The following is a 57,671-nucleotide window of genomic DNA, read 5'->3' on the forward strand; positions in this document are numbered from 1 at the left end:
CATGATACGCGTTGGCCTCATACAGCCTGGCAATCTCCTTTCCAATCTGTGCACCTATGGTCGCCACAAAAAATCCAGCCACATCCCCCCCCTCTTCCGCTGACTTGAAATAGTCGGCAATACAGAGGAAAGGGGCCTGTTGTTGTCGTGGAAAGTTAAAGACATACTCCTGGTCATCGGCCTTGACCACCAGCTTGTTATCAATGGCATGGCACGTAAAATACCCGTAACTGATCTTGGGCTGCAGCCACTCTTCAGCCACTGCCCGCTCTACAATCTGCTGATAGAGCGGTCGAACCGTTCCGGCAATCAGCTCATTATGCTCTTCGACTGTCATCTTGCCGCGCCGATAGCCCCAGCGACCCCGAAAAAGCGCCTGCTCGTTGATCATTGGGATGAAGACTTCCGGCTTCAGATCTTCCACATAGCGCTGGCCTAAAAACGGCGGGTGGGGTACCGGATTGTTCCGGTTGATTTCCAGCACCCGGACGCCGGTCTTTATCGACTTTGTTGATGTGGCCTGCTCATACACTGTTGCTGTCAGCCTGCCTTCCTCAAACTCCTGAACAGCACGTAAGCCGGCAAAGGCATCGGCACAGTACACCACCGGTCCCGGGTAATCGGGCACACAGGATTCGGCCACAAACTTCGGCGTCAATGCTGCACCGCCTAACAGGATAGGCATGGTCAGTCCAGCCTCCCGATACTGCGCCATGGAATCCTGCATGACTATCGCTGATTTAACCAACAGTCCACTGAGTCCGATCAGATCAACCTTGTACTCTCCGGCTTTTTCTATAACCGTCTCCACCGGCACTTTAATGCCGATGTTGTACACCTTGTACCCGTTATTACTTAAAATAATGTCGACTAAATTTTTACCGATATCGTGGACATCCCCCTGAACCGTGGCGAGAAGAACTTTTGTCTCTGAGCCGTCATCGATCCTGTCCATAAACGGTTCGAGCAGCAGGACCGCCGCTTTCATAACCTCGGCAGACTGCAACACAAAGGGCAGCAGAATTTCACCCTTGCCAAACAGTTCGCCGACATGCCGCATCGCCGGAACCAGAATCTGATTGATGATATCAATCGGCTTAAAGCGGTACCGCAGTATGACCAACAGATCATCCAGTCCGTCCTTATCACCATCAACGACCCTGGCAAAGAGCTGTTCTTCAATGAGGCGATCACTTTTCTGCTCCTCTTCTTTGGTGTCCCCGGCCTTGTCGCTGAAATAAGAGATACAGTCCATCAGCGGATCTGAGCCGTTTTCTTCGTGCTTATTGTAGAGAAGGTTCAGACAGACTGTTCGATCCGCTTCAGAAATGCGCGCCAGAGGAATGATCTTGCCAACGTCAACAATGGCCGCATCCAATCCTGCCAGCACGGCCTCATGTAAAAAGACAGAGTTGAGTATACGTCTGGCCTGGGGTGTCAAACCAAAGGAGATGTTGCTCAGTCCCAGGACAGTCAGACAACCCGGCAGTTCTCTTTTGATCAGACGGATACCCTCCAGGGTTTGAAGAGCAGCATCACGCAGGGTTGCATCACCACTGCCAACTGTAAATGTCAGACAATCAAAAAGAATATCATGAGCACGCAAACCACACTCATGAACAGCAATGGCGTAGATTTCCTGTGCGATACGGAGCTTCTCCATGCCTGTCATGGCCATGCCCTGGGCATCAATGGTAAGAGCCACGACAGCGGCACCATACTTTTTTGCTGCATGGCAGACCCGCCGGATATTGATGCCGCCATCCTCCAGATTAACCGAGTTGACGATGGCTCTGCCGGGATAGATACGAAGACAGGCTTCAATGCACTCGGGCGTTGTTGAGTCGATCATCAACGGGGCTTTGAGACTGCCTGCACACAGGCCGACCAGGGTGAGCATGTCTTTTACCTCATCCCGACCGGCATAGGCGGTACAGAGATCAATGACATGGGCGCCTCTGTTTTCCTGTTCCACCGCAATTTTTAAACAGGCCTGATAATCATCAGCCAGCAGCAGTTCACGAAATTTTTTTGAACCGTTGGCATTGGCCCGCTCACCGATAAAAAGCGGCGGAATCTCCTGCTGCAGCTCAACCGCCTGATATAGACTCGCAACAGATGGTTTCATGCACCCACCTCCCGAACCAGGGGCTCAACCCCCTGCAGGCTCTCCACCAGTGCCCGGGTATGGGCGGTCGTGGTACCGCAGCACCCACCAACAACACTGACACCATACTCGCTGACAAAACGTTTCATCTCCTGTGCATATCGTTGCGGTGTCAGCGAATAACTGGTTTTGCCGTTCACCACCTCCGGTAACCCCTGGTTGGGTATACAGGAAATTCTTCCCGGCCAGTTGTGACTCAGCCAGCGGATGTGCGACTCCATATCCTGGGGGCCGGTGGCACAGTTCAGACCAAAAGAAAAGATAGGAAAAGGTTCCAGAGTAACTGCAGCAGCGGCAATATCTGTCCCCACCAGCATGGTTCCGGTCCGTTCAATGGTTACAGACACCATCACGGGAATCTCGGCCTGTATTTTCTCCAGTATTTCAAAACAGGTGATCATGGCAACCTTCAGTTGCAGCAGATCCTGACAGGTTTCAATAATCAGCAGATCCACACCAGCAGCAACAAGGGCATGCAGCTGTTCAGCATAGGCAGCGGCAAGGGTCTCCAACGGGATATGTCCCAGCGAGGGCAGTTTGGTACCCGGCCCGACGGAACCAGCCACATAGACGTTGCCCTGATCTCCAATGGCGGCACGGGCATTGACAACTGCAGCCCGATTAATATTTTCGACCTGATCATGCAGCCCATACTCTTCAAGCACGATCCGATTCGCCCCAAAGGTATTGGTCTCGAGAACCATGGCCCCGGCTTCAACAAAGCCGCGATGCAGTGCAACAATGCTCTCCGGGGCCGTGAGATTGAGCAGTTCGTTACACCCTTCCTTCCCTGCCCAGGCAGAAGGAGGGATATTCATTTCCTGAAGGTTGGTCCCGCAGGCACCGTCAAGAATGAGTACCTTATGATCGTCTGGTTGCATGTTCAGATGTTCCTGTTCAACAAAATGTAAAAGAAATTTGCAGTACTGTACTGATGCATTCCGTGCAGCGTACCATCAAAACGCCTACTGTATGACTCTTGACCCTGCTTTGCATCAATTTTCTCTTCTGTTGTGGCTATATCCCTGATTGCACAACCGTTGCCTTGCGGTTTAAGCTCAGGTGGTACTTGTCAAACCGGTCTTTTTCCTCTACATTAAACCGGTTGTGACCTTTCGCTTTCTTCAACCAGGATATATACATGCCACCGTCTATTATTGCTGTTATTCTTGCAGCCGGGAAAGGAACCCGCATGAAATCGGCACTGACCAAGGTGCTGCACCCGGTCTTTTTCCGGCCGATGATCCACCATGTCATGGATGCTGTGCGCGGTACCGGCATTGAGCAGTGTGCGGTTATAATCGGCCATCAGCGGGCAGAAGTTGCTCAGGCCCTGACAGCCTATCAGCCAACTCTTGTCGTCCAAGAAGAACAGCTGGGCACAGGGCATGCCGTCCTCTGCGCAGAAGAAGCCTGTATAGACCACGATGCAGTCCTCATTCTTTGTGGCGACACCCCTCTTCTTGGTGCGGCAACTCTGCAAAAGATGATCAGTGCCCATCACAGCCTGCAGGCTGATCTCACCCTCATGACCACCCGGGTTGACAATCCTTTTGGATACGGCAGAATCCTTAAGGACGAACGAGGCAACGTACAGGCCATTGTTGAAGAGAAAGATGCCACCAGCGAACAACGTCAGATACAGGAAATCAATGCCGGTGTGTATCTGGTACAACGGGATTTTCTCTTTTCGGCTCTCCGGCAGGTCGGTACAGATAACGCCCAGAAAGAAGTGTACCTGACTGATATTGTGGCCCAGGCACAGCAGCAAAAACGGCGGATCCATACCTTTACCCATGAGCAGGCCATTGATGTGCTTGGCGTCAACTCCCGCATTGAACTTGCCCAGGCTCAGGCCATTTTGCAGCAACGCCGCAACCAGGCGTTAATGCTTGCCGGCGTTACCCTGGAGTCCCCGGAAACCATCGCCGTGTCAGCTGACTGCACCATCGGCCCGGACTCTCACCTGCAGGGGAATGTCCGTCTCTATGACGGCACGGTTCTCGGCAGTGGTTGTCTGATCGAAAGCGGCTGCGTTTTAAAACGTTGCCACCTTGGCAGTCGGGTCATCGTTGGTGCCAACTCAGTGCTGGATAACTGCCGGTTGGATGATAACAGTTGCGTCGAGCCACTGACCCTTTATAACGTATAACAACAGATAACGTGTCATTTTCCACCTGCCCCGGCAGGCAGGTGACGGTTGACCTTTTATGGAGCGCATCCCCTCATGACAGATTTGAAAAAAATGTACTCCACCCTGCGTGGAGACTCCTTTCCTCTGGAGATGACCATCAGCTTTGGTGATCAGACCCTGGTATATCGAAAAAAAACCTGGAAAATCCCTCAGGAAGACGGCACCTTTGATGAGCGCGGTCTGCGCTACGGTGAAAATCCGGATCAGGAAGCCGCACTCTACGAACTTGTCAACGGCAACCTGTTGCTGGGCAACTGTACCTATATTGAACCGGGAAATGGCCTGGTCAGTGCCATCAGTGTGGAAGATATGCTCCAGGTGGGGAAACATCCGGGTAAAATCAACCTCACTGATGTTGATAACGGCCTGAACATCATCAAATACCTGGTCGACAGACCGGCTGCCGTTATTTTAAAACATACCAACCCCTGCGGTGCAGCCATCGGCTCAAGCCTGGCCGATGCCTACAACCGGGCAAACCGCTGTGACCGGATTGCCGCCTTTGGCGGCGCTGTGGTCACCAGCCGGCCGCTGGATAAAGAGACGGCTGAACTGATGGCCCAAAATTATCTTGAGGTGGTCTGTGCCCCGGATTTTGAAGACGGAGTTCTCGACATCCTGGCTCGCCGGAAGAACCTGCGGGTCATTCGCATGCCCGGAATCAACCACCTGGCTGCATTCGAACAGTACCGTTTTGTGGATTTCAAATCCCTGATCGACGGCGGCATCATCGTCCAGCAGTCAGCGATCAACTCCATCCGGACTCCGCAGGATCTCAAACCAGCGATCACAACCTACAAAGGTGTGCAGTACAGCTGCGAACGGCAGCCCACCCAACGTGAAGTTGAAGACATGCTCTTCGGCTGGGCTGTTGAACACGGTATTACGTCCAACTCCGTGATCTACGTGAAAGACGGGTGCACCACTGCCATCGGTGCGGGTGAACAGGACCGGGTCGGAGTAGCGGAGATCGCCATTCATAAGGCATACGTTAAGTACGCGGATATCCTGTGTTTTGACACCCATGGTATACCCTATGCGGATCTGGTGCTCGCCATACATCAGGGAAAACGGGACAAGGCCGATAAAGAGGCGATTGATGCCAAGGTAAAAAACGACCGGGCGGGTCTGCCGGGCTCGGTAATGATCTCAGATGCCTTTTTCCCCTTTCGCGATGCCGCTGATGTCGGGATCCGTGAAGGCGTTACTGCAATCCTGCAGGCCGGTGGTTCCATCCGTGATTTCGAGTCGATTCAGGCCTGCAACGAAGCCAAGCCACAAGTGGCCATGATGTATACCGGCCAGCGTTCCTTTAAACATTAACTCCCCAGACAAACAGATCGGTTCACCTGACACAATGCCGGTCGATTATATGCGCACATCCACCATTTTTGTTTTGGCCGCTGATTTCCGTGGCCAGGTAAGCTTGCAACCGCACAGACAGTAAGGAAAGGGGTATGATAACACAACTCATACAGATGCTGGTGGATGTCATCGGTGCGCTGGGGTATCCCGGCATTTTTCTGCTCATGGCCATGGAAAGCTCGATTATTCCCGTACCCAGCGAGCTGGTCATGCCGCCGGCCGGCTACCTCGCTCAGCAGGGAGCGATGAACCCGTGGCTGGCCATCGCTGCCGGCACAACAGGCAGCCTCCTCGGTGCCTATGCCAACTATTTTGCCTCCCTGTACCTGGGGCGTCCCCTGATCCTGAAGTACGGCAAGTATGTCCTTATTCCGTCCGATAAATTTTGCAAGGTGGAAGAGTTTTTCCTCCGCCACGGAGAGATCTCCACTTTCATAGGCAGGCTGCTGCCGGTGATCCGCCATCTCATCTCCATCCCGGCAGGGCTCTCCCGCATGAATCATCTGCGCTTTTCAGCCTACACCCTGCTGGGCGCCTTTATCTGGTGCTCGATACTGACCTGGATAGGCTATATTATCGGCCATAACCAGGAGCAGATCATGGCCTATTCGAAACAGGCCGTCCTTTGGGTAGCAGTTGGTTGCGGACTGCTCCTGGCCGGCTACATCTGGTTTCTCCGGAGGAGATCAAAAAATCGCACCCCATCCGAAACCACTGCTGTTTCAGGAGAATAGCCACTCACGACACCTCCGCTGCCGTGACATTTTACGGCCTGTTATCCTTGCAACAACTGAGGTAAGCACATGAAACGAATTGTTCTCTTTCTCTGCACCAACCTGGCCGTCCTCCTCATTTTAGGTCTTGTCGCCAACCTGCTCGGTGTTGATCAGTATCTCACCGCACAGGGGCTGGATCTTGGCACACTGCTGACCTTCGCCGCTATCCTTGGTTTTGGTGGCTCGTTTATCTCGCTGTTCATGTCCAAAACCATTGCCAAAATGTCAACCGGTGCCAGGGTCATAGGGCAACCACAGACTGCGGCTGAACACTGGCTGGTCACTACGGTGGCCAAACTCGCCGGCAAGGCGAACCTGACGATGCCGGAAGTCGCTATCTACGAGGGACCTCCCAATGCCTTTGCCACCGGAGCCAGTCGATCCAACTCACTGGTGGCGGTCTCGACCGGGCTTTTGCAGAGTATGAACGAGCAGGAGGTTGAAGCGGTTCTTGCCCATGAGATAGCCCACATTGCCAATGGGGATATGGTCACCCTGACGTTGATTCAAGGAACGGTCAACACCTTTGTTTTCTTCCTAGCGCGCGTGGTCGGCTATCTTGTGGACAGCATGATCAGCAGGAATAGCAATCAGGACCGGGGTAGTTATGGGATCGGTTATATGGTGACCGTGTCGATCTGCCAGATACTGTTTGGGGTTCTGGCCAGCCTGGTTGTCATGTACTTCTCACGACAGCGTGAATTCCGTGCCGATGCCGGTGCAGCTTATTTTCTTGGCAGCCCTCAACCAATGATTGCCGCTTTACAACGGCTGGGAGGTCTGGACACCGGAGCTCTGCCACAGAACATGGCCTCATCGGGTATTGCCGGTAAACACAGTTTGTCCTCTCTTTTTGCGACCCACCCTTCCATTGAGGACCGTATCAGGGCACTGCAGTCGTAACCGCCCTGTCCTGCCTGCCGATACCGTAAAGACAAAACAGCACCTGATGATCACGGGTACGCATCAGATGCTGTTATTTTTGGGAATTGAAAGCGGCAGACCGACAACGTCACCACAGAAAAAAAATCGCCCAGCATACATGCGTCCGCATCCCTGATGAACGGTCTTACTGCCGGCTGACGGCACACACTGCCCATCATCGCTGTCTCCACCGCTGCAAGCACTGCATAGTGCAGGACAACTGTTTCTTCACCCCGGGTTTTACGTCAATGCACCCCGACAAACGGACGCATCTCAACATCGCATTGCCCACCCACCCGTACATTTGCAGGCACCGCATCATGCACACACTGCTCACCCCTGTCTGTTGTCCGACACTGCACGGCAAATGCCTGGCCGGAGTTAACCCAGGACGGTGTTTTTCGATAGCGGCCGATCGTCTGAAATGAACAGCCTGGCGGAATACCATAGGCAGTACATCTCCCCTGCCCCGCCGCCAAAGAGACCCGGCGACCGTCAACAACAAACCCCGGGTAATTATCAACGATCGTGATGACATCTCTGGAAGGTTCTTCCTGAACCACAAAACTGCGAAACAGATAGCCACCCGGCACCTTACGGTCAACATGGATCCGGGTGTTGGCAATCAGGACAAAATTATTGCCGTTTCTAGCCACTGCTCCGGACATGTACTCGACCCGGTCGTAGGTGGGAAAGCACTTGCCCATGGCCGGAGCATGGTAATAATGCTTGAGAGCCTTCAGATTCGCCAGAGAGCTGTTGGGGAAAAGAGCTGTCAGATCCTCATCACCACCGTAGAGGATCCGTTCAATATCTTTGATATTCTGTGCGTACATACGTTGCAGTTTCTGGTAGTTCTGTACGCCCGGTCGGGTGGATGCAGCAAGATCATCACGAAGGAAACAGGAGGTCAACCCGGAGATCTGCATTAAAAACTCATCCCAGATATTGTACTGTGAAACTGCTGTGACAACCCCCTGAAAGTCTCCGGGTGCCCTGCACCCCTGCCGTTGAAGACAACTTTCAATCGCACGGTTACGGATGGAAAGGGCGATGATATTGCGTTCACAGGAGCCGTACGCACTGCACCCCCGCCCCAGATGGCCTTCAAACAGGGCCGTGCGCATAACATAGTCCAGGTGCATGGCCCGCCGCAATGTGTCGGCTGACCACCGGTTCTGCTGTTCCAGCATAAAACGATTCCACGCCTTCTGCAGTGCCTGACGACGTTCAAGCAGATTCTGATTGACCTGACTGCAGGCAGCTGAATTATGGAAAGTCCGGATGATCTGATCCAGTTCGCTGACACCCCTGCTGCCTGTGGAGCGCCCAGCCCCCGCGGTTTGCGGTAGGGGCGGCGGCTCGAAAAGTGGTGTTTTAGTCATGGCATAGAGATGACGGATATCCAGTACATGACGGACATTGGCAGGGCAATGATGGTTGGTCACCATCCGGTTTTCCCTGGCCTTAAGGGCGTTCTGATACTGCTCTGCTGAGGCCGGAGTGGCGCGCCTGGAATCCACAACAACCTGAAACCCCACATACGGAACCCCCTGACCATCGGTGAGCGGTTCGCCGTCGGTTATCATCAGACAGGGAATCACAGACGTTCCCTGCGACAAGGTGCCCGCTGGTACTGACGGCCCCCTTTGCCGGAAGGTCTCAGCTTCGTAGTAGGGAATATTCAGCTCACCGTTAAAGCGATACAGCGTCATCACCGGCGTTGCCGGTATATCCGCCCACGCTGCGGCAGCCATAAAGAGTGTGCACACCGTCACCAACACCTTCATCTGTCTCTCCTTGTTGCACGAACCATAACGATTATCCGGCATCGTCTGCGTATCAATGGACCTGAAAGTACCTGAAAAGTATTAAAAAAACAACAGAGGACAACACACCCCACAGGTTCAAAAGGTGTATTGAGCAAGGCCACAGTACATGCAGCAACCCATCAGCAACAAGAGCCTGTCGTCTCCTGTGCCGTCATCTTCACCATCTTTGAAAAACTCCTCAAGATATACGGTTATCCAGGCAGATACCAGCGTCTGTTTGTCCATGAACAGAGTTGCCGGTCCATGCTGTCCGGCACCCTGCATCCCCGTTTCACGGACTGGTACATTCGTCACTCTTCCGTGTATTACGGCTTTACAAAAAAGGGATTATCTGGAATAACGTTATTTTATTGATTAAACAACGACTGGTGTCATAACGCTCAATCGGTACTTGCACGTACAGGCACCAATCAGTGTTGTACACCTCTACAGGCAGTTGCCTGTGACAAGGCATCTCAACGCCCCTCCTGTTTCGGTGCCCTGCGAAACCAACCTTTTGCAAAGGAAATACTCCATGAACCGACCCCGATCCCTGATTGCAACGCTTTTTCTCACCTTGTTGTGCACGGCATCCATCCTTCATGCTGCTGAGGAAATCAGGATTTCAGTCCCTGCCAGCATGACGGATGCTGTAAAGGAACTTGCCGCCCAATTCACCGCCTCCGGCCACTCTGCTCAGATTATCCCCAACTTCGGGCCTTCCGGCACTCTGGCCAAACAGATCGTCGAGGGTGCACCCGCCGACCTGTTTATCTCGGCCAACCAGAAATGGATGACCTACCTCCGTGAAAAAAAGGAAATCGATACCAGCAGTGAGCAGATCCTCGCTGCCAACACCCTGGTCTTTGCCGGTACAAAAAATCCGGCCGTCACCAAGTTGACCGATATCACCAAGCTCAGACAGATCGCCATCGGCAGCCCCAAGAGTGTACCTGCCGGTGAATACGCAGTCCAGGCCATGGAAAAAGCCGGTATCTACACCCAGCTGGAGCAGGAGAAAAAACTGGTCATGGCTAAAGATGTACGCCAATCACTGACCTACGCCGATCGGGGCGAGACAGACGGTGCCTTTGTCTACAAAACCGATGCCTTGATGGCTGAGCATGCCGTTATTCTCTTTGAGGTTCCGCAGGATCTGTATGATACAGTCACCTATCCCATCGCACTGACCCTGGCAGGCAGTAAGAATGCGGATGCCAAGGCCTTTTACGCATATCTCACCGGTCCGGAAGCCCTCAAGGTCTTTCTCAAGTATGGCTTCAGTGCTCCGTAACAACCGGAAAACAGTGGTAGCGTCATGCCGTTTTTGCAACCTTCGGATCTGGATGCGATCCGACTGTCCTTTCAGGTGGCCTGTGCAGCAACTTTCGTCTCAACGCCCCTGGGCATTGGTGTTGCCTATCTCCTTGTCTATACTCGGATACCAGGAAAATCCCTGATCGAAGGACTGACCAATCTGCCCCTGGTCCTGCCGCCGGTGGTCATCGGCTATCTGCTGCTGCTACTGCTTGGCCGTCGCGGCTGGATCGGGTCCTGGCTTATGGAGTATAATCTTCAGGTGATTTTCACCATCACCGGTGCCGTTATTGCCTCAGCAGTGGTCGGTTTTCCTCTGCTCGTCCGTTCAATCCGGCTCGGCATGGAAACCATTGACCCCGCCTACCAGATGGCGGCCCGCACCCTGGGAGCCGGCCCCTGGGACACCTTTTTTACCGTTACCCTACCGCTCTCCGGCAAGGCTGTCTTTGTCGGCATGACCTTGATGTTTGCCCGCAGCCTGGGCGAATTCGGTGCCACCATCATCCTGGCCGGCAACATTCCCGGCATTACCCAGACCATCCCTCTGGCTATTTATGAGTACACCAGTACACCTGGCGGCGACCGCATGGCACTGTCGTTATGTCTCGTGTCAATCTTTCTGTCGTACGTCGTCCTGCTGATCAGCGGAGCGGCCTCCCGATCGCTGGACAGAAGATGATGCAGCTGGCGGTCTCTGTCCACAAACAGCTGGGTGCCTTCAACCTGACCGCTGATTTCACGGTTACCGGGCAACGCATTGGTTTATTCGGCCCATCGGGCAGCGGTAAATCCACGCTCATGTACCTGTTGGCCGGCCTGCTCAAGCCGGATCGCGGCACCCTCCGTTTAGACCAGACCATCGTCTTTGACAGTACAAACCGGATCAATCTGGCGCCTGAGGCGCGAAGAATCGGGGTTGTCTTTCAACACAATCATCTGTTTCCCCACATGAGTGTGCGCAGCAACCTGCTCTACGGATGGAAGCGCACCCCTGAGCACGAACGACATATCGATCCGGAAGCGATCATTGAAGTGCTCCAGCTCGGCAAGCTCCTTGATCGCGGTGTAAACCTCCTCTCCGGCGGTGAACGGCAGCGGGTCGCCCTGGCGCGAACTGTTTTGACCTGTCCTCGGCTGATCCTGATGGATGAACCGCTCACCGGTTTGGATGAGGAGTTGAAGTTTCAGGTTATCTTCTACCTCAACTCCGTCTTTTCCCAATTCAAAATGCCTCTTCTGTTTATCAGTCATTCCCTTCTGGAGATGCGGTTGATGACGGAACAGATTCTGATCGTCGAGCAGGGAACAATCAAACAACAGATGGCCACCGAAGAGCTGGCTCAGTCGATCTGGAGCACGCCGGGACAGAACTACGTAAACCTTCTGCATCTTGGCCGACCACAGCCACTCGGTGATCTCTGGAGCTATCAGTGGGGGGATATCCGGCTGATACTGACCGAATATGGACCAAACAACGAAAACATCTTTGAACTGGATGCCCGCGAGATCGTGCTCTTCAAACACCATCCTGAAGCCACCAGTGCCCGCAATGTGCTGCCCTGCAGGGTGCGCAAACTTTTTACCGCGGGCAACCGGGTTCGCGTAGAACTGCAGTGCGGTGTAAACACGTTAATCGTGCAGATTGTGCCTGAGTCAAAGCGGGAACTGGAACTTGCACCCAACAAAGAGGTCGTGGCAGTAATCAAAGCCTCTGCCTTCAAAAAGGTGCTGTAGGGAAAATCAACTGCAGAAACAGCGGGAAAAGAGGCCATGCAGCAGAGAGGGGGCAAAGAGCACCCATATAAAGAATGAAAAGAGCAACAACGCCGGAGCAGAACAGTACACTGACCGGACAGTATCCTGTCACAGGTGTTCCTGTTCAACCCAGGTTTGAAATCGTGCCACCAGGGCAAAAAAATCGTGAATAGCCTGTTTACCGGCATCGGTCAGCCAGGCACCGCCCCCTCGTCGGCCACCGGCCTGCTTTTCAACCAACGGTTTCGGGGCAAGGGTATTCATGTCTTCAACCAGCCGCCAGGCATGACTGAAACTCATCTGCATGGACTTGGCAGCACCGGAAACCGAACCATACTCGTCAATCCGTTCAAGGAGAACAATTCGTCCCCAGGACAGATAGGTATGTCCTTCGATCTCTATCCACAAACGACCCTTTACCTGCAACCCCTTCCTGACCTGACTGGAAGCCAGGGCATTCTGCTCATTTTTTTGTCGGACCTTGGGCATGATCCCTCCGTGGTAATGATGTCCACCGCTCTCTGCGGCGTGGATAAACACAAGATGGATCAGGAGACAATACTGAAAATCGTCCGGATAAGCAATTGCTGTATCAGCAGAAGCGGAGAACAGGCTGCTAACGGTCTCAGCCGGCAGTCCGCCTCCACTACTGCATCAAGATGATTATTCTGAAGTCAGGTCGGCAATTTCGCGGGCAATGGCCAACTCTTCGTTGGTGGGAATGACAAATATCCGGACAGTGCTCTCGGCACGGCTGATGCACCGGGCCTGTCCTGCATGTTCGTTATTTTTTTCCGGGTCGAGCCGCACCCCAAACACATCCAGCCCCTTAAGGGATTCCGCCCGGGTAACCGGATCATTTTCCCCGATACCTGCTGTGAAGACAATAGCGTCAACCCGGCCAAGCACCGCCATATAGGCACCGATATATTTGCGATTGCGGTATGTCTGCACCTCCAGTGCCAACGCTGCCCGTTCATCACCCGCTGCCGCCGCGCTGTGAATGTCGCGCATGTCGTTCATGCCGCACAGCCCCTTGAGACCGGATTCCTTATTGAGCAAGGTGTCAATCTCCTCCAGCTCCAGCCCTATATTCTGCTTAAGAAACAGGTGCAGGGCCGGATCAACATCACCGGAACGCGTTCCCATCACCAGGCCTTCCAAAGGCGTCATACCCAGTGAGGTGTCGATACTGCGGCCATTTTCTATGGCCGTCATGGAACAGCCGTTGCCAAGATGTACGGTGATCAGATTACAGGCGTCCAGTGGTTTTTCGAGAAGCCGGGCACATTCTCCGGCAACAAACCGATGTGACGTGCCGTGAAATCCATAGCGCCGTACCCGATACTGTTCGTACAGTCTGTAGGGAACAGCATACAGATAGGCACGACGAGGCATGGTCTGATGAAAGGCGGTGTCGAACACCGCCACCTGAGGAACGGCGGGAAACATCTCCCTGGCAACCCGGATACCGTCCAGGTTGGCCGGATTATGGAGCGGTGCCAGGGGAATATTCTGTTCCAGAACGCTGATCACCTCCGGTGTAATCAACGTTGAACGACGGAAATCTTCCCCGCCATGGACCACCCGATGACCGACGGCGCTGATCTCGGCGGTATCGGCAATGACCCCTTTCTCTTGATCAGTCAAAACAGCGATCACCAGCATCATCCCCTGGGAGTGATCAGCAATCGGCTGTTCAATGACGGTGGTCAGTTCCCTGTCGCTGCCGGGGAAGGCGATATTCTTCAAACGACCGCTGCCCTCGCCTATCCGCTCCACAAGACCGGTGGCGAGCACTGTTTCGGTGGGTATCTCAATGACCTGATATTTGATCGAAGAACTGCCTGAGTTGATGATTAAGTATTTCATAATGTTCAGAGAATGGATTGTTTGCCCACCTGGGCCTGAATAGCGGTCAACGCAACGGTATGCACGATATCCTGTACTGTACAACCACGGGAGAGATCATTGACCGGCTTGTTGAGTCCCTGCAGAACAGGCCCCATGGCAACGGCATTGGCGGCTCGCTGCACCGCCTTATAGGTATTGTTGCCGGTATTCAGATCGGGAAAGATGAACACTGTCGCCTGTCCGGCCACCTGTGAGTCCGGTAACTTCAAAGCAGCCACTTCCGGATCAAAGGCGGCATCGTACTGCAGTGGTCCTTCCAATGGAAAATCAAGACCGCGTTCAGCCATCATCTGCCTGGCAATGGCCGTGGCTTCGACCACCTTGTCCACATCCTGGCCGGAGCCGGAAAGCCCGGTTGAATAACTCAGCAGGGCCACCCGGGGTTCAATACCGTAAATATGGGCAGTTTCCGCCGAGCTGAGTGCAATCTCAGCCAGTTGTCGGGCATCGGGATTCGGAACAACAGCACAGTCGCCGAAGGCCAGCACCTTTGTCTGTAAGCACATAATAAAGATGGAAGAGACAACCGATACGCCGGGCTTGGTCCTGATGAACTCAAAGGCCGGCCGGATGGTCTGGGCTGTGGTCGTGATCGAACCGGCAACCATACCGTCAGCCAGCCCCTTATGCACCATCATGGTGCCGAAATAGGTCGGGTCCGACATACGGTCACGGGCCACATCCATCACGATGCCCCGGTGCTTGCGAATATCAAAATAGCTCTGCACAAACTCATCGTAATGTGCAGACTTGACCGGGTCGATGATCCTGGCCCCATCAATATTGAGACTGAGAATGGATGCCTTGGTTCGGATCTCATCTTCCGACCCCAACAGGGTGATATCAGCAATACCGCGGGTTAAGATCATATCCGCGGCCGTCAGGATGCGCTCTCCCAGCCCCTCAGGTAAGACGATATGCTGTCGGTTCTGCGCGGCTTTTTCCACTAAAGAGTACTCAAACATCCGCGGCGTAATCTTGACTGACCGTTTCGCAACCACTCGCTTGGTCAGGTCGGGCGTATTCACATATTTGGCAAACCACCCGAGCGCCATGCTGATGCGCTTGGTATCGGTGGGTTCAATACGGCCGTAGAGTTCGTTGACACTCTGAACAGTATCGTAGGTGTGTGACTCGACAAAAAGAACCGGCACCGGTATGCCTGCCCACCCCTGGATCAGCCGTTGCACACTCGGACTGAGGCCAATACCGCCGGTGATTAGAATCCCGGAGATATTCGGATATGCCGAGGAGATACGACTGGCAAGGCTGGCGATGATGATGTCGGAACGATCACCCGGGGTAATGATCAGGCTGCCCTCCTTCAAATAGGAGAGGAAGTTGCTGATCTGCATCGCGGCAACCAGATAATTATCCACCAGATTGAGCATACTGGGTTTACCGTAAAGCACCTCCGCCCCCAGCCAGCGCTTGACATCGTCAATGGTCGGTGAGCCAAGGGCCCTGTTTTCCGGTATGACATACAGTGGGTAAGGTCGTCCGAACTGCTCCCGGCATTTGGCGTTGACAGCCGTATCCCTGAGAAAGGAGTCAGGAGCACGGTTGATGATGCAACCGGCGATATCAACCCCCTTTTCCTCCAGGGTATCGATGGTTATCGCCGTATGCGTACAGATTTCCTCGGTCGTCTTATCGCGGCCCGAAGCAATCAGCAACATCGGCGCGCCGATGGTCAGGGCGATGTTGGCGTTGAGATCAAGCTCAAATCCAGGCTCCTTGCCGTGAAAATCGGTCCCCTCACAGAGAACAAAATCATACTTGGAGGCAAGCTGATTGTATTTTTTAAGGATGTTCTCATAGAGGATCTCTTCCTGACCGGAAGAGATCAGCTGTCGCGCCTGACTCAACGTGTAGGCATGGGTGTCATTGTACTCGATATCAAGCTTGAAATACTTCAACATCAGGTTGAGGTCATGATCAGTGCGTCCAAATACGTGGTCATGGATAATGGGGCGGAAAAAAGCAGCGCGGCCGATCTCTTTCAGGATCATCTGCATGACCCCCAGAATGATGGCCGACTTACCGCTTCGTTCCTCCACAGCGGTCAGATACAGGTTATTTGCCATGGGACGATTACCTCACCTTCCCGTTCAGCACGGGTTGAAAGTACAGGGAGCATCAAAACAGCCGTGATTGAACCGGCAGCCGGTTCAATCAACGACTGTTCTATGGGATCACCAATGTATACCTCTTTTAGAACTTCTCTCCAACCAAATCACCGGCAGTACAGGACCGGCCCTGCGGTCGGAAAGAGTTGTCAACAGTCAATCCTCTATCTGTTCGGCAAGGATCTCAACGGTATGGCGCACCTTGACAGGAGCACCGTCCTGATCCATACCGCCACGGATCTGCATCACACAGCCCGGACAGTCCATGGCCACCACCGGGGCACCGGTGTTTTTGATGTTGGTCAGCTTGCGTTGCAGAATCGGCGCGGAAATTTCCGGCAACTTCAGGGAATACGATCCTCCCATACCGCAGCAGACATCACACTCAAACATCTCGGTCAGCTCATAACCGGTCTTCTGCAGCAGTTGTCGCGGTGCCTGGTCAGCGTGCATGGTCCGTTTGAGGTGGCAGGAATCGTGGTAGGTAATGCTACCGAGCTGCTGTCCCTCCTTGAGGGTCAGCCGGCCTTCGTCAACCAGTTTCTTCACCAGGGTGGAGAAGTCAATGGTCTTGGCCGCCAGTTCCCTGGCCTGCGGCAGCCACTTGCGCTCCCCTAAACTTTCAAAGGTGGTGATGAACTCGTGATCTAACGCCACTGTGCAGGTTGGACAGGCCGAAATAACGTAGTCAGCCTGATCGGCAAGCAGGGCCTTGATGTTGTCAACCGCATTGCTGGCCGCCACCTCATAGGCGCCGCTGTAACGGGCCGGTGCACCACAGCAGGTCTGCCCCTCGGGAAAGACCACCTCAATTCCTGCCTTGTTAAGAATTTTGACCAGTGCCTCTCCCATCTCCGGATATGCAAAGTCAATCAGACAGCCTGCATAGAAGACTGCTTTTTCCGGAAGACCTGCCGGCTGACGGATGGTTTTGAACACATCACGAAACGGCTTGGCAGCAATAGCCGGCAGGCTGCGCCCATCGGTGAGATCGGCCAAAAACATCGGCAGATGGCGGATAAACTTGGTTCCTTTGGCAAACGGTTTGGATGCCAGCGAGGCGGCCCGGAGCATACCGTGAAAGACGCGCCGATTGTTCACGAGGCTGTAGATGGATTTATGCAGCAGCGGCAACCCCTGCTCTTTCACCAACCGCCGGCGGATCTCCATGATCAGACCGGGGATGTCGATCTTGCCCGGACAGACATCCTTGCAGGCGCCGCACTGAATGCACAACCCCTGAATCTCCTCCGAGCTTTTCAACTCATCGTACCAGGCGGTGAGAATGGTGCCGATGCCGCCGGTGTACACCTTGCCGAAAACATGTCCACCCACCAGGCGAAAAATCGGACAGACGTTGAGGCAGGAAGCGCAGCGGATGCACTGCATGGCCTCTTTGAACATCGGGTCAGCCGCCATCTCGCTCCGCTTGTTATCCATAAGAATAATATGCAGATTCTTGAGACTGCCATCACTGTTGGGAGTCTGCCCGGAGATGATCGTCACATAACTGGTCAGCAGCTGGGCGGTTGCGCTTCGCGGCAGAGCCTTGAGAATCGGGGCAATATCACTGAACTTCTCCACCAGTTTTTCAATACCGATCACGGCAATATGAATTTTGGGCAGTGACGTAACCAGGCGGGCATTGCCCTCATTGGTGACCAGCACAATCGAGCCGGTCTCCGCCACCGCGATGTTCCCACCGGAAATACCCATGTCGGCCCGGAGAAACTTGGGCCGCATTTCCTGACGGGCCACCTTGACCAGTCTGGGGATGTCCGAGGTGAGGCGCTCCTCCACCTCTTTGGAAAAGAGATCAGCCACCTCTTCTTTAGTCATATGGATGGCAGGCATGACCATATGCGAGGGTGTCTGACCGGCCAGCTGAATGATCCATTCACCGAGATCAGTCTCATTGACTTCGATCCCCTCCTTTTCAAGAAACGAGTTGAGATGGATCTCTTCCGTGGCCATGGACTTTGATTTGACGATCGATTGGACGCCGTTTTCCCGGGCAACTTGCAGGATATACTCACGGACCTGGGCCGGATCACTGGTGCTGAACACCTTGGCCCCTCTGGCTTCCGCATTTTTTTGAAACTGGGCGGCCAACTCCTTGAGATGCGCAGCAGCATACCCTTTCCGCTCGGCGATACGTCCTCGCAGGGCTTCGAAATCAACACCTTCATACGCTTTGGCACGGTTGACCTTGTAGGCTTCGGAAAACTTACCCAGCGCCCCGGTCAGATTGGCGTTGTGCAGTGCCTGATCAATGGATGTTTTGAATTCTTGTTGCATCAGTTGGTCCCCCCCAGTTCATCGACAAAACAAATGACCAGTCGTGCCGGTCCATGCACACCAATGGTCAACACCCGTTCAATATCAGCGGTACGGCTCGGTCCGGTGATCATGGCCAGATAGCCGGCATCATTCGGGTTGGCATCAGTCAGCCATGCCGTCATATCGGGACGCAGGCCTGATGTGGCGATCATGGCCACATGAATAAACGGCAGGGTCGAAACCAGCCGTTTATCAATCGCCGTGGCATCCTGAACCAGAGTACCGATATCAGCCAGAGCCCAGTCGACCTGACTGATACCCACCCTGGCTCCTGCCGCCTGTTGCCGGGTCACATCAAAAAAGACCCCGGGAATTGCAGCTAACTGCTCATGGTCGATGCCGTCTACAAAAGGACCGGCAGCCACCACGCAGTACTGACCATCCTGATCAGCCACGCCCTCCTCCTTCAGAAAATCAACAAGAAAAGCCAATGCGTCGGCACTGGTCGTAAAACGGTGCACCTCGGCACTGACGCCTTCCGCTTTTGCTTTGAACTGTTCGTACATGCAAACCTCCTCTTGTGTGTGCGGCCCGGCAGCTGCGCTCCGTGCGCCTGGATACCGGTTTTCTAACGGTCACCAACCATACTTAAATTGGTAAGATAATTTTACCTGCCATTTTCAGTAAATATATTTTAACCTATACCATTATGTCAACATACTTTTTTCAACAATATGCAAAAATAATATTGACGAATTCTGCAGAATAAAATAATTGGTAAGACCAAATTATGGTTCCTTTGTGCTCTCAGGGAAAACCTGCACGACAACAGACAGCCGTGTTTTTTTGCCTCACATCTACAAGGAGAAACAGCATGCCCCAAAGACCTCGCCCCAGCCAAGATTCAACAGATCCATCGTGCCGTCCGGTAACAACTGCCCGCAGCTCTTGCCATCACATCTTCAACCTTTCAGCATAAGAGGTATCCCCAATGTCACTTGCGCTACTTGCCTCCATCGCCCTGCTGCCCATTGCTCTTGCTCTCGTTCTTATGGTCGGATTCCGCTGGCCGGCCACCCGTGCCATGCCCCTTGCCTGGCTGGTCACCGCCCTGGCCGGTCTGTTTGTCTGGAAAATGCCGCTGAGCTTTGTGCTGGCCTCCACGCTGAGCGGATTCGGCGGAGCCATCAATGTGCTCATCATCGTTTTTGGAGCCATTCTCATTCTCTACACGCTGCGCGACAGCGGCGGCATGGAGACCATTAACCATGGCTTTCACGGCATCAGTCGCGACCGGCGAGTGCAGGTGATCATTATTGCCGCCATCTTCTCCGCCTTTCTCGAGGGTGCCGCTGGTTTCGGTACTCCGGCGGCCATTGCCGCACCGCTGCTGCTCAGTCTCGGCTTTCCGGCCCTGGCAGCGGCCATGGTCTGTCTGATCCTCAACTCCTTCCCGGTGACCTTCGGCGCCGTCGGTACCCCGGTCTGGTTCGGCCTGTCCAACCTCAAACCCCAGGTCGAAGCGGCCATTACCGCCGGTCAGGCCGGTGACATCACCTCGTTCGCCATGTTTCTCAAGGCGATCGGCCAATGGGCAGCCCTCTTTCATCTGCCCATGGTCTTTATCATGCCACTGTTCGTCAACATGATGCTCACCCGCTTCTTCGGGAAGAACAAGTCCTGGCTGGAGGGCCTGGGTGCCTGGAAATTTTCCCTCTTTGCCTCCACCTGTTTTGCCGTGCCCTACGTGGCCACAGCCTTCCTCATCGGCGAGGAGTTCCCGGCCCTGGTGGGTGGACTGATCGCCACCGGCCTGGTGGTCACCGCTGCCAAGAGAGGATTCCTCCTGCCGGAGAAGGTCTGGGATTTCGGCCCGCAGGCCACCTGGGAAAAAGAATGGACCGGTACCATTGCCACCGAAGAAAATAAAGAGTTCAAGGCACACATGAGCCAGTTCCGCGCCTGGTTACCCTACGTACTCATCGGCGTTATCCTGGTGCTCACCCGGGTCAATTTTCTGCCGCTCAAGGCCTGGCTGAACAGCATCAGCTTTGATGTACACGCCATTCTCGGCTACCCGTCGGTCACCTACTCTATCAAACCCCTCTACCTGCCCGGCACCATCCCCTTCATGCTCGTGGCCGTGCTCACCATCTTCCTGCACGGCATGAACGCGGAAAAGATCAGGGCCACCTGGTCTGACTCGTTCAAGGCCCTGAAAAACCCGACCATTGCCATGTTCTTTGCAGTGGCCATGGTGGAAATCTTTAAACAGTCAGCTCAAAATTCCCTGGAGCTGCCATCCATGCCACTGGCCATGGCGCAGGCCGCGGCCGGTATGGCCGGTACCTCCTGGCCGATGTTCACCTCCTTTGTCGGTGCCCTCGGAGCCTTCATCACCGGCTCGAACACCGTATCCGACCTGCTGTTCGCCGAGTTCCAGTACGCCACCGCAACCCAGCTGGCAATCTCCAAGCAGATCATCGTCAGCCTCCAGGCTGTGGGCGGTGCCATGGGCAATATGGTGTGTATCCACAACATCGTCGCCGCCTCAGCGACTGTCGGGCTTGTCGGCCAGGAAGGGCTCCTCATCCGTCGAAACTCGGTACCGATGCTGCTTTATGGTCTGATCGTCGGTACTCTCGGCCTTGTTTTCTGCTACATCATGTTTCCGGGTACCTATTAACCCGCAAACAGGAAAACAGCGTACAGGCATGTCAGCACCGATCCCGGCAACTGTTCCGCTTGCCGGGATCGGTGACTGTCTTTTTATCTCTCCCCGCCCGCACCAACGGCGGGGCATCTCTTTTTATACGTTGCAATTCCAAATGTATTCAGGTAGATATCAAGTTGATAATCGATCTATTTCTTCATCCTATCCGCCCATGAAATTTAAACCGATCAAAGCCAAGAAGATCTCCAATCTGATCGCCGACCAGATCCGTGGCGCCATCCTTGCCGGTGACTTTGCCCCGGGTGACAAGCTGCCGCCGGAACGGGAACTGGCGCAGATGTTTGGTGTCTCCCGTCCCTCGGTACGTGAAGCCCTCAACCTGCTCGCCTCCATCGGCCTGGTTATGTCGTACCAGGGAGGCGGCACAGTGGTACAGTCACTGGTCGATACCGCCAGTGAGACGCCTCTTGGTGAGTTGATCAGTCAGCAGCAGGAACGTGTTCTGGAAGTGATTGAAGTGCGCAAAGGCATGGAATCCTGGACTGCCTTCTACGCCGCACAACGGGCGCTGCCTGAAGACCTGCGTCGTATGGATGAGATCATCGCTGCGATGCGTAAAAACACTGAAGCCTCCGTACCGTCCGAAGACCTGGATGCCAACCTGCATCTCGTCATTGCGAGAGCCACCCACAACATCGTCTGGCTGCACCTGATGCAGAGCCTGTTCGATGCCATGAAAGAGTTTCAGCGCAGCGTCTGGCGAGCCGTCTATCTGACCCGTGAAGATTTTGATCTGCTGCTCAATCATCATATTGATATAGTGGAGGCTATCCGTCGCCGTGACCCGGAGTCAGCCCGGGCAATAATGATGCAGCACCTTGACTTTGCCGAACGCCGCAGCGTTGCCTACGTAGCCCGCACCTCCAACTGATTCACGGGCCCGGGAAGGCCACAACCTTCCGCTCCCCCCACCCCCCTTACAACCACTGCCGGCCCTGTCGCGCCGGTGCACCAGTCGATCCGGTATATTTTTTATTTGACAGATACCGTGACAAACATTAATTGGTAAGACAAGTAACCAGAAAGAATGCCCCTTCCAGAGGCCTGCCCTAGCACCGACCCTTTCGGTACCCGAAGCAAAGGAGACTGTATGCTTGACAAGGAAATCATGGAAAAACTCGCAGCACTGGTCGGCCAGGATAATATACTGACCGGCAAAATGGACAGGTTGACTTACAGCTATGACGCCACCGCTGACCTGCCACGGCAGATGCCGGACGTGGTCGTGCTGCCCACCGACAGTAACATGGTGCAGGCCATCGTCCGCTTTGCCCGCAAACATCGTATCCCCATCTACCCGCGCGGGGCCGGTACCAACCTGAGCGGCGGCACGGTACCGATCAAACAGGGGATCGTCCTCTCTTTTCAGAAGATGAACAGGATCCTTGATGTCGATCCGGCCAACCTCACCGCCGTGGTCCAGCCTGGGGTGGTCATCGGTGCCCTCAACGCGGCCGTGGCTCCACACGGTCTGATCTATCCGCCTGACCCCGGCACTGTGGCCACTGCCACCATGGGCGGTTCAGCAGCGGAGAACTCGGGCGGCCTGCGCGGTCTCAAATACGGTGTTACCAAGAACTACATCATGGGCATGGAAGTGGTGCTGGCCAACGGTGACAAGGTCCGCTTCGGCGGCAAGACGGTGAAAAATGTCACGGCCTACGACTTCGCCACCCTGTTCATCGGCTCTGAAGGAACGCTTGGCATCATCACCGAACTGACTGCCAAACTCATCCCTGCCCCGAGATTCCGCCGCACCATGACCGGGGCCTTCTCCACCCTGGCCGATGCAGGCAACGCTGTGGCCGGCATCATTGCCGCCCAGGTCATCCCCGCCACCCTGGAGATCATGGACAGGATGACCATCCAGACCGTGGAGAACTTCGCTCACATCGGCCTGCCCACCGAGGCCGAGGCCCTCCTGCTGATCGAGGTGGACGGCATGTCCGCAGACCTGGTCCAGGCCGAAACTGAGGCCGTGATCCAGGTGGTCCGGGACAACCACGGCGACCTGTGCACCGCGGAAACCGACCAGGAGCGAGACCAGCTGTGGACCGCGCGGCGCAACGCCCTGCCCGCCCTGGCCTCGCTGAACAACACGGTCATCCTTGAAGATGCCACTGTGCCCCGCTCGCGCATCACCGACATGCTCGTTGCCTGCGAACAGATCGGCAAAAAGTACAATCTGGCGCTCGGCACCTTCGGCCACGCCGGTGACGGCAACCTGCACCCAACCATCCTCTGCGACAAGCACAACAAAGATGAGATGGCACGGATGCACCAGGCGGTGGACGAGATCTTCCAGGTCGCACTTGAGTTCGGCGGCACGCTCTCCGGCGAACACGGCATCGGCATGGCCAAGATGCGCTATCTCGGCAACGAACTGGGTGAAAGCGGCCTCAACCTGATACGTACCATCAAAGAATCGCTCGACCCCGATTACCTGCTTAACCCGGGCAAGATGGTGCCCGCGCACGAGGTGTAACCATGACCGAGACCACAACCGCCACCCGGCCGAACAAGACCTACCATGATGAACTCGCGATCATCCGCGCAGAACTCGACAAGTGCATGAAATGCGGTAACTGCATGGCTGTCTGCCCGGTGTACGGGGTGGAACGGAAGGAGGCCGCGGTCACACGGTCCAAGGTCGCTGTGGCACAGGCCGTGCTCGACGGTGACCTCGAACTGGACGACCCGGAAGTTTACGAGATGGCGTTCAACTGCCTGGTGTGCAAGTCCTGCATGATCAACTGTCCGACCAAGGTCAATTTCGACCGTATCATGCTCGCTCTGCGTGCCGCCCTGGTGCGCAAGAACGGTCTGCCCTGGCTGAAGAAGATGATCTTCTCCACCCTCAGGCATCCGAAGCTGTTTGATGCCGGTATGCGCCTTGGTGCGACCATGCAGTCCCTCGTATTCCGCAGCGAAAAGGAGAGTCGGGCAATCTCACCGCGTTCGCCCTTTGCCCTGGCCGGCGGCGCCATTGGTTTCGATGCCGAGCGCAAGCTGCCCGGCCTGAACAGTACGCCGCTGCGCGAACAGGTGCCCGAGGTGGTGCGGGTGACCAATCCGGTCGCCAGCGTGGCGTTTTTCACCGGCGACTCACTGAATTACTTCTATCCTGAGGCCGGCCGGGACCTGATTGAGGTGCTCACCGCCAACAACATCGAGGTCCATATCCCTAAGGGGCAGAACTGCTGCGGTGTTCCTGTGCTGGTACACGGCGATATTGATACCGTCCGCACTCTGGCCAGAAACAACATCGATATCTTCGAGGCCACCGGCTGCGACTACCTGATCACCGGCTGCGGTTCCTGCGGCGGTGCCTGGCAGCACGACTACAGCGAACTGCTGGCAAACGACCCGGTCTACGGACCCAAGGCCGAAAAGTGGGCCAAACAGACCTATGACATCTCGACCTTCCTCACCCGCATCATCCGGCTGCGTGCACCACAGGGCCGGATCGACAAGGTGGTGACCTACCACGATTCCTGTCACCTGAAAAAATCCATGGGAGTGGCGGTGGAACCGCGCGAGATCCTGCGCCTGATCCCGGGCGTCACGTTCAGGGAGATGAGTGCTCCGGACACCTGTTGCGGCAGCGGCGGCTCATACGTGCTCACCCACTTTCAGACCGCTTCGACAATCGGCCGGAAAAAAGCCGAGGACATCGACCGGACCGGTGCGGAGACCGTATCCGTGGGCTGCCCTGCCTGCATGATGCAGCTGCTCGACAATGTCCATCGTTTTGGCGCCTACCAGGAGGTGACACACTTTATCAGCCTGCTGGCTGAGTCCTATCGGCGGGAAAAAAACTGATTCAGCAAGGTGATGCCGGGCCGCGGTCGTGATCTGTGCCGCCCGGCAATCCGGGTTATTCTTCCTGTAACGTGAACTTCCAGGCACAAAACCACTCTGCCGGGTGAGGGTCCGGCGGGCAGCCGACACATTCCGTCACAAAACGGCTGTCAATGGTCCGGGCAAAGGTAGGGTACTCCACCATACCGGCGGATTTACATGGATAGTCGGCAAGCCCCTTGCGTTTTCTGGCAGCCTGTACCCGACAGTTGTTCATATAAAAAATCAGACAGGTGTCACTCACCTCTTCAATGGACTGTTCGTTGATAAAGGCATACATGCGAAAGGCAAGGGCCTTTTTCAAGGCGGCCACACCTCCGTTGTCGGGCAGACCGAGCAGGTTCTTGATCCGGGCGGCCTCAAAGGGAGAAAACCGGGTCCAGCAGGTGTCGTTGCACCGCTTGGCATCACCCATGCCGAATCGCTGTTCCACCGCCTGAAACCAGATACCGTCGTTGGCCAACCAGTTGATGCTTATTTTTTCGATCAGATCGAGCAGAGCCTCCTGAGACATGGTCTGTAAAAATGCTGGCGTACCGTTTTCAGTGGAGAACCCCAGAGTCTTGCCGAGGCGGTCGAGCTGGTTGCCTAACGTTGCCTGCCACACCTCTTCCTCAACTTTAAGAGCCTTTTCCAGACCGATCTGATGCTGCACTTCGGCAAACCAGACACCGTAATGGACGATTATCCGATGAAAACCGTCCATCACCATTTTAACCAGCATGCCCTGATCGATCTGTCTGTCCAACCCGGTTGTCTTGCTCATCCGCTGTCCTCCGTGTTTGCTGTTCATGGTCCACCCGGTCTCACTAACCGATATCTGTTTTTTTGTGCAACGGTTTCCAGACGCTCTTCACCATACCGATCGTCAGCTCTGTTGTTCGAAGCGCACCGGAGCTTCTCCTGTTATTGCAGAATATCCTTTACCTCCCGGGGTATTTAGTGTCTTGTGAAAAAAAAGGCAGGCTGACAAACAGGCCATCGATCCAGTCAGGCAGAAAGGCGGAAGAAGAGAGATCGACGGCATCGACAGCATGCACCGGCATCCGGCAGACAAGGAGGCATACATCATGATCGTTGATCCCACCACCTTACGACCAATTGTCAATGTTGACGGACAGACCTGTTTCGGCTGCGGCGTGCACAACCCCGTCGGCCTACACATGGAATTCTACACCGATGACCGGCAGGTCTATTCGTTCCTCTCTATCCCTGCTGCCATGGCAGGGTGGGATCAGACCGCTCACGGAGGTATCGTCTCAACCATTCTCGACGAGATCATGGGGTGGTCGGTTATTTATTTACTCAGAAAAATCGGGGTGACCAAAACCATGACCGTCACCTTTCTCAAACCGGTACAGGTGGAACAGCCGCTCACCGTGATCGGTAGCATCGAGGAGATAGTATCGGAACGGGAAGTGCTGGTAAACGGTGTGCTCCACGGTGAAGACGGTGCTGTTTATGCCACCTCCCGGGCAACGTTTGTCCCCATGAGCGCCAAAACGGCTGTACGGTTGAAGGTGATGAGTTCGCCCTACCTGGAGCGGTTTCTGCCGGTTCTGGAACAGGACTGGGCTACTTAAGCAGACAGCTGATCCGGAGTTTCCGTCCTGATACCGGGAGAGGCTGCCAGTGAACGGCAGATCCGGCCGGGCAACTGCCGCTCAAGCAGTGTTTCTAAAGTGGTGACCGCCCGGCAAAAGGCGCTTAAATCAATACCAGTGTCAACGCCCATCCCCTCAAAGAGGTGCACCGCGTCTTCAGTGGCCACATTGCCAGGTGCTCCCTGCACAAAAATACAACTTCCCAGACCACCGGCGGCCACATCAAACACCCGGACTCCGGCCTCGTAGCCGGCATAGATGTTCACCAGTCCCAGGCCACGGGTATCATGCAGATGCAGAACCAGTTCCCGGTCAGGAAAAGCGGCCCGGAACGCACCTGCCAAATGCCGTACCTGGTGCGGATGAGCCAATCCGGCGGTATCAGCCAGATGAAGACTGGTTGCACCGGCGGCCACCAGGCGATCGACTGTCTCTAAAATGACTGTCGTCGAAATCCCGCCTTCGTAAACACAGCCAAAAGCACTGCGTATCCCGGCCTGCACGACAAAACCAGCCTCTACGGCAGATCGTATCAGACGGACAGCTGCCTTCAGGTACTGGTCCATCGGCCGACCGCCATGCCGCCGGCTGTCGGTATCCGAAACCGGCACAAAGGTGCTGACCCGTTGCAGACCGCAGAGATGTGCCCGCTCCAGCCCCTTTTCATTGTACACAAAGGCACTGCAGAGCAGCTCCGGGTACTCCTGGCGGACCAGCGAGGCCAGGGCATCCGTATTCGCCGCCTGGGGAACGGAACGGGGATTGGCAAAACCGCCCAGCTGCAATCGGCGCACACCGGCACCCACCAATAACCTGACGATTTCGAGTTTCTCCGCCAGGCTCAGTAACCGGCCTTCGGTCTGCAGCCCTTCCCATAGTGATTCTTCTTGCAAGACAACTTTCATGATCCTGTATCAATACAAGTCATTGCACCCAATAGCAATGATTTCCTCTTACGGAAAGAAACCATCCAACAGGATGCAGGATTATCGGGTATGGCTGGAGTACAGCCTCTCACGTCTGCGTCAAGAGCGGTCTTCATCCTGTTGAGATGACAAAAAACAGACGCCTGTTCCACACGCATTTTTACAATCAGGGTACCTGCAACCACCTGCGAACAGTAGCCGACAAATCCCTGGAAAAATCATCTGATTCACCGTACAATAAAAATCCGACACCTTCTCATTCATCACAACGGATGCCACTCTCCAACCCAGCCCATGGAGGCAACTTTTGAACATCGTCTCTCTCCTGGGCAGCGCCCGGAAAAACGGCACCAGCGCACGTATCGCCCGGGCCTTTACCGACACTGCCGTCGCCTACGGTGCCACAGTCACCGAATATCCCCTCAACACCATGCAGTACCGCGGCTGTCAGGGATGCGAAGGCTGCCATACCCGCTCCGATCGCTGCGTACTCCGTGACGATGCCACTCCTGCACTTGATCAGCTCTACCACGCTGATATCGTTCTTTTTGCCGCACCTGTCTACTTCGGGGACACCTGTGGTCAGTTCAAATCGTTTTATGACCGCATGTGGTCACTCCTTCGCACAGACACCGACGACGATGAAGCGTACAGCCGACTGCCGCCGGGCAAGACAGCAATACTGCTGCTGACCCATGTGGACAGGGCCGCCGCCCACGATGATGTTGTGGAACGTTATACGCGTACCCTGGAACTGTACGGCTTTACAGTTCGCACGCTGACCGCTGCCGGTCTCCTCCTGCAGCCGAACACAGACGTTGATTCGTACCTGCAGGCGGCAACCGTCCTTGCCCGGGAGCTGATGCGGGCGGAGTAACGGTTAACCGGGATGTGGTACCCGGTGGCGGGCGAGCTCGTACACCGCATCACCAACTCCGATTACCGCTGTACTGTAACGGGCAAAGGTGGAGAGCTGGTGACGGATATCCGGATAGGCGCTGAACGGCAACCGATTCCGGATACAGAGGGCGATCACCAGCATCAGGGTATTGTAAAACGGTAGCTCAAGAGCGTCTGCCTGTTGCAGAACCCGGCGATCTTCAGACAGAACAGGTTGTTTCAGAAGTTGCGCTGTCCGACACAGCTGTTCATCCGTTGTACCGGTGGACACGCTCTCAATCTGCCTGCAGCCCTGCGGACAACCGCCGTATTCGCTGACCACACCGGGGATGAGCAGAAGAGAAAAGGAGCAGGCGGCAATGGGCAGTACTTCCAGACGATGCAGGTAGATCAGGGTTGAAGTGTCAACAACTCCGCCTTGCACCTGCTCCAATGCCTGGACAGTTACCCCTGGCCCAACAGCTGCAATTCGTTTACTCTGTGGTTTTCCACCCCCCATCACACTCATCCTAACTATCCGAACTTGAAGAACAACAGCCAAGACACCTGCAAAAAAGAACACGCGGTCAGCCTGCAACTGGAGCAGAACCGGTGTTAAGCGCATGATGTCTGCATGCCTGTATAACCTTAAGGAGAAGACATGGACCTGCAATTTGTCGTTAACCCGGATCTCTGTATCCAGTGTGGAGCCTGTGCAGATGATTGTCCGTTACGAGTCATTCAGATGGAATCCGGCTATCCATCCCTCAATCCGGCCAGGGTCCGTCTTTGCATTCACTGTCAGCACTGTCTGGCTGTCTGCCCCACCGGCGCCCTCTCCATCTTGGGTTTTAAGCCGGAAGATTCACTGCCCCTGCCGGAGAGTCTTCCCAACGCACAGCAGATGATCGCCCTGATCAAGGGACGGCGTTCAACACGTCGTTTTCTGCCCGAACCTCTGGACCCCGGCCTGATCGAGCAGATGCTCGCCACCATTGCCAATGGTCCCACCGGCAAGAACAACCGGCAGTGCCTGTTCTCAGTGATTGAAGATCCCGCCACCATGGCTGTTTTCCGGCACGAGCTCCTGGAAGGTTTGCGTCGGGCGGTTGCTGAAAGGCGGCTCAGCCAGGGCCTGAGCTATTTCCGGCACGTGGTTTCAGCCTGGGACAAGGGCCGTGACATCATCTTCCGAAACGCCCCGCACCTTCTGATTGTCACAGTTCCTTCGACAATAACCACGCCGGATGCCGACAGTATCATTGCCATGACCTACTTTGAACTGCTGGCAGCCAGCATGGGGATCGGTACCCTCTGGAATGCCATGATCCGCTGGGCAATTTCCACCATCGATATTGACCTGTATCAACGTCTCAACATCCCGGAAGACCACATCAAGAGTTATGCGCTGCTCTTCGGTCGACCGGATGTGCAATACCATCGGACCGTACAGCGCGATCAGGTCATGATCAATCGGGTCCGCCTGGTATGAGGCGGGGCACGCACCGATCAGCATCCCGACAGACCACCTGATATGGAGTCCGTCTCCTTTAAGCCGCCATTCTGGCTCCGCAATCCGCACATCCAGACCCTGTGGCCGAAACTGTTCCGGAAACGACCAGACCTCCCCCTGACGACCGAACGAATCGATCTGGCTGATGGTGACTTTATAGATCTGACCCGGATCGTCGGCTGCAGAGGCCCGGTGGTGCTTCTACTGCACGGCCTGGAGGGCAACCTCGACTCTCACTACGCTCTCCCCACCATGGCATGCCTTGCCGCGGCCAACCTGCAACCGGTTTTCATGCACCTGCGCGGCTGCAGCCACGAACCCAACCGCTCGGCACGAACCTACCACTCCGGCGCGATCGAGGATCTGGAAGAGGTCCTGCTCGCCCTTCGCAACACCAATCGTCCTGTTACCGCTGCACTCGGCTTTTCGCTGGGCGGGAACATTCTGCTTCGATATCTGGGCATGCGGGGAGATACAGCACTCCTGCAGACAGCCATGGCCGTGTCGGTCCCCTTTGTCCTTGCCGACGCTGCCGATCGGCTTGAACAGGGCGGTTCGCGACTCTATCAGCTGTATCTGCTTACCAAATTGAAACAGGCATATCAGCGGAAATACCGTAACACTCCATCGCACCTGCAGGTGAACCTGGACGATATTCAGACGATCCGGCAGTACGACGAGCACATCACCGCACCGCTTAACGGCTTCAGCGGAGCTGTTGACTACTATCGCCGCTGCAGTTCAATGAACTACCTCTCCACAATCACAACCCCGACGTTACTCCTCCACAGCCGGGACGATCCCTTCATGTATGCTCATACCGCCCCACGGGTGGATCAGGTTGGGCCGGGGGTGCGTCTGGTCCTTCTGCCCCATGGCGGACACGCGGGCTTTATTCGCGGCACCTGGCCCTGGCGGACAACATACCTGGTCGATCAGTTGGCACCGGCCTTTTTCCTGCAGAACTCTCAGGATAGGACACCCGCCGAATAACCCGGCTGGACAACGATTGTTTGTGGGGCTGCCGGCCAAGGAGAAACACGAGCAGAACAGAAAATCGGCCGGCAGAGACGGATAAACGACGAAAACAATCAACATACTAGGGCTGCTTGCCGTCAATGGCAAAACAGATATCCCGCTCCACCAGGAAAATCAGGCCGTTAACAGATAAGGGTGCACCAACCGGGCGCCCAGAGACTGCCCACATCTGGGCAGGGGAGAAGTCAAATCAGTCTGCTATCAGACAGCTGGGCCACCGTTTCCGGCAACTAGCGGGGAAACTGTCCGCGGTAGGCCCTGATTGTATCGGCGATCTCTTCCCGTGACTTACCGATAACGGCAAACGTTCCCATCTCCTCGATCATGCGCAGCGAGGCCTCGATAATGGAAAACATCAGCGCACAACCCGTGCCCTCACCCAAACGCATATCCATGTTCAGCATGGGCTCAAGACCGGTGACTTCCTGGAGCAATCTGGCACCCGGTTCAGAGGAGAGATGGGAGGGAATCATGTACTCCACAGCTGTGGGATGCAACCGCATGGCTGCCAGAGCAGCAACATTGGAGATCAGACCGTCGGTGACCACCGGTATCCGCCGGGCGGCACAGGCCAGATAGGTGCCTGTCAAACCGGCAATATCAAGGCCGCCGACCTTGGCCAGCACATCAAGGGGATCTTCCGGATCCGGCCGATGCAGGTGCACAGCCTGCTTCACCACCTCTTTTTTTCGTTCAAAGGCCTCGTCAGTCAGACCGGCTCCGCGACCGACAACCCGTTCAATCGGCGCTCCGGTAAAGGCATAGAGCACAGCACTGCTGGCAGTGGTGTTACCAATGCCGATCTCTCCGGTGCCAAACAGATCATACCCCTGATCAATGGCCGTATTGGTCACCTCTATCCCGGTCTCTACGGCCCGGATAACCTCTTCCCGGGTCATGGCCGGTTCCTGCAGAAAGTTAGCCGTGCCGTAACGGATCTTCCGGTTCAATACCCTGGGCAGATCAACGTCAACCTGAATACCGATGTCAACGGCAATGATGTCAGCACCCGCATACCTGGCAAGAAAGTTCACCCCCATGCGGCCCGAGGTGACAAAATCAGCTCCGATCCGGGTGATATCCTGGGGATACATGGCAATGCCTTCTGTGTAGACCCCATTGTCAGCCATCATCACCACAATCGCCTTTTTTGAGATCGTATTGTGGATCTGCCTGGTTATCCCCGCAATCTGACGGGCAATATCTTCGAGCTTACCCAGACTGCCCGGTGGCTTGAGGCAATAATCAATTGCTTTCTGAGCGGCGGCCATGACCAATCGGTCAGTCGGTCTGATGGCGTCAAGGGTCTTCTTCAGCAGCAGCATTGCTCCCCCCTCACCGATAGTTGAATCGGACAAGAATAGGTAGCTCACCCATGAACTCAACCTCGCTTAACGTGGCGTTATCAACCTTGAAACGCCAGTACCCTTTACCAACCGATTCACAGAAAAAATGAGCCAGCAGAGAGCGGATACATCCGCCGTGAGAAACCACGGCCACGCGTCGGCCGGGTTGGGAGCGGACGATCTCTTCAACCGAGGAGACAACACGATGTGTGAATGCAAAAAAGTTTTCGCTGCCGGGTATACGGGTCTTTTCCCAGTCCGTGAGCCACGTCTGCCAGATTTCGGGATACTGTCTGGCTATTTCTGAAAAATGCATCCCCTCCCACTCGCCAAAATGAAACTCCTGCAGGCTTGAGTCCGTAATGATCGGTGCATTGTCACCGAAAACCAGGGTTGCCGTTTCCACAGCCCGGACAAGAGGGCTGGAATAAACAGCGTCCACCTGCAACGCATTGATGCGCTCACGCAGGGAAAGGGCCTGGCGGCGACCATGATCATTCAGGGAGGTGTCGGTACTGCCCACAAGAACACCTGTTTTATTTTGTTCGGTTTCACCGTGACGAATTAGATACAGACTGACTGTGCTCATAACAGAAGATATTTCCAGAGAAAGAGAAAAACAAAGAGGCCGACCAGTTCTGCAAGTTCGATGGTGGCACCGATGGTATCACCGGTAATACCGCCAAGCCGGCGGGTCAGATAGGCGGCAAAGAGCACCGCCATACCGGCAGTCGACAGATGCAGAATGCTGGTAACCACAAGAACCGTGACCAATGAAAAATTCCACAGAAACAGTAAACAGGCAACGATGATCACGGACAGCAGGGTGGCTGCTGCCGCATGCACAAGCCCGGTTTGATTGACAAAACCACCGATACCGTTTTCATCACGGGCATAACGGGCAACCGCAGCATGCCACGTCAGAGCCATATGCCCAAGCACCGGCACGGCCAACACTGCCAGCACACCTCCTTCGACAGGCACAGTGCGCAGGAGTACAAATTTACTGAGGATGGTAAGAACCATTGTGCCGACACCATGTGCGCCCAGGTTGGAATCGCGCATGATCTCAAGTGTCCGTTCCCGGGTGTTGTAGCTGAAAAGACCGTCCGCCGTGTCGGCAATGCCGTCGAGATGAAGGCCGCCGGTGATCCAGATGAGCATGACCACCGCGGCAAGAACCGCCACATCTCTGTCCAGCAGCATCTCAAATCCGGCATAACAGCCGGCCGCCGGCAGGGCAACCAGAAGCCCGATCAGCGGCATCCACTTCATACCCTGCACAAAATGAACCGCCGTGAAATCAACCGCCACAGGAATGGGGTATCGGGTCATGAACTGAATCATCAGAATCAACGAGCGCATAGTACGTCAGTCACCCTTGATCCGCACCGGTATGCCGGAAACCACCCAGTAGACTTCGTCGGCAACAGCGGCCAGACGCTGATTGATCCGACCGGCACAGTCGCGAAAAAATCGGGTCATGGGCGAGGCGGGGACAATGCCGCACCCCACCTCATTGGTCACTGCTACCAGATCAGCCCGTCCCTGCTGCGCTGCCGTATAAATAGCCTTGATCTCGACCAGGATCTCTTCCTCAACCTCGGCCAGCCGACCGCGGGATACATGGTCCCAGTCGATACGGTGGAGATGGAGCAGGTTTGTGGCCAGCACGGTGAGACAGTCGAGCAGGATGGCATCACAGCACCGCCCCTGTTCGGCAATCACAGCTGAGGGCCTTTCCGGTGCTTCGAAGGTCTGCCAGGAGGAGGGACGCTGACGGCGATGCCTGGCGATACGGTCGATCATCTCTTCATCAAAAGGCCTTGCAGTGGCGATATAGACTATCTGCGGACCAAAACCGGCCACCAGTTGTTCAGCAAAGCTGCTCTTGCCGCTGCGTGCCCCACCAGTCACCAGAAAAATCCGTCCCATATCACCTCATACCGTTGTCAGTTCAAAACCATATCAGGTCCTACCTGCCGGCACAGGCAACAGCCGCCGGGACCCGCACCACCAACTTCAAAAAAAGACGTGCCCTGCCGCCAAAGCACGGACCGTCACCGTTCAGTCGGGTGTAGACTCTTAAAAAACGAAGACTGCCGCCATACCATCGCTGTCTTTTTCCACGAAGACGCACATACAGAGGAGTATCTGGCTTTTCCGCCGCAAAGCGGAATCACAGTTGCGGGACAGCACGGGAATCACACCCGTTTCCTCCGTTCGGATCGCTTCCAATCCGGCGGAAGCGTGGCCTGCACTATACCGAATTCAACAAAAAAAGACAGCGTCAAATGGAACGGAGCAAAAGACCGGTCAGTGATGATCGTCCTTATTTACAGGCAAAAAAAGTGACGTAATTGCCGATTTCAGCGATACCGGCCCGGGTAATCTCCGGACTCAGCATATTCTGATCATGTCCTTTTGACCGGCTCCAGGCATCAAACTGTTTCAAGGGGGTGGTATGGTTATACCCGACGTTCTCAACACAGAGTCGGCTGCCGGAGCGTGCAAAACGGTCGTCAAAGTTGGCATGGCCAATCATCTTTTGCCGGGACATGGCAAAACTGTGGGTTTTAGCCAGATGCACAAGGTTGGCATCAAACCGCAACGGGTGCAGGCCGTTGTCGCGGCGGTAGAGGTTGATCTGCTCAAGAAGAGTACGGCCGTACAGTGTGACGCCGGTTTTCTCTGCAGCAGCTGTCGTCATGGGCAGAAGCGTGCATAAAACGATGCCGCCCGCGAGTATACACTTTGTCATCTTCATGGTACCGCCTCTTTATCATCAGTGCCGGACCCGCTCACCCTGTCCGCCACGCATTGGGGACACAGAGGTTTCTCCGACCCGGAAAAATTTATCGTTCAAAATACGTATAGCCACGCAATCCGGCCTCATAGGCGGCGACGATCTCCCTTCGCTCCGAAGCACTGATCCGACCGGAACGGACTGCCTGCTCCGCTGTTTCACGGAAACGGACAAAAAGTCCCTTGGGGTCATACTGGACGTAGGAGAGTACCTCTGCCACGGTATCACCCTCCTGCTCACTGACAAACTCAAACTCACCCTTGTCCTGAATGCTGATGGTCACCACATTGGTATCACCCAGCATATTATGCAGATCACCCAGGGTTTCCTGGTAGGCCCCGACCAAAAAAACACCAAGGATGTACTCTTCATAGGGTCTGAGTTCATGCAGCGGCAGATACCGCCTGACCCCGCGTTTGTCGATAAACTGATCGATCTTGCCGTCACAGTCGCAGGTGATGTCAGCAAGGATACCCTTGCGGGTCGGCTCCTCATCCAGACGGTGAATCGGCAGAATGGGAAACAGCTGTCCAATCGCCCAGGAATCCGGCAGCGATTGGAAAACGCTGAAGTTGCAGTAATAGAAATCGGAAAGAACCCGATCAAGATCCGTGAGCTCAGGATTCGGATTCTTCAACTCCTTGGCTAGACGGTTGATCTCACTGATTGTGGTCCAGAACAGCTGTTCCGCCAGTGACCGGTCACGCAGACTGATCTGACCGTTTTGAAAGAGCCGCCTGGTCTCGTCACGGTAGAAAATAGCATCGTTGAGGACCTCCTGAATGTTGCGGATCGTCAGGTCCTGCAGAGCCTGATGCATGTATTCAAGCGGAGCCGGGCAATCTTCAGGCAGCCGCAGCGGCAGCGGTTCGGTGTGAAAGCGGGTAACATCCAGAATATTGAACAGGAGAATCGAGTAGTAGGCCACCAGCGCCCGGCCGGACTCGGTAACGATCACCGGATGGGGTATCTCCTCTGTCTCCAGGGAGGTCATCACCGCCTCGACAATGTCGGTGCAGTACTCTTTCAGCGTATAGTTCCGACTGGAAAGAAAATTGGACTGCGAACCGTCATAGTCCACTGCCAGGCCACCACCAAGATCCAGATATTCAAGCGAGGCGCCCTCTTTGACCAAACCGGCGTAGACACGGCAGGCCTCGTACACCGCTGTCCGGATCTCGCGGATATTGGAGATCTGTGAACCCAGGTGATAGTGCACCAGTTTAAGACAATCAAGCATACCCGCACTGGCCAGCAGGTCAATGGCCTGGATGAGCTGACTGGTATTGAGACCGAAAATCGACCGCTCACCACCGGATTCCGACCAATGCCCTCCGGCCTGTGCCGACAGCTTGATGCGAATACCGAGGATCGGCTTGGCGTTCAGCGCCTTTGACCGTTCAATGATCAACGGCAACTCATCAGGCATCTCCACCACCAGGATACAGGTGAACCCCATCTTGGTTGCATAGAGGCCAAGATCGATAAACTCCTCATCCTTGTAGCCGTTGCAGATGAGCACCGCTTTCTTATCGTGCATCATGCCCATGGCGGCAATCAGCTCGGCCTTGGAGCCTGCTTCGAGACCATGGTGATACCGTGAACCGAATTGGGTGATCTTCTCAACAACCTGCTGCTGCTGATTCACCTTGATCGGGTAGGCCCCCATAAAGCTCCCCTGATACCCCTGCTCCGCCATGGCGGAACGAAAGGTTTCATTGAGGCTGGTGATTTGAGCGTCAAGGATATTTTCGATCCGCAACAGGACCGGCATATCGAAACCGCGTTCACGGATACCCCTGGCAACCTCGGCTATACTCACGGCACGTTCGGTTGCACCGGGTTCAGGGACAACCACCATATCCCCATTTTCAGCTATGAAAAAATAGCCGCCGCTCCATTCGCTCACACTGTAAAGATCCGACGACTTCGTAATATTCCAACGTTCCATCGTGTAGTTCACTCAAACTCCTCCCCGCTGTACCAACTTGTTCTGCACCATACCCTGCCCGCACTCCCCGGCTTTCCACTCATCCCACCACATCCCCGGCACCCGGTAAAATCCGCTTACAGCAGCAAACCCACCGGACTTCCGCCGGCCATGGGATGGTGCAGTCTGATCTCCCGGCCATCAGCCACTGCCTGACGATACGCCGGGCCATGAACCATGGCTGACCGGCCACCCCTGCGCTGCAGGCGGGGAAACCGGGCGGTAACAAAGGCTGCCAAGCGTTGCTGCCTCTGTGCTACCGGCAAAGTTGTACCCGTTGTCCGGCTGTCTTCCGACGGTCCAACAGCTCCGGCTACTGCTGTCTGCAAGGTCTGCCCAAAACCGGCCAGCAGACCGAGGTAGTAACTGCGCCGCGCAAGACGGCGGTTGCCGGCAAAGGCATGACGGTTCGTCTGCCACAACGCTTCAAGGCGGTTTTCAAGAAAAAAGTAGCAGTGTTCCGCAATGGCCACCGACTCCTCTGCTCCCAGCAGCTCAATCGTCTTGTAGCTGCAATCGGCTTGCGGGTCGTACTCGGAGGCACAGATAACCCTCACCGCAAAGCAGCGTTCCAGAAGAACGGCAATAACCTTGCGATGCTCCGCCAGCCTCTGCCGACCGGTGCTGATGGTACGATGCACCAGTCCCTCTTCCCGGGCCAGCGCATCCATATCAAGCTGGTGGCGGGTGAGGAGTTCTCCGGCGCGCTGCAGGGCGAGTGCTGCTTCATGTTCGTTGTCCGAACACCCCAAGGCCAGTAATTTCCGCACCTTTTCAACGATTCGTCGTCCCGGCCCGGTCACCGCTGTACCCTGATCCAGCTCCGGAATCCCCTCCGACAGGTCTGCGGCCGCATGCTGAAAACACACGTCAAGTCCAAGCTGAGTACAGGCTTGGCGAAACAGCGGCCCATGCCCTGCACCAGGTTGCCCGAAAACCTCGTCACAGATCTGGTGGGCAATTTCATGCTTGAACACCTGCAGGGTCAAGCGCCATGGGTGTGCACTGATCAGAAAATGACTGAGACTCAAAATCCGTTTGCCCGGCAGCCAGCTACCCAGTTGTGTACGGCTCTGACTGATGCGCAGGATCGGCGGCTGCAGAGAAAAGCCGTACTGATAACAGATATCGTCATATTCACGTGACAACTGGTTCAGCCAGGCGAGGTGGAGCCGACTGTTGAGACCTTCCATCTGTTCAGGAACCCGAGCCCGCAGCTCCAAGCCGCCGCAAGGCTCCGATACGGGCCAGTATCGGAGGATGGCTGTAATGCAGGAAGACGTGCAGCGGATGCGGCGTCAGGTTGCTGAGGTTGCTTACACTCAGCTTCTTCAGGCCCTGAATCAATGCCTCTCCCCCGCTGCCAGCGCCTCCTGTTTCCACGGCATAACGATCAGCCTGGTATTCATGGCGTCGTGAAACCAGATTCAAACCAATGGCAAGGACAGTGGAAATCGGGGCATAAAGAAAACCAAAGAAGACCAGAGAGGCATAAATGGAGAGATGTTCCATTCTGAAGGCTTCAAACAGACCGGGATTGCCCAGAAACAGGGAGAGAATGAAAAACATGATCCCCATCTGGGCGATGGACAGCGTCATCATCACCGGAATATGCCGTAGTTTATAATGCCCCATCTCATGGGCCAGTACAGCCACAATCTCATCGGTGTTCAGCTTGTCCATGAGGGTGTCGAAAAAAACAATACGCCGAAAACGACCAAAACCAGTAAAAAAGGCATTGGCCCGGGTAGAACGTCTGGATCCGTCCATGGTGTAGATACCCTGCAGGGCAAAACGCTGGGCTGCTGCATACCGGGTGATACGTTCGTTCAGGTCACCCTCGTCCAGGGGGATAAACTTGTTGAACAACGGCATGATAACCACGGGTGCCAGCAGCTGCACCACAAAAATAAACGTTGCAACAGCTGCCCAGCAGTAGAGCCAGGCCCATGTGCCGGCAAACTCAAAAAACCAGAGGATAGCCGCCAGCAGCGGGCCGCCGAGAAGAACGGCCAGCAGCAGCCCTTTACCGTAATCAAGAACAAAGGTCGTCACCGTGGTGGTGTTGAAACCAAACCGCTGTTCAATGACAAAGGTGGAGTAAACGGAAAAAGGCAAACTGAGAACTGCTGACAGTAAACCGAACAGACCCGTGAAGAGCAGGCCGGTACCAATGGAAGAGAGGTTGAAACTGCGGGCAACCAGGTCAATATAATGAAAGCCGCCGACAAGGATAAAGAGGATCGTCAGCACCAGACTGACTGTTGACTGTAGCAGTGAAAACCTGGTCTGCACCCTGGTGTACTCCTGGGAGCGGACATACTGATCGGGTTGAAACACCCCGGCAAACTCGGCCGGCAGCCGGGGATTGAGCGAACGCAGGTTCAGCAGGGCAACCACAAGATCGATCAGGTAACCAACGAGAAGAACACTGAGAATAAAAAGAAGATAACCGTTCATGACTGTCGAAGTTCCATGAAGTTTATGCCACACAATCTGACTGACGTACGATGCACTTACAGAAGATCGGTGGACGCTGCAATTAAATTGTGGGGTTGACGGATCTTTACAAAATAGAGACAAACAGGCACTGTCAAGGTTACAACCTCAACAAAGAGAACTGTGTGAAACCTGCAAACAGGAAAAACTCATTGAGATCGGGGCAACCGGTGTTTGAGCTGCAGGTACAGCGGGCCGGGTGCTCAAAAAAACGACTGCCAGAATAGCATGATTGCCATGCGATGTCCACCCGTACAGATCTTCTTTTGCCGCTGGTTATGGCCAAAAACGAACAACCCCGGAGGTTGCAGACCGGGAAGAGATCGATTGTAAAAAAATTACCCAAGCATTGAAAAACAGCAGCATCGCTGCACAAAACAAGACGTTGAGGAAAGGGTAAGGTTCAGTGTTGGGTCGCTCCCTAATGGCGCCCAACGCTCCGCATAACCGGCAGCAAAAAGCAGAGCGAAGAACGAGCGGCACTTTTTCCTGTCCGAGTGCATGTTTTTGTTAGACGATTATTAGTTAACATTGTACTCCACATCTAACCACTTCCTATAATATGGGTCTTTCACGTGTTCGAGAATTGCTTTTCTTGCATCATTGTCTATCCTAATTTTCTCTGAGTTTAATACAGAGCACAGCACCATAAATTTTGGCAATGGATATGGCCTTTGTATGTTTTTAGGAAACAAATAAAAACGGAGCCTTCCATCTAGTCTGTCAACATTGGAAAACCTTTGTATCTGGTTGGCAAGAGATACAGTATTCGCTATCCCTGAAGATATTTGAGTGTAAAGTAACGACTCAATTTCCTTATTATTCGTTATCATGAGTCTACCCATTACCGCAGTGACCTGCCTCCTCAAGAATGAATCGGCCTGCCATAAATTTTGGTACTTCTTAATAAATTTCAGCAACTCTTCAGCGTGATCGTATTTGGCTTTAAACCATAGCACTGAATAAAAGTCTGCTGGGTTCTTCCTTTTAAATGATGCAGCAACCAACGTAGCATCGATGTTCTGCAAAAACTCTTTGCTTGAGTCATGAATTGGTACTTCCCAAGCAGGCTGTTGAAAAACAGGAAAATACAAGACAAGGGTTGTTTGTTTGCCCTTCGATAGCTCTTTGACAGTGAGCCCTTGGCCGTTTGTTTGTCATGATGTGTTGCCGGTTTTCATCTTCCGAGGCGCTTCAAGCCGCTCTGATGAGGATTTCCCCTCTTATCCAGAGGTAACTACCCCCAGATTACGCATTCGGACCATGTTGTAGGCTGCCGCAGAGAGCGTGAACAGCCAGTCTATCTTTTCCACGCCTTTGTATCTGGCTTTGCGTAACCAGGCGACGGTCTTCATCCAGCCAAATATCTCTTCCACCCGTTTGCGTTTCTTCCGACTCACGGCATAACCTGCATGACGGGTGGTCCGGCCATCGATGGCGGAGCCTTTGACTTTCTGTGCTACATGTGGAGTAACGGTCAGGCTGCGCAGGTCATCGACGAACTCCTTGCAGTCATACCCTTTGTCCGCGCCGATGGTGACCCGATGTGTGCCCGGAATATCCGAAGCCATGGAAAGGGCGGCCTCGCGCTCCGCCGTCCCGGTTGCCTGGGTCAGGCGGGTATCGACGACCAAACCGTTCCGATTTTCCATCAGTACATGCCCCATAAAGCAGAGCCTGGCCTCCTTGCCTTTTCCTTTTCTGAACAGCCGGGATTCTGGATCGGTGACCGATGCGTGCGTGTCATTGCGACGCTTTTTCCCGTGGAAATCCACTGCCGGATTGCGGTTGCCGCCGGTAGAGACCGGAGGCTCCTCATCTTTGGGCCGAAAGCTCTTCAGCGATGCCCACGTTTCGATCAGTGTGCCGTCAACGGTGAAATGGTCGTCAGACAAGAGTCCGGCTGCCTCGGCTTGGGAACAGATGGATCGCAAGAACATCACCGCAAGATCACTGTGCAGAATGCGCTCCCTGTTTTTGGAATAGACGGAGTGATCCCAAATTGCTTCATCCATGGACAGGCCGACAAACCAGCGAAAAAGAAGATTGTAATCAAGCTGTTCCACCAACATCCGCTCGCTCCGGATCGAATAAAGGATTTGCAGCAGCAGGGAGCGAAGCAGTTGCTCGGGCGGAATCGATGGTCGTCCTGTTCGTGAGTAGAGTTCCCGAAACACGGGAGAGAGTTCCTTCAGCGCTTTATCAGCCATGATTCGGATAGGGCGCAGGGGATGCGTTTGGGGAACCCGGGATTCGGGGGAGAGATAGCTGAACAATTTCTGTTGCTGAATGTCAGGACCGCGCATATTTCCACCTGTTTGTCAGTTATTCCAAATGGTTGGATAATACACGGTATTGTTTTACATGTCCCGTTGTTTATGAGTTTTTCAACAGCCTGATTGGTACTTCCCAAGAGGTCACGAGTGAACAAATTTGATAAAGAGATATGTCGTCAAAAACATCAAGATTTGACAATATCTCTTCTACTTTTTTCGCCGTTTGCTTTTTGTAGCCAATCTTTGACAGATAATAAAGGAGATTTGGACGAAGGCCTGGATAGTTTAAATATACCTGTGATATTTCAGTAAGCAGCTTAGTTGACTCCAGCTTGCCAAATGCCGTTATATAGCGCTTTGCAATCTTGTCCCAATATTTTGGGCCATGATCTTTAAAGTGTTTCTTGAAATTTTTCCTTAAATCTGTGGTTACCTGATTGTAGTTAACGTCGCCTTTTTTGACACCTTCCAAAGAGTCAAGATATTTGTTTTCATCAATTTGAAAGTGATAGCGAGCCTCTTTGCTATCATAGATTGCAGTTTTAGAGAGATTTAGAGCCAACCCTCTGCTCTTGAGCATGTCTGAAATTGAGCTGATTAATTCAATTGCTTCCTTCCGATTATCTGCCCCGATTACTATGTCATCCATCCATCTTGTGAATGAATCATGTGTCTCCTGCTTCAGTACTTCATCAATTTCAAACAAAAATGAATGCGCAAGCAATCGAATTGCTTCAAGATTTGATGTAGGCAACCCTCTTCTACTATAGGGAAGGTAATCAGGTTTCCATGATATTTCTTCTATTACATGGAAGAGAATATCTACAAGAACTTCATTATTCTCTACATACCCTAAAAAAACCTTTTTCAGCTCTTCAATGCTTATACTGTCATAGTAATTTGATAAATCTGTAACAATTAATAGTTCTTTTTCATCGTTGAACCGATAAATTTCCTTCTGTAGTTTTTTCCACTGCTTCCTGAAAGATAGGCCGTATTCGGCGGCATCATGTGGCTTACCTACATTATGCTTGTCGCGCGAGTAAAAGGAATTATCAGAAGGTTGGCGCTTGATGATTTGCTCGGCGATGGACTCGACTAAAACTTGCAAAACAAGGGCATCTATCGGTTGTGGAATAACGATGTGCCGACATACGCCGAACTTTTTTTCTAACCTATAGATTAATGGCAATGAAACGCGGTATGTTCCGTTAAGAATTTCATTTCTAATCGCCGTGGCCCGATCTTCTATGTTGTAGTTAAAATCATAGTGATCGTATAAATCTTTGAAATCCAGAGAACGTAGCTGGCCGCGAACAATTTTTCTCCATACGGAACTGACCTCTTTTTTATCAAAGAGGCTTGATAGCGTTTTTTTTCTGAGTTTTCTGAATCTATCCGTATGCATGTTTTTTTATTCGTCTAACGCCAGCGTAACGGGCCGGCTTGGAGCGTCAGCGGAAATCCGGTCCCGTTGACGCCATGGTTAGACGATGCAGGCTTACACCCGATACTTAATCCGGTTTTCCCTTCTCTGGTGTATTTCCTCGAGCCTCCCTTGGCGCTCATGCTTATAGTCAAAGTGGGAATCGATTAAAGCGATGTAGCCATTAGCATGGAATGCCCATTCATCCCGCTCATCTAGCGAATCTACGAGCAAGTCACCTGTAAAAGAAGGACCGATAGTTTCAAAGGTTAAAGCAACAACGATACTACATACCTCGTTGACTTCGGAAACGATATCTTTAAGCATATCAACGGTTTCCATGCCTAAAGATATGCCTTTTTCCCTTAAGCGTAGTTTCTCGTCAATTCTTCTTTTGGTCAGATGAACGTAGTTAGAAGCCCTAACCCAAGCCGAACGAACACTAGTTGCAAACTCATTCTTGTGTTCGCCGAGCAACCGAAGGGGAAGATCAAAAACGTGGTCAACGTTACTTTTATTTACTTTTTTTCCCCTATAAAAAGCAACTCTCTCATCAAAAGAATCTTTCGCTCGGACTTCATCGACATAGGCAACGTTGACAGCTACTTCTAACATGTACCGTAGTTCTCGCCGTGCAGGGTTCAATGCTCCATTTTCAACCGCCAACTGTGCAGTCAAAGCCGCTTCAACTATGTCGTCAAAGTGTCGTGGCAGTAGATACTTTTTTCCAAAATCCTGCCATCTTGACGCAGCAAATTCGCATAGCCTAAGCGTATGAATAAGATCTCTAACCGTTTGTCTCAAAAAATCGAGTTCTGATTGATATTCTTCGGATGCTCTTAGCTTTTCATGCTCAGAGGATTTCTTCTCTACCTCTTGCATCGAATTCTTCAGAGCTTCCAATAATGGGTTAGCTGAGTCGCCTTCCTTCATGGCTCCCTTCTTTTTTGTCTAACAAGGTATTAGCTGGACGGAATGGTCCAGCTAATACACTCAATAGTGTTGTTAACGATAAAAGCAAAAAACATGCCGAGTTTATTATATTCCACGGTGAAATGATGCTTAAAAATCTGATGGGCTTTTACCTCTTTTGCCGTCTTGTCTGGTATGCAGTGGGTATACATCATCGTTGTTCTCATATAGGTGTGGGCCGGCATCGTTTGGATTGTCCGTATGTCGCAGTCAGCTTGTAAAAGATGAGTCGCGAAACTGTGGCGAAAACTGTGCGATTTAACGCGCTTAATGAGTTTTTCCATCCGCGATACGTCTCCACACTCGTCGCCAAACCGGCCTTCAATGGATTACGCTCGATGTAGCGAGCCACTGCCCAAAGATACTGATCACTTTCAACTACGCAAGAGAAAAAGCGGTTTTGCCGGATGCGTCCAGACTGATTCAGCTTGCGGTTGAGATACTGGGTATACACCAGGTTGGTAATGCTGATTCCTCGCGATAGAGCGGTTTTAGTCTCCGGCACGACAAGAAGATGAATGTGATTGTTCATCAGGCAATACGCCCGGATACTCAGATGATATCTTTGGGCATATCCTGCCAATACCTTCAAATACGTCTGCCGGTCCTCATCATCGAAAAAGACGGTGGCGCGATTATTACCGCGCTGCGTGATATGATGCGGATAGCCGGCCGCTATGGTGCGTGCAATTCTTGGCATGGTGCGGATAATACGGTCAAAGCTGATAGCTCGCAGCAGACAATATGGGAAGTGTCCCTGGTTTCCCCTGATTTGGCCTGCATAGTTCGATTCGTCAGCAAGTTGCTACTACCAGATACAAATGCCTTTTCAAGTTCAAGTCAACGGCCGTTGTCCAACGTCTGATCCGATGTGAGCATTGCCCATAGGGGTGTCATTGCACCAGGCGGATGAACGCAATGGAACAAAAGCCGAAGTGCAAACCAAATTAAAACTCAAGTTAATGGATCAGGTTCGGGAAGTGTTGCGTTATTGCAGTTGCCCGAACCGGCAGCACACTCATCTCTTTTACTCCGGGAAAAGCCCGTGAACAAACCCTGCCGTCGTCAAAATCCTCAAAACGCTCTGTGATCAGGTTGAAGACAAACCAAAAGCACTGTACGATAGGCAGGTTAACGACCCTGACCGGTCGCAGAAGCACTGTTGACAAGAAAACCGCATATCGGAACATCAGATCCCTGTGTTGAACAAATCATCTTTCTCTACAACCAGACGACCATGATCGACTACCTACAGAACCTCAGCCCCGTTACGCAGGCATTCTTCGCTACTCTCTTCACCTGGGCACTCACTGCCGCCGGTGCGGCTCTGGTCTTTCTGGGCCGTGAAATCAAGCCAAAGATACTGGACGGTATGCTCGGGTTTGCCGCCGGCGTCATGATTGCCGCCAGCTTCTGGTCGTTGCTGGCTCCCGGAATCGCCATGGCTGAACAGCTGGATCTCATCCCCTGGCTCACCGCTGCCATCGGTTTCATGGCCGGTGGAATCTTCATGCGGCTGACCGACAAGATCCTGCCTCATCTCCATCCCAGTATGGCCAGGTCGGAACAGGAAGGGATCAAGACCTCATGGCAGCGTTCCACCTTACTGGTTTTAGCCATCACCTTACATAATATTCCCGAAGGGCTGGCCGTGGGTGTTGCCTTCGGTGCAGTCTCAGCCGGGCTGCCGACCGCCACCCTGGGGGGAGCCATTGCCCTGACCATCGGTATCGGTCTGCAAAACCTTCCTGAAGGCACAGCGGTGTCCATGCCGCTTCGCCGCGAAGGGTTGAGCCGGGGTAAAAGTTTTTTTCTTGGTCAGGCATCGGGAATAGTTGAACCCATAGCCGGGGTTCTGGGCGCACTGTTTGTCATTAAAATGCAGTTTATCCTGCCCTATGCCCTCTGTTTTGCCGCCGGTGCCATGATCTTTGTGGTGGTTGAAGAACTTGTTCCGGAATCTCAACGCAATCACAAGAATATCGACTTTGTCACCATAGCCACGATGATCGGTTTTACCACCATGATGATCCTTGACGTTGCGCTTGGTTAAACAACCGGGCCCCGGCTTGATCATCCGTGTTTTTTTGTGCAGCAGATCGTCCGGAGCTGATACACCTGCCATGGTGGCTGCCGTGATCCACGAGTACAGACAACCGACTTTTTGAACAACAGGAACCAGGTGGAGGAAAGACAATGCAAATAGGTATGATCGGAATCGGCCGTATGGGCGGTGACATGGTGCGCCGACTGCTGGACAGGGGGCACCAATGCGTTGTGTATGGCCGGCGACCGGAGGCTGTTGCCGCCCTTGTGGCAGATGGAGCAACAGGGACCCATACCTACCCGGACTTTATCAAGCAACTGCAGACACCGCGTGTTGTCTGGCTGATGGTACCGGCAGGCTCGGTGGATGCCGTACTGGCGGAGGTGTTGCCGCTGTTGACTCCTGGAGACATCGTTGTTGACGGTGGTAACTCAAGATACCATGGTGCTGTACAACGCGGGAAACACCTTCGGGAACGCGGTTTGCATTTTCTTGATGTCGGTACCAGCGGCGGTGTGTGGGGCCGGGAGCGCGGCTACTGCCTGATGATCGGCGGTGAAACCACGGTTGTACGTCACCTTGACCCGATATTTCGCGATCTGGCGCCCGGCCGTGGTGAGGTGCCCTCAACTCCCGGTCGAACAGCCGATTCAACGGCGGAGAACGGTTACCTGCACTGCGGTCCCAATGGGGCCGGGCACTTTGTCAAGATGGTCCACAACGGTATCGAGTACGGTATGATGGCAGCCTATGCCGAGGGTTTCAACATCCTTCGCCACGCTGATATCGGCCAGGCCACCCAGGTGCATGATGCAGAAACCACCCCTTTGGAGCACCCGGAATACTATCAGTACAACTTCAACCTGGCTGATATTGCCGAACTGTGGCGACGGGGCTCGGTGATCCCTTCCTGGCTGCTCGATCTGTGCGCTCGTGCCCTGACCGAAAGTCCGGATCTGGCTGATTTTTCCGGACAGATATCCGACAGTGGTGAGGGACGCTGGACCATTCATGCCGCCATTGATGAGGGGGTACCAGTGCCGGTGTTAAGTGCCGCCCTGTTTCAACGCTTCAGTTCACGAGACCGCGCCGGGTTCGCCGACCAGCTTCTCTCTGCCCTGCGGTGGCAGTTCGGCGGTCACAGTGAACCCTCAACCGATGAGAGGTGAGCCATGTTGCGACCGCAGCCATTTGCACCCACAATCATAACCATCATCGGCGCCGCCGGTGACCTGGCTCAGCGTAAACTGATTCCGGCCCTCTACAACCTGCACCTGGATCGATATCTTCCTGAGCAGCTCGCCATCATCGGTCTTGCTCGCAGACCGCTGTCAGACGAGAACTTTCGTGAGCAGCTGCGGGAAGGTGTGGAACAGTTTTCGCGCCGGGGTGTGGGTGAGGAGGAAAGGTGGCAGGCCTTTGCCGCTACCCTCTCCTATCTTGCCGAAGATGTCAGCAATCCGGTTTCCGGCCTGGCACTCAGCAGTCGTCTGCAGGCAATCGAGTCTGCCTGGGGACAACGGGCCAACCGGATTTACTATCTGGCCATACCACCAACCATGATGAAACCGGCGGCAGCCATGCTGCAGCGTCTGGGCGTCTGTCGCGATTGTACCCACGACCGGTTGGTGATTGAAAAACCTTTTGGTCGTGATCTTGCCTCAGCCCGGGATCTGAACAGCTTTTTAAGTGAGATGTTCGTGGAATCGCAGATCTACCGCATCGATCATTATCTCGGCAAGGGGACAGTACAAAACATCCTCGCCTTTCGCTTTGCCAACTCCCTGTTCGAACCCATCTGGGACCGGCGATATATCGACCAGGTGCAGATCACGGTTGCAGAAACAGTCGGCGTAGAGGGGCGAGGCGACTACTACGACCAGGCCGGTGCCCTGCGTGACATGGTGCAAAACCACCTGCTCCAGCTGCTCTGCCTGGTTGCCATGGAACCGCCGATCTCGTTTGCTGCCGACGATGTCCGTAACAAGAAGGTTGATGTCCTGCGTGCTATCCGGCCGTTTCACCCGGATGCCATTCACCGGTTGGCGGTGCGGGGCCAGTATCGCCAGGGAACCATCCTGGGGAAATCAGTGCCCGGATACCGCGAGGAGGAGAAAGTAGCTCCGGACTCCACCACGGAAACCTACGGTGCCTTCACCTTTCACATCGACAACTGGCGTTGGCAGGGAGTCCCCTTCTACCTTCGCACCGGAAAACGAATGCCGGCAAAGGTCTCGGAAATCACGGTTCTGTTCCACGAGCCGCCCCATCAGTTCTTCCCGGCTGCTGCGGTGGAAAACTGGCAGCAGAATCGTATTGTCATCCGTATCCAGCCAGAGGAAGGCATCGGTACCCGTATTCAGGTCAAACAGCCGGGCACAGGTATGCTGCTGGGCACCGCTGAAATGCGCTTCCGCTATGACGAGGCCTTCCGGACTCCGGCACCGGAGGCATACGAGACCCTGCTGCTTGATGTTATTCGCGGTGATGCCACACTGTTTATGCGGGCCGATCAGGTCGAAAGCGCCTGGCAGGTGGTCAGCCCGATTCTTCATGCCTGGGATGCTGTCCCCACTGCAGGCTTTTCCGAGTATGCGGCCGGTACCTGGGGCCCGGAATCAGCCGACCTGATGATCGCCCGCCAGCGGCACAACTGGTTGCAGCCAACCAGTGGGGGATGAACGCCATGAAGACCATGACCATTTATCCTGATGCAGAGTTATTAAGCCAAGCGGCGGCTGTTTTTTTTGCGGAACGCGCCAGGCTGGCACTGGCCGATCATGGCCGCTTTTCTGTGTTGCTGGCAGGCGGCAGCACACCACGCCGTACCTACGAGCTGCTGGCTCAAAAACCGCTGGCCGAGCAGATTCCATGGCACGCCTGTCATTTCTTCTGGGGAGATGAACGCTGTCTGCCCGACGGAGATGAACGCCGCAATGAGACCATGGTCCGCAGCGCCCTGCTCGACCACGTCCCGGTGCCACCGGCCCATATCCATTCCATCACCCGCTGTGAACAGGGTGTCGAGCATGCTGCTGCTCTCTATGCTGCTGAACTGCAACGTTTTTTCGACACCCAACAGCCACGCTTCGATCTTATTGTGCTCGGCCTTGGTGAAGACGGGCACACCGCCTCCCTGCTGCCTGCCTCTGCCGCACTGCACGAAGACGTCCGGTGGACAGCGGTAGCCCGTCGACCGGAGGAGGGATTCAGCCGGGTCACTCTTACCATCCCGATCCTTAACCAGGGAGCCTGTACACTGTTTTTAGTGAGCGGTCAAAGCAAGGCCGAGATGGTGCGCACGATCCTCCAACCCCGCACCGGCGAGATCACCGTACCAGCCCAGCTCATCCGGCCGCGGGAAGGTGAACTGTTCTGGTTCCTTGATCAGGGAGCGGCAGGACTGTTGAAGGATGCACAGACAGCCTGATTACCCGCAGCAGCAGACAGCAAACCAGCGGATCAGAGGATTTCGCGCAGATCAATGATTTCCATCTTGTGATTACGATGGGGGCTCTGCGGGCAGGGTCCCTCGGTCTGGATGATACAGCTGCCGGCAAACCGATACTTGATCGCATAGTCCCGGGCGTAATCCGTCCAGTCCGCTGGATGGTTGAGTTCATAGATCGGGAAAACACCGTACGAAAAGAGGAGCTCCCGGCAGGTCTTCTTGTTGGAACTGACCCCCAGGATCCAGGTTGACAGACGATAACGTGACAGTCGCCGGGCGGTGAGACCGCTTTCCGTGGGCGCCAGGATAGCGGCTACCGTGTCGGTCTGCCCCAGGATGTTGTTGATGCTGAAGGCAATATAGTCCACCTCGCGAATCTCGCTGAATATCCGATGCTCCGGTGTCTTGCAGTGGGCCTGCCGGGCACGGTGCGGCTCGGTGGCCCTGGCTATCTGCGTCAGCATCCGGACCGATTCCAGGGGATAACGTCCCATGGCCGACTCTTCAGAAAGCATCACACAGTCAGTCCCGTCAAGGATGGCGTTGGCCACATCAGTAGCCTCGGCACGGGTCGGTCTGCGGTTGCTGGTCATGGAATCGAGCATCTGGGTGGCGGTGATCACCGGCTTGCCGAACTGATTTGCCTTGGCAGTGATCGTCTTCTGCAGGATGGCGATCTCCTCAATCGGCACCTCGACCCCCAGGTCACCGCGTGCCACCATCACCCCATCGGCAGCTTCCATGACCTCGTCAATCTTATCTAAAATAGAGACCCGCTCAATCTTGGCAATGATAAAGGGCGCATAACCCATGGCTGTTGCAGCTTCACGTACGGCAACTATGTCGGCGGCATCGTTGACAAACGACTGACTGATGGCATCCACACCGTTTTCCAGGGCAAACTGCATGCAGGTGCGATCGTGCTCCGTAAAAGCAGAGATGCCTAAATCTATGCCGGGCAGATTGATGCCTTTTCTTGAACGCAGTCTGCCTCCGACCAAAACCCGGCAGTGCACCTCTTCTCCCTCTATGGATTCAACCTGTACCTGAATCAGCCCATCGTTGATAAACAGGATGTTGCCCGGCACAACAACCCGGGGCAACTCCTGAAGCGTTACGGAGACACGTTTGCCGTCTCCGACGATCTCTGCTGTTGTCAACGTAAAACGCTCACCAATAATAAGATCCACCGGTTCTGCAGCCAGGGTACCGATGCGGATCTTTGGTCCGGGAAGATCAGCCATGATTGCCACCGACTGGTTGACCTTTGCAGCCGCCTGCCGAATACGGCGAATCGTCTGGCCATGGTAGCTGAAATCGCTGTGTGAGAAGTTCAGCCTGGCAACGGTCATTCCAGCAGCAAGCATCTGTTCCAGCATTGCCAACGAGTCTGAGGCCGGACCGATCGTGCAGACGATCTTGGTTTTGCACGTGGGGAGCAAGGGGGCGTTACGCATCTGATCCTCCTGGGGAGAGTAACAACTGAAATCGTACAAGGGGTGGGTGTTTATACAGTACCACTGAAACACATGCTGTCCCGATGCCCCTTGCAGGCAGCACTCGGGACAGCAAGCAGCTGCAGCACCAGTTTAAAAAAAGAAACGGTATGCATCGCAGCATACCTTGTAATGAGTGGAACTGTGAGCCGGGGAAGGTTACCGCAGCCCACAGTTACACCTGCAACCGTATCCAACCGGAAACAGAACCGGATCAGCGATCCGGCCCCTTCCCGGCATAAAGAATATCAGCGGATACCTTGGTTACATCGGCCGTACCGGTCAGCAGCATGGCCTGCAGCAGTTCGTTTTTGTACTGATTCAGCATCAGAGCAACACCGTCACGACCACCGCCAAAGGCAGCCGTCACCAACGGACGGCCAATAAGCACTGCATCAGCACCAAGGGCGAGCAATTTAAGCACATCTGCGCCACTGCGCACACCGCCGTCAGCGAAAATAATGGCCTTGCCCTTTACTCGGGCAGCAATTTCGGCCAGCACATCAGCTGCTCCAGGGGTAAAGTCAAGCACCCGGCCGCCGTGGTTGGAGACCACGATCGCATCCGCACCGGCCTGCACCACCAGCTCGGCCTCATCAGCAGTCATGACTCCCTTCACGATGAAGGGTAGTCTGGTGGCTGCAATCACCTCCTGCAGCTCCTGCGATGTTTTAGGCCCGACCGGCTGGCCTTTCATGGCCATGGTCACCAGCCCGGCACCGTCGATATCCATGCCTGCCGCCAGTACACCGGCACTTTCAGCCTCACGAAGATACTGGATAACCACCGCCTGTTCTCTCGGCTTGATAATGGCGATTGTACTTCCCTGATTTGCCGCACCGACTTTAAGTCCACTGCCGAACATGGCGGGGTCGGCTCCGTCGCCGGTCATGGTGAGCGAACCGGCCTGCTGTGCACCGGCAACCAGTTCGGTGATAAACTCCTCCTCAGACATGGCGCCGCCCATGTTGTACGTTGTGCCGGTCATCGGAGCCACCAGTATCGGCATGGCCAGCTTTTTGCCCCAGAGACTGAAAGACAGCTCAGGCTCCTTCACAGGATGGATGGTGCGCATCTGCAGACGGACCCTGGCCAGGGCCTCAACATTGGCCTTAAATGAAGAGGCGGTACCCAATCCCCCCATGCCGGGGACTTCTCCGGCACAGACGCGGCCATCGCATACCGGGCAGACCCGGCAGTATCCTTTGAGTTTTTTGCGGGCATTTTCACGAACTGTTTGCATATCCATCAGTCTTTCTCCTTTATTCGTACATTGAACAATCTATTCTACCTGCTGTTAATGATGCTTCATAACCGCTGCATCAGGTCAGCCAGGGTTGCAGTCTCCATGGTGGCCCGAAGATGTGGATCAATGGCCGCAGCCTGCCCCTGATCGTCAATTTTTACATACACTATTCGGGTTGAACAGACAATTTCTTCGAGATCTTTTGTAAAATCGAACCGTCTTGCCTCAACATCGATGGTCAGAGAGGTGGTCCCCACCTGGTACACCCTGGCATAGATACGAACGTGATGACTGATTTTCACCGGTCGTTTAAACCGCACCTCGTCCATCTTCAGCGTCACCATATTCGGTGTGCGGCAGAGATAACCGGCAAAGGCAGCCCCTGCCTCGTCAAGCCAGGACAGCATGGCCCCACCGAACAGGTTGCCGTTGTAGCCGATTTCGCTGGCCCGACAGATCTTGGTCGCCACATAGTGCATTGGAAGGCTCCTCACAGTTGCATAAACGACTGTCTTTTCATCGTACCGATCGTCGCGGTAAGAACAATGCAGAAAAACCGTGCTTAAAAAGGAATGTACACGAACTTGCACACATCTGCAGATCATTGTATACACCCCAATATACTGCAAACGACCAGGAATGCAAAATGCACTACCGGCAAAGCGCAGTTCAACAGCCATACACGCGCATTCCCCTCGTTCCCGTCGCCTTGCCATCCTCCATGCAGAGCAGATCACCTATGCAAACAGCCAAGAAAAACTCACCGTTCTTCGTATGCGGGCAGTGCGGGCTTGAAAGCCGTAAATGGCTGGGTCGCTGCCCGGACTGCGGTGCCTGGGACAGCCTCACCGAACACCAACAGACACAGCTCTCTTCCGCCGGTCGTCAGACTGCTATAGCCCAGCCTTTACACATGACGACCACTGAAGAGAACACCCGTCTGATCACAGGAATCGGCGAGATGGACAGGGTGCTTGGCGGCGGCATTGTTCCCGGCTCCCTGGTCCTGATCGGCGGTGATCCCGGCATCGGCAAGTCGACCCTCATTCTCCAGCTGCTGGCCTCACTGGCTGCCAAGAACCTGCAGATGCTGTACGTCACAGGTGAAGAGTCGGCAGCACAGATCCGGATGCGTGCCGAACGTCTTAAAATTTCCGGACACAACATCTCCATCTCCACGGAGAACAGTGTGGAAGCGATTATTGATCTCGCCGGCCGGATGCACCCCGCGCTGATGGCGGTTGACTCCATTCAAACCATGTACAGTGAAGAGGTCGGATCAGCACCGGGCTCTGTCACCCAGGTGCGTGAAGCAACCGCCCGGTTGCTGCAACTGGCCAAAATCAATCACATACCCGTTCTGCTGGTCGGGCACGTGACAAAAGACGGTGCCATTGCCGGTCCGCGGGTCCTGGAGCATATGGTTGATACGGTCCTCTACTTCGAGGGTGATCGCGGCCAGGTGTTTCGTATTCTCCGCACCGTGAAAAATCGGTTCGGCTCAACCAATGAGATCGGCGTCTTTGAGATGCAGGACAGCGGTCTGATCGAGGTGAGCAATCCTTCGGCACTTTTTCTTGCCGAACGACCAGTCAATGTCTCCGGTTCTGTTGTGCTGCCCAGTGTTGAGGGAACCCGTCCCATCCTGGTCGAAGTTCAGGCCCTGGTCAGCCGCTCCAGTCTGGGCACTGCCAGAAGAACAGCCATTGGCGCTGATCCGCAGCGGTTAGCCCTGCTCACAGCTGTACTGGAAAAAAAACTGGGCATCGCGCTCTACGACCACGATATTTTCCTGAACATTGCCGGTGGTATCCGGATCAGCGAACCGGCTCTTGACCTTGGAGTGGTTGCGGCACTGCTGTCCAGCTATCTTGACAAACCTATTGACGCTAATACGGTGGTCTGTGGTGAAATCGGTCTGGCCGGGGAAATACGGGCCGTGGGGCAGATGGAGCAGCGGGTGCGGGAAGCCGGACGATTGGGTTTCCAGACCTTTCTCATGCCGGAGTCATCCGCACGTCAACTGCAAAGCAGCAAGAAAGAGAAGATGAGAGTACTCGCGGTCCGCGGGGTCTCAGAGCTGGCTGAACATCTGTTCACTGCCTGAAAAATAACCAGAAGATATCCAGCCAACCCAAAACAAAGGCAAAGGCCGATCCGGCTGAGGTTCCGGACAGGGCCGCCCCTCCTTTTATCTAAGGCTTCTCAGGACAGAGAGAACGTGCCTGGGAATCACGTGAACTCAAACAGGTGACCAGTTGGGCACTCTCCTGGTCACTCAGCTCAGCGCCCTCTTTAATCATGGTATGCATCACCCATTTCCAATAGATGACACCGCTGTTCGACTCCATTTTGGGACAGATATAGTTGACCTGATGACAGGAGGCACATCTGTTCTGCAGCAGGTTTTTGCACCCCTCTTCGGCGAGGACTGAACCGGCCGCCAGACTGCCGATAAGGGTAAACAACAGCCCTGTCCATATCTTTTGCATACGGCGCATACCCATCACTCCTTGGGCTTATCAAGCCCGGTTCTACTGCTGATTGTCCACCACAGGATCCGCACGAAGAAGAAGGAGAATAAAAACTTCTCCGTGCGGACGCCTTGCCGGTAACCGCATCCGGCCCTGTACAACCGGATGCGGGTCAGACGGCTTTAATGGGAGAAAAGCGGAAGATGTTTTGCTGACATCTTGTACAGAAAAACCCCCAGAGAAATAATACCCAGCGAGAGAAGAAATTCCATCCAGGAAGGCCCATAGGTCACCCCCCTCCAGGTGTTGTACTGTTCCATGCTGAACAGACAGACATTCAGCCTGTTCAGAAGGACACCGGCAATGACCAGCATATTGACCGAAAAGACGATGCCGAGGTTGGTGCGGTACTTTTTGACGCAGAGAACAGCGATGGGGATAATAACACCGATCAGCATCTCCAGAAGATACATATTGCCCTCAACAGAGCCATCAAAGGCCATTCCCGGGCTGGCCACGGCAAACAGCTGATAGACCTTGAGCAGAAGATAAAAACTCAGCACAATCAGGCTGCCGCGGGCCAGTCCGTAAAAGACCTCCTTGTCGACCTTATGCTTTAAGAACTTGTAACTGAGCATCGTCTCAAAGCTGACCATGGACAACCCCATGGCTACAGCAGACACGAGAAAATGAAACGGCAACTTGGTGTCCCACCACAGGGGTGACATCTTTGACGGTGCAATCAAAAAGACAGCACCAAGGGATGACTGGTGCAGGGTGGAGAGCATGACCCCGAAAATGACGGCACCAATCATGATTTTATTGACCGCCTTCAGTGCCCGGTTCCAGCCGAGTCGTTCAAAGAGCATGGGGCTGAACTCAAGCCCCAGGGTGGTGGTGTAAAAGATAACGTGCATGGCCACAACCCACATGACCGAGTGGTACTGCCACATAACAGCGGGATGCGCCAGACGAAAGGGATGGCCGATATCAAAGAACAGGGCAATGACCGCCATCAGGTAACCTAAAAAGGCCGTGAGAATGGCCGGACGAACGATGGGACGGTATTTCTTCCAGTTAAAGAGGTATACGGCGCAGGCGATGATGAAACCGCCGGCAGCCATGGCAACACCGCCGAGCACATCCAGCCCGAGCCAAAAACCCCAGGGATAACCGTCGTTCAGGTTGGTCGCCGCTCCCAGGCCGTAAAGCATCCGGTACACAGCGACAGCACTGCCGAGGATAATCAGGACAACCATAACAATGGTTGCCGGTGTCCACGTTTTAATGTGCGGATTCGATTCCATTGTGTTTCACCTCATAGCCAATGTGACGGAGTTGATCGACAACTGCACGGATTGTTTTCTCCATTCCGGCCTCCACCTCGGGTGACAGGCCGATGCCGACATCAAGCTGTTTCGGCTCAATACCGTACAGGGTCAGGTGTTTCGGCATGGTGCCGGTGAGTTGCGCTGTTGCCAGAACATCGCAGATTCCCAGCTGATGGGGGGTGGTGCGGATGAGGAAAGCCCGGGGCACATGTTCACCCTCCACTCTGATGACCGCACCGGGTTCCCGACCGTCTTGCAGGGCATCGATCAAGATAACCTGCTCCCTGTTGTCCAGGAGACCAAGCAGCTCAAAACCGGCCGTCCCGCCATCAACACATTCCACTGACGCAGGCAGCGAGTACCGCCGGTTCAGTTCGGCAACCGTCCGACAGCCGACCCCCTCATCGCCGATGAGCAGATTCCCTATGCCGAGCACTAATGTTTTCACTTCCTGTGGTGCTGTCACAGCACTTTCACCTTGGCAAGCGGCGTTTTCTTCCCGTCAACCAGGTGTATGGCACAGGCTATACAGGGATCAAACGAGTGGATAGTGCGCAGCACCTCAAGAGGAAGTTCAGGATCGGCAACCGGGTTCCCCACCAGCGAGGCCTCATACGGTCCAAGGGCACCCTGATCATTTCTCGGCCCGGCGTTCCAGGTGGAGGGTACCACCGCCTGATAGTTCCTGATCTTCCCGTTTTCAATGATCACCCAGTGGGAGAGCATGCCACGGGAGGCCTCATGAAAACCGATACCGCGTTGTTCACCTCTTGGGAACACAGGCGGATTGAAGGTGTTCAGGTCGCCCTTACCGATATTGTCGATCAGGGCCTGCCATTGAATGGTAAGGGTTTCATGAAGCACAGCACTGCGTATCACACGAGCGGCGATCCGGCCGATGGTTGAATGCAGTGCATCGATTCCCACCGTGGTGCCCGCAATGGCTGAGACCGTCTTTAAGGTCTGGTCCACATACTTCTGGGTGGTCGCATGCCCGGCAAGGTACATGGTCAGCACATGAGCCAGTGGACCGACCTGTGCCGGTTTCCCCAGGTATGTCGGTGCCTTGACCCAGGAGTACTTCTTCTCAGGATCAAAGCCGGTGTAGTTGGGCACGGTTT

53 protein-coding genes and 1 riboswitch (2 of these 54 running past the window's edge) are annotated in these 57,671 nt (G+C 54.4%); of the genes, 20 read left to right on the forward strand and 33 right to left on the reverse strand.

The features are described from left to right. Together HP555_RS00735 and HP555_RS00740 are read right to left on the reverse strand one after the other, a co-directional pair. Positions 1-2,128: the 5' portion of a methionine synthase gene (locus tag HP555_RS00735; protein WP_199263318.1), read on the reverse strand. It extends 323 nt beyond the left edge of the window; the window shows 2,128 of its 2,451 coding nt (coding positions 1-2,128); the start codon lies at positions 2,126-2,128; its stop codon lies beyond the left edge, outside the window. Then, a complete protein-coding gene (locus HP555_RS00740) occupies positions 2,125-3,048 on the reverse strand; it encodes a homocysteine S-methyltransferase family protein (RefSeq protein WP_199263319.1) in 924 nt (307 codons plus the stop codon). The genes HP555_RS00735 and HP555_RS00740 overlap by 4 nt, the downstream gene beginning before the upstream one ends. A 260-nt stretch (positions 3,049-3,308) precedes the next feature. Between HP555_RS00740 and HP555_RS00745 the strand changes: the two genes are divergently transcribed. The 4 genes from HP555_RS00745 to htpX all read left to right on the forward strand — a co-directional run bounded on the left by HP555_RS00745 (position 3,309) and on the right by htpX (position 7,405). Continuing rightward, the gene (locus HP555_RS00745; RefSeq protein WP_199263320.1) at positions 3,309-4,319 is read left to right on the forward strand and encodes a bifunctional UDP-N-acetylglucosamine diphosphorylase/glucosamine-1-phosphate N-acetyltransferase GlmU; all 1,011 of its coding nucleotides are present in this window, start codon (positions 3,309-3,311) and stop codon (positions 4,317-4,319) included. A 75-nt stretch (positions 4,320-4,394) separates the two neighbouring features. Next, on the forward strand, positions 4,395-5,684 hold the full coding sequence (locus tag HP555_RS00750; RefSeq protein ID WP_199263321.1) for an IMP cyclohydrolase: 1,290 nt from the start codon (positions 4,395-4,397) through the stop codon (positions 5,682-5,684). A 134-nt stretch (positions 5,685-5,818) separates the two neighbouring features. After that, the gene (locus tag HP555_RS00755; protein ID WP_199263322.1) at positions 5,819-6,460 is read left to right on the forward strand and encodes a DedA family protein; all 642 of its coding nucleotides are present in this window, start codon (positions 5,819-5,821) and stop codon (positions 6,458-6,460) included. Between the two features lie 69 nt (positions 6,461-6,529). Continuing rightward, positions 6,530-7,405, forward strand: coding sequence for a protease HtpX (htpX, locus tag HP555_RS00760; protein ID WP_199263323.1), 876 nt, complete (start codon positions 6,530-6,532; stop codon positions 7,403-7,405). Positions 7,406-7,671: 266 nt separating this feature from the next. On the opposite strand, the gene HP555_RS14425 is transcribed toward htpX, so the two are convergent. After that, positions 7,672-9,216, reverse strand: coding sequence for a hypothetical protein (locus tag HP555_RS14425; RefSeq protein WP_233249215.1), 1,545 nt, complete (start codon positions 9,214-9,216; stop codon positions 7,672-7,674). A 117-nt stretch (positions 9,217-9,333) separates the two neighbouring features. After that, positions 9,334-9,552: a hypothetical protein gene (locus HP555_RS00770; RefSeq protein ID WP_199263324.1), complete on the reverse strand. Its 219-nt coding sequence runs from the start codon at positions 9,550-9,552 to the stop codon at positions 9,334-9,336. A 220-nt stretch (positions 9,553-9,772) separates the two neighbouring features. Here HP555_RS00770 and modA point away from each other — a divergent pair, with 220 nt between their 5' ends. From modA to modC, 3 genes are read left to right on the forward strand one after another with little or no spacing between them, the layout of a single operon-like run. Continuing rightward, on the forward strand, positions 9,773-10,531 hold the full coding sequence (modA, locus tag HP555_RS00775) for a molybdate ABC transporter substrate-binding protein (protein ID WP_199263325.1): 759 nt from the start codon (positions 9,773-9,775) through the stop codon (positions 10,529-10,531). 24 nt (positions 10,532-10,555) lie between these two features. Beyond that, the gene (gene modB / locus HP555_RS00780; RefSeq protein WP_199263326.1) at positions 10,556-11,236 is read left to right on the forward strand and encodes a molybdate ABC transporter permease subunit; all 681 of its coding nucleotides are present in this window, start codon (positions 10,556-10,558) and stop codon (positions 11,234-11,236) included. Further along, the gene (gene modC, locus HP555_RS00785; protein WP_233249216.1) at positions 11,233-12,291 is read left to right on the forward strand and encodes a molybdenum ABC transporter ATP-binding protein; all 1,059 of its coding nucleotides are present in this window, start codon (positions 11,233-11,235) and stop codon (positions 12,289-12,291) included. Before modB ends, modC begins: the two co-directional genes overlap by 4 nt. A 129-nt stretch (positions 12,292-12,420) precedes the next feature. Here modC and HP555_RS00790 read toward each other — a convergent pair whose 3' ends face one another. The 5 genes from HP555_RS00790 to HP555_RS00810 all read right to left on the reverse strand — a co-directional run bounded on the left by HP555_RS00790 (position 12,421) and on the right by HP555_RS00810 (position 19,201). Then, on the reverse strand, positions 12,421-12,801 hold the full coding sequence (locus HP555_RS00790; RefSeq protein ID WP_233249217.1) for a winged helix-turn-helix domain-containing protein: 381 nt from the start codon (positions 12,799-12,801) through the stop codon (positions 12,421-12,423). Between the two features lie 174 nt (positions 12,802-12,975). After that, on the reverse strand, positions 12,976-14,184 hold the full coding sequence (locus HP555_RS00795; RefSeq protein ID WP_269846851.1) for an acetate kinase: 1,209 nt from the start codon (positions 14,182-14,184) through the stop codon (positions 12,976-12,978). A 5-nt stretch (positions 14,185-14,189) separates the two neighbouring features. Beyond that, a complete protein-coding gene (gene pta / locus HP555_RS00800; RefSeq protein ID WP_199263327.1) occupies positions 14,190-16,313 on the reverse strand; it encodes a phosphate acetyltransferase in 2,124 nt (707 codons plus the stop codon). 198 nt (positions 16,314-16,511) lie between these two features. Then, a complete protein-coding gene (gene ldhH / locus HP555_RS00805) occupies positions 16,512-18,653 on the reverse strand; it encodes an L-lactate dehydrogenase (quinone) large subunit LdhH (RefSeq protein WP_199263328.1) in 2,142 nt (713 codons plus the stop codon). Continuing rightward, positions 18,653-19,201 (reverse strand): LutC/YkgG family protein, encoded by a 549-nt coding sequence (locus HP555_RS00810; RefSeq protein WP_199263329.1) that lies wholly within the window; start codon positions 19,199-19,201, stop codon positions 18,653-18,655. Before HP555_RS00810 ends, ldhH begins: the two co-directional genes overlap by 1 nt. Positions 19,202-19,626: 425 nt before the next feature. Here HP555_RS00810 and HP555_RS00815 point away from each other — a divergent pair, with 425 nt between their 5' ends. The 4 genes from HP555_RS00815 to HP555_RS00830 all read left to right on the forward strand — a co-directional run bounded on the left by HP555_RS00815 (position 19,627) and on the right by HP555_RS00830 (position 25,191). Continuing rightward, a complete protein-coding gene (locus HP555_RS00815) occupies positions 19,627-21,321 on the forward strand; it encodes an L-lactate permease (RefSeq protein ID WP_199263330.1) in 1,695 nt (564 codons plus the stop codon). 199 nt (positions 21,322-21,520) lie between these two features. After that, positions 21,521-22,240, forward strand: coding sequence for a FadR/GntR family transcriptional regulator (locus HP555_RS00820; protein ID WP_199264456.1), 720 nt, complete (start codon positions 21,521-21,523; stop codon positions 22,238-22,240). Positions 22,241-22,459: 219 nt separating this feature from the next. After that, positions 22,460-23,854, forward strand: a complete 1,395-nt coding sequence (locus HP555_RS00825; protein WP_199263331.1) for an FAD-binding oxidoreductase — start codon at positions 22,460-22,462, stop codon at positions 23,852-23,854. 2 nt (positions 23,855-23,856) lie between these two features. Further along, complete coding sequence (locus tag HP555_RS00830; RefSeq protein WP_199263332.1) at positions 23,857-25,191, forward strand: (Fe-S)-binding protein; 1,335 nt, start codon at positions 23,857-23,859, stop codon at positions 25,189-25,191. A 55-nt stretch (positions 25,192-25,246) separates the two neighbouring features. Here HP555_RS00830 and HP555_RS00835 read toward each other — a convergent pair whose 3' ends face one another. Then, a complete protein-coding gene (locus HP555_RS00835; RefSeq protein WP_199263333.1) occupies positions 25,247-25,996 on the reverse strand; it encodes a DUF6125 family protein in 750 nt (249 codons plus the stop codon). 304 nt (positions 25,997-26,300) lie between these two features. On the opposite strand from HP555_RS00835, the gene HP555_RS00840 reads away from it, so the two are divergent. Next, a complete protein-coding gene (locus tag HP555_RS00840; protein ID WP_199263334.1) occupies positions 26,301-26,813 on the forward strand; it encodes a PaaI family thioesterase in 513 nt (170 codons plus the stop codon). On the opposite strand, the gene HP555_RS00845 is transcribed toward HP555_RS00840, so the two are convergent. Continuing rightward, on the reverse strand, positions 26,810-27,739 hold the full coding sequence (locus HP555_RS00845; protein WP_199263335.1) for a beta/alpha barrel domain-containing protein: 930 nt from the start codon (positions 27,737-27,739) through the stop codon (positions 26,810-26,812). The two genes, HP555_RS00840 and HP555_RS00845, sit on opposite strands and share 4 nt — an antisense overlap. Positions 27,740-28,067: 328 nt before the next feature. On the opposite strand from HP555_RS00845, the gene HP555_RS00850 reads away from it, so the two are divergent. Then, a complete protein-coding gene (locus HP555_RS00850) occupies positions 28,068-28,637 on the forward strand; it encodes a flavodoxin family protein (RefSeq protein WP_199263336.1) in 570 nt (189 codons plus the stop codon). A gap of 3 nt (positions 28,638-28,640) precedes the next feature. On the opposite strand, the gene HP555_RS00855 is transcribed toward HP555_RS00850, so the two are convergent. Further along, positions 28,641-29,264: a hypothetical protein gene (locus HP555_RS00855; RefSeq protein WP_199263337.1), complete on the reverse strand. Its 624-nt coding sequence runs from the start codon at positions 29,262-29,264 to the stop codon at positions 28,641-28,643. 36 nt (positions 29,265-29,300) lie between these two features. Here HP555_RS00855 and HP555_RS00860 point away from each other — a divergent pair, with 36 nt between their 5' ends. Both HP555_RS00860 and HP555_RS00865 read left to right on the forward strand, forming a co-directional pair. Further along, positions 29,301-30,131: a nitroreductase family protein gene (locus HP555_RS00860; protein WP_199263338.1), complete on the forward strand. Its 831-nt coding sequence runs from the start codon at positions 29,301-29,303 to the stop codon at positions 30,129-30,131. 42 nt (positions 30,132-30,173) lie between these two features. Continuing rightward, positions 30,174-31,145 carry a hydrolase gene (locus HP555_RS00865; RefSeq protein ID WP_199263339.1) on the forward strand — a complete coding sequence of 324 codons (972 nt, stop codon included), beginning with the start codon at positions 30,174-30,176 and terminating at the stop codon, positions 31,143-31,145. A gap of 275 nt (positions 31,146-31,420) precedes the next feature. Here the strand turns inward: HP555_RS00865 and cobT are convergent, their stop codons facing one another. The 14 genes from cobT to HP555_RS00930 all read right to left on the reverse strand — a co-directional run bounded on the left by cobT (position 31,421) and on the right by HP555_RS00930 (position 45,205). Further along, a complete protein-coding gene (gene cobT, locus HP555_RS00870; protein ID WP_199264457.1) occupies positions 31,421-32,515 on the reverse strand; it encodes a nicotinate-nucleotide--dimethylbenzimidazole phosphoribosyltransferase in 1,095 nt (364 codons plus the stop codon). 10 nt (positions 32,516-32,525) lie between these two features. Next, on the reverse strand, positions 32,526-33,125 hold the full coding sequence (locus HP555_RS00875) for a histidine phosphatase family protein (protein WP_199263340.1): 600 nt from the start codon (positions 33,123-33,125) through the stop codon (positions 32,526-32,528). Then, complete coding sequence (cobS, locus tag HP555_RS00880) at positions 33,122-33,901, reverse strand: adenosylcobinamide-GDP ribazoletransferase (protein ID WP_199263341.1); 780 nt, start codon at positions 33,899-33,901, stop codon at positions 33,122-33,124. The genes HP555_RS00875 and cobS overlap by 4 nt, the downstream gene beginning before the upstream one ends. 6 nt (positions 33,902-33,907) lie before the next feature. Beyond that, the gene (gene cobU / locus HP555_RS00885) at positions 33,908-34,471 is read right to left on the reverse strand and encodes a bifunctional adenosylcobinamide kinase/adenosylcobinamide-phosphate guanylyltransferase (RefSeq protein WP_199263342.1); all 564 of its coding nucleotides are present in this window, start codon (positions 34,469-34,471) and stop codon (positions 33,908-33,910) included. Between the two features lie 193 nt (positions 34,472-34,664). Beyond that, positions 34,665-34,810: riboswitch (cobalamin riboswitch) on the reverse strand. A gap of 58 nt (positions 34,811-34,868) precedes the next feature. Further along, positions 34,869-35,303 (reverse strand): CAP domain-containing protein, encoded by a 435-nt coding sequence (locus HP555_RS00890; protein WP_199263343.1) that lies wholly within the window; start codon positions 35,301-35,303, stop codon positions 34,869-34,871. 88 nt (positions 35,304-35,391) lie between these two features. Further along, complete coding sequence (gene speA / locus HP555_RS00895) at positions 35,392-37,293, reverse strand: biosynthetic arginine decarboxylase (protein ID WP_199264458.1); 1,902 nt, start codon at positions 37,291-37,293, stop codon at positions 35,392-35,394. A 116-nt stretch (positions 37,294-37,409) separates the two neighbouring features. Next, positions 37,410-38,555 carry a DUF2786 domain-containing protein gene (locus tag HP555_RS00900; RefSeq protein WP_199263344.1) on the reverse strand — a complete coding sequence of 382 codons (1,146 nt, stop codon included), beginning with the start codon at positions 38,553-38,555 and terminating at the stop codon, positions 37,410-37,412. Continuing rightward, positions 38,530-39,792: a M48 family metallopeptidase gene (locus HP555_RS00905; protein ID WP_199263345.1), complete on the reverse strand. Its 1,263-nt coding sequence runs from the start codon at positions 39,790-39,792 to the stop codon at positions 38,530-38,532. Before HP555_RS00905 ends, HP555_RS00900 begins: the two co-directional genes overlap by 26 nt. A 560-nt stretch (positions 39,793-40,352) precedes the next feature. After that, positions 40,353-40,859, reverse strand: coding sequence for a hypothetical protein (locus HP555_RS00910; RefSeq protein ID WP_199263346.1), 507 nt, complete (start codon positions 40,857-40,859; stop codon positions 40,353-40,355). Between the two features lie 195 nt (positions 40,860-41,054). Continuing rightward, entirely contained in the window at positions 41,055-42,137 is a 1,083-nt protein-coding gene (locus HP555_RS00915) for an IS5 family transposase (protein ID WP_199263347.1), read from the reverse strand. Positions 42,138-42,207: 70 nt separating this feature from the next. Then, positions 42,208-43,515 (reverse strand): RNA-directed DNA polymerase, encoded by a 1,308-nt coding sequence (locus HP555_RS00920; RefSeq protein ID WP_199263348.1) that lies wholly within the window; start codon positions 43,513-43,515, stop codon positions 42,208-42,210. Positions 43,516-43,608: 93 nt separating this feature from the next. Beyond that, positions 43,609-44,466, reverse strand: a complete 858-nt coding sequence (locus HP555_RS00925) for a hypothetical protein (RefSeq protein ID WP_199263349.1) — start codon at positions 44,464-44,466, stop codon at positions 43,609-43,611. A gap of 29 nt (positions 44,467-44,495) precedes the next feature. Continuing rightward, on the reverse strand, positions 44,496-44,777 hold the full coding sequence (locus tag HP555_RS14325) for a tyrosine-type recombinase/integrase (protein WP_408639836.1): 282 nt from the start codon (positions 44,775-44,777) through the stop codon (positions 44,496-44,498). Then, entirely contained in the window at positions 44,669-45,205 is a 537-nt protein-coding gene (locus tag HP555_RS00930) for a transposase (protein WP_199263350.1), read from the reverse strand. The genes HP555_RS14325 and HP555_RS00930 overlap by 109 nt, the downstream gene beginning before the upstream one ends. A gap of 537 nt (positions 45,206-45,742) precedes the next feature. Between HP555_RS00930 and HP555_RS00935 the strand changes: the two genes are divergently transcribed. The 4 genes from HP555_RS00935 to pgl all read left to right on the forward strand — a co-directional run bounded on the left by HP555_RS00935 (position 45,743) and on the right by pgl (position 49,982). After that, positions 45,743-46,558, forward strand: a complete 816-nt coding sequence (locus HP555_RS00935) for a ZIP family metal transporter (protein WP_199263351.1) — start codon at positions 45,743-45,745, stop codon at positions 46,556-46,558. 143 nt (positions 46,559-46,701) lie between these two features. Then, on the forward strand, positions 46,702-47,721 hold the full coding sequence (gnd, locus tag HP555_RS00940; RefSeq protein WP_199263352.1) for a phosphogluconate dehydrogenase (NAD(+)-dependent, decarboxylating): 1,020 nt from the start codon (positions 46,702-46,704) through the stop codon (positions 47,719-47,721). A 3-nt stretch (positions 47,722-47,724) separates the two neighbouring features. After that, complete coding sequence (gene zwf / locus HP555_RS00945) at positions 47,725-49,233, forward strand: glucose-6-phosphate dehydrogenase (RefSeq protein WP_199263353.1); 1,509 nt, start codon at positions 47,725-47,727, stop codon at positions 49,231-49,233. A 5-nt stretch (positions 49,234-49,238) separates the two neighbouring features. Continuing rightward, positions 49,239-49,982, forward strand: a complete 744-nt coding sequence (pgl, locus tag HP555_RS00950) for a 6-phosphogluconolactonase (protein ID WP_199263354.1) — start codon at positions 49,239-49,241, stop codon at positions 49,980-49,982. Between the two features lie 32 nt (positions 49,983-50,014). Here the strand turns inward: pgl and pyk are convergent, their stop codons facing one another. The 3 genes from pyk to HP555_RS00965 form a co-directional block, all read right to left on the reverse strand. Continuing rightward, positions 50,015-51,460: a pyruvate kinase gene (pyk, locus tag HP555_RS00955; RefSeq protein ID WP_199263355.1), complete on the reverse strand. Its 1,446-nt coding sequence runs from the start codon at positions 51,458-51,460 to the stop codon at positions 50,015-50,017. Between the two features lie 253 nt (positions 51,461-51,713). Then, entirely contained in the window at positions 51,714-52,748 is a 1,035-nt protein-coding gene (locus tag HP555_RS00960) for an alpha-hydroxy-acid oxidizing protein (RefSeq protein WP_199263356.1), read from the reverse strand. 59 nt (positions 52,749-52,807) lie between these two features. After that, positions 52,808-53,224: an acyl-CoA thioesterase gene (locus HP555_RS00965; RefSeq protein WP_199263357.1), complete on the reverse strand. Its 417-nt coding sequence runs from the start codon at positions 53,222-53,224 to the stop codon at positions 52,808-52,810. A 260-nt stretch (positions 53,225-53,484) separates the two neighbouring features. On the opposite strand from HP555_RS00965, the gene radA reads away from it, so the two are divergent. Next, positions 53,485-54,852, forward strand: a complete 1,368-nt coding sequence (gene radA / locus HP555_RS00970; RefSeq protein WP_199263358.1) for a DNA repair protein RadA — start codon at positions 53,485-53,487, stop codon at positions 54,850-54,852. An 88-nt stretch (positions 54,853-54,940) separates the two neighbouring features. Here the strand turns inward: radA and HP555_RS00975 are convergent, their stop codons facing one another. The 4 genes from HP555_RS00975 to HP555_RS00990 form a co-directional block, all read right to left on the reverse strand. Beyond that, on the reverse strand, positions 54,941-55,246 hold the full coding sequence (locus HP555_RS00975; RefSeq protein ID WP_199263359.1) for a hypothetical protein: 306 nt from the start codon (positions 55,244-55,246) through the stop codon (positions 54,941-54,943). A 155-nt stretch (positions 55,247-55,401) separates the two neighbouring features. Further along, positions 55,402-56,526 carry an NrfD/PsrC family molybdoenzyme membrane anchor subunit gene (gene nrfD / locus HP555_RS00980; RefSeq protein WP_199263360.1) on the reverse strand — a complete coding sequence of 375 codons (1,125 nt, stop codon included), beginning with the start codon at positions 56,524-56,526 and terminating at the stop codon, positions 55,402-55,404. Beyond that, positions 56,504-57,016 carry a HyaD/HybD family hydrogenase maturation endopeptidase gene (locus HP555_RS00985; RefSeq protein ID WP_199263361.1) on the reverse strand — a complete coding sequence of 171 codons (513 nt, stop codon included), beginning with the start codon at positions 57,014-57,016 and terminating at the stop codon, positions 56,504-56,506. The genes nrfD and HP555_RS00985 overlap by 23 nt, the downstream gene beginning before the upstream one ends. Continuing rightward, positions 57,013-57,671 carry the final stretch of a nickel-dependent hydrogenase large subunit gene (locus HP555_RS00990; protein WP_199263362.1) on the reverse strand. 1,042 nt of this gene lie beyond the right edge of the window, so only the last 659 of its 1,701 coding nucleotides appear in the window; its start codon lies off the right edge, out of view — the gene reads right to left on this strand; the stop codon is at positions 57,013-57,015. The genes HP555_RS00985 and HP555_RS00990 overlap by 4 nt, the downstream gene beginning before the upstream one ends.

The organism is Desulfobulbus oligotrophicus (assembly GCF_016446285.1).
GTDB classification, from domain to species: Bacteria; Desulfobacterota; Desulfobulbia; order Desulfobulbales; family Desulfobulbaceae; genus Desulfobulbus; species Desulfobulbus oligotrophicus.

Coding starts and splice junctions, on each gene's coding strand:
- radA (WP_199263358.1), top strand. CDS start 53,485: ATGCAAACAGCCAAGAAAAACTCACCGTTCTTCGTATGCGGGCAGTGC.
- HP555_RS00905 (WP_199263345.1), bottom strand. CDS start 39,792: ATGAACGGTTATCTTCTTTTTATTCTCAGTGTTCTTCTCGTTGGTTAC.
- HP555_RS00930 (WP_199263350.1), bottom strand. CDS start 45,205: ATGCCAAGAATTGCACGCACCATAGCGGCCGGCTATCCGCATCATATC.
- HP555_RS00855 (WP_199263337.1), bottom strand. CDS start 29,264: ATGCGCTTAACACCGGTTCTGCTCCAGTTGCAGGCTGACCGCGTGTTC.
- modC (WP_233249216.1), top strand. CDS start 11,233: ATGATGCAGCTGGCGGTCTCTGTCCACAAACAGCTGGGTGCCTTCAAC.
- HP555_RS00865 (WP_199263339.1), top strand. CDS start 30,174: ATGGAGTCCGTCTCCTTTAAGCCGCCATTCTGGCTCCGCAATCCGCAC.
- HP555_RS00840 (WP_199263334.1), top strand. CDS start 26,301: ATGATCGTTGATCCCACCACCTTACGACCAATTGTCAATGTTGACGGA.
- HP555_RS00830 (WP_199263332.1), top strand. CDS start 23,857: ATGACCGAGACCACAACCGCCACCCGGCCGAACAAGACCTACCATGAT.
- HP555_RS00790 (WP_233249217.1), bottom strand. CDS start 12,801: ATGCCCAAGGTCCGACAAAAAAATGAGCAGAATGCCCTGGCTTCCAGT.
- modB (WP_199263326.1), top strand. CDS start 10,556: ATGCCGTTTTTGCAACCTTCGGATCTGGATGCGATCCGACTGTCCTTT.
- HP555_RS00915 (WP_199263347.1), bottom strand. CDS start 42,137: ATGCGCGGTCCTGACATTCAGCAACAGAAATTGTTCAGCTATCTCTCC.
- HP555_RS00740 (WP_199263319.1), bottom strand. CDS start 3,048: ATGCAACCAGACGATCATAAGGTACTCATTCTTGACGGTGCCTGCGGG.
- HP555_RS00920 (WP_199263348.1), bottom strand. CDS start 43,515: ATGCATACGGATAGATTCAGAAAACTCAGAAAAAAAACGCTATCAAGC.
- HP555_RS00815 (WP_199263330.1), top strand. CDS start 19,627: ATGTCACTTGCGCTACTTGCCTCCATCGCCCTGCTGCCCATTGCTCTT.
- HP555_RS00835 (WP_199263333.1), bottom strand. CDS start 25,996: ATGAGCAAGACAACCGGGTTGGACAGACAGATCGATCAGGGCATGCTG.
- HP555_RS00875 (WP_199263340.1), bottom strand. CDS start 33,125: ATGAGCACAGTCAGTCTGTATCTAATTCGTCACGGTGAAACCGAACAA.
- cobS (WP_199263341.1), bottom strand. CDS start 33,901: ATGCGCTCGTTGATTCTGATGATTCAGTTCATGACCCGATACCCCATT.
- HP555_RS00845 (WP_199263335.1), bottom strand. CDS start 27,739: ATGAAAGTTGTCTTGCAAGAAGAATCACTATGGGAAGGGCTGCAGACC.
- cobT (WP_199264457.1), bottom strand. CDS start 32,515: ATGCTGCTGCTGAAGAAGACCCTTGACGCCATCAGACCGACTGACCGA.
- zwf (WP_199263353.1), top strand. CDS start 47,725: ATGTTGCGACCGCAGCCATTTGCACCCACAATCATAACCATCATCGGC.
- HP555_RS00960 (WP_199263356.1), bottom strand. CDS start 52,748: ATGGATATGCAAACAGTTCGTGAAAATGCCCGCAAAAAACTCAAAGGA.
- pta (WP_199263327.1), bottom strand. CDS start 16,313: ATGGCAAATAACCTGTATCTGACCGCTGTGGAGGAACGAAGCGGTAAG.
- modA (WP_199263325.1), top strand. CDS start 9,773: ATGAACCGACCCCGATCCCTGATTGCAACGCTTTTTCTCACCTTGTTG.
- HP555_RS00965 (WP_199263357.1), bottom strand. CDS start 53,224: ATGCACTATGTGGCGACCAAGATCTGTCGGGCCAGCGAAATCGGCTAC.
- speA (WP_199264458.1), bottom strand. CDS start 37,293: ATGGAACGTTGGAATATTACGAAGTCGTCGGATCTTTACAGTGTGAGC.
- gnd (WP_199263352.1), top strand. CDS start 46,702: ATGCAAATAGGTATGATCGGAATCGGCCGTATGGGCGGTGACATGGTG.
- HP555_RS00825 (WP_199263331.1), top strand. CDS start 22,460: ATGCTTGACAAGGAAATCATGGAAAAACTCGCAGCACTGGTCGGCCAG.
- HP555_RS00820 (WP_199264456.1), top strand. CDS start 21,521: ATGAAATTTAAACCGATCAAAGCCAAGAAGATCTCCAATCTGATCGCC.
- nrfD (WP_199263360.1), bottom strand. CDS start 56,526: ATGGAATCGAATCCGCACATTAAAACGTGGACACCGGCAACCATTGTT.
- pyk (WP_199263355.1), bottom strand. CDS start 51,460: ATGCGTAACGCCCCCTTGCTCCCCACGTGCAAAACCAAGATCGTCTGC.
- HP555_RS00925 (WP_199263349.1), bottom strand. CDS start 44,466: ATGAAGGAAGGCGACTCAGCTAACCCATTATTGGAAGCTCTGAAGAAT.
- HP555_RS00750 (WP_199263321.1), top strand. CDS start 4,395: ATGACAGATTTGAAAAAAATGTACTCCACCCTGCGTGGAGACTCCTTT.
- HP555_RS00935 (WP_199263351.1), top strand. CDS start 45,743: ATGATCGACTACCTACAGAACCTCAGCCCCGTTACGCAGGCATTCTTC.
- cobU (WP_199263342.1), bottom strand. CDS start 34,471: ATGGGACGGATTTTTCTGGTGACTGGTGGGGCACGCAGCGGCAAGAGC.
- HP555_RS00860 (WP_199263338.1), top strand. CDS start 29,301: ATGGACCTGCAATTTGTCGTTAACCCGGATCTCTGTATCCAGTGTGGA.
- HP555_RS00745 (WP_199263320.1), top strand. CDS start 3,309: ATGCCACCGTCTATTATTGCTGTTATTCTTGCAGCCGGGAAAGGAACC.
- HP555_RS00810 (WP_199263329.1), bottom strand. CDS start 19,201: ATGTACGAACAGTTCAAAGCAAAAGCGGAAGGCGTCAGTGCCGAGGTG.
- HP555_RS14425 (WP_233249215.1), bottom strand. CDS start 9,216: ATGAAGGTGTTGGTGACGGTGTGCACACTCTTTATGGCTGCCGCAGCG.
- HP555_RS00975 (WP_199263359.1), bottom strand. CDS start 55,246: ATGCGCCGTATGCAAAAGATATGGACAGGGCTGTTGTTTACCCTTATC.
- pgl (WP_199263354.1), top strand. CDS start 49,239: ATGAAGACCATGACCATTTATCCTGATGCAGAGTTATTAAGCCAAGCG.
- HP555_RS00755 (WP_199263322.1), top strand. CDS start 5,819: ATGATAACACAACTCATACAGATGCTGGTGGATGTCATCGGTGCGCTG.
- htpX (WP_199263323.1), top strand. CDS start 6,530: ATGAAACGAATTGTTCTCTTTCTCTGCACCAACCTGGCCGTCCTCCTC.
- HP555_RS00890 (WP_199263343.1), bottom strand. CDS start 35,303: ATGAAGATGACAAAGTGTATACTCGCGGGCGGCATCGTTTTATGCACG.
- ldhH (WP_199263328.1), bottom strand. CDS start 18,653: ATGCAACAAGAATTCAAAACATCCATTGATCAGGCACTGCACAACGCC.
- HP555_RS00795 (WP_269846851.1), bottom strand. CDS start 14,184: ATGAAATACTTAATCATCAACTCAGGCAGTTCTTCGATCAAATATCAG.